The following is a 53563-nucleotide window of genomic DNA, read 5'->3' on the forward strand; positions in this document are numbered from 1 at the left end:
AAGGATGGCTGAGCAGCCCCTGCCTATCCTCTACAGCTTCCGTCGCTGCCCTTATGCGATGCGGGCGCGGCTGGCTCTAGCGATCAGCGGCACGACTTGCGAACTGCGCGAAGTAAAGCTGGCGGCCAAGCCTGAGGCCATGCTGAAAGCATCGCCCAAGGGGACGGTACCGGTCCTGGTCGAACAAGGCGGAGAGGTCGTCGACGAGAGCATCGAGATCATGCGGCTTGCCCTGTCGCGTAACGATCCCGAAAACTGGCTTGATCGCGACGATGCCGACCTGATCGCGAGGAACGACGGGGAGTTCAAACACCACCTCGACCGGTACAAGTATCCCGATCGGCACGCATCGGACTCGTTGGAACACCGCGAGGCAGCACTTGCTTTCCTGTCCGAACTCGACCGGAGGATCGGCAATTCAGGACAGATTAGCGGAACAGAGCGGGGGCTTTCCGACATGGCAATCATGCCCTTTGTCCGTCAATTTGCAGCAGTCGATCGCGAATGGTTCGGAGCCACGGGCCTGAACAGCCTGATTACCTGGCTGGAAGATCACCTTGCCTCGGACCTGTTTACGGGTGTGATGAAAAAGCGGGTGCCTTGGGCGGAGGGGGACGTACCCGTCTATTTTCCGGGCTAGGCCTCAGGTCACGCGTTGTTTTTGGCTAAAGCGCTCGTCGCTCCAAAGTTCTCGATCCATAACCTCTTCTAGGATGCGGACTGCGTCCCACACGTCGCGATAACGCGTGTAGAGCGGTGTGAATCCCATGCGAAGCAGATCCGGCGTTCGAAAATCGCCGATCACACCGCGGGATATAAGCGCCTGACAGATCGCGAAAGCCTGGGGGTGTGCGTAACTGACATGGCTGCCGCGATTTGTGCCGTCGCTTGGCGAGGCGAGTGTGAAGCCGTGCCTGTCCACGAGCTTGGCCATAAGCCCGACGTAGAGTTCGCAAAGCGCCTGCCCTTTGGCGAATAGAGCGGCAAGGTCGACGCCTTCGAACTGCGCTAGCCCGCTTTCCAGCGCTGCCATGGCGAGGACAGGCGGAGTGCCGCAGAGAAACCGGTCGATGCCCGAGGCAGCTTCATACTCCTGCGAAAAGGCGAAGGGCTTGGCGTGTCCCAGCCAGCCGGGCAGAGGGTTCGCAAGCCGATCCTGCATCTCGCGCCTGACATAGAGAAATGCCGGTGCGCCGGGGCCGCCGTTCAGATATTTGTATCCGCCGCCGACGGCCAGGTCCGATCCGCTACCTGCGAGGTCGAGCTCTACAGCGCCTGCACTATGGCTGAGGTCCCAGACCACGAGTGCGCCCTTTTCCTTCGCGGCCGCGTTCACGCGGGCCATGTCGAGCTTGTGGCCTGAGCGATAGTCGACATGAGTGAGCAGCAGAACCGCAGTATTCGCGTCGATCATGTCGATGATCGCGTCGCGTTCCACCGCCTTTACCGTCTTAGACCCGCAAAGATCGGCGACTGACTGCGCCATGTAGCGGTCGGTCGGAAAGCCTGCGTTTTCCGTCAGGATCGTGCCGCGAGAGGATTGCAGCGCGATCGCGCCCTGCAACAGTTTGAAAAGGTTCACCGACGTTGAATCGCAGGCGATTACCTCGTCCGGTCCGGCGCCCACCAGACCGGCGATCTTTGCGCCGATTCGCTGCGGCATTCCGATCCAGTCGTGCGAGTTCCAGCTGCGGATCAGGTCGCGGCCCCATTCATCTTCGACCACTTGCGCAAGATGCCGAGGCGTATCGCGCGGGATGGCACCCAGCGAATTGCCGTCGAGATAGATCACGCCTTCCGGCAGACTGAACTGATCTCGCAAAGGCGCAAGCGGATCGCGCTCGTCCATTTCCAGTACGTCTTCGAACGAGATGGTCTTCATTGTTCGTGAGGTGTCCCAAGGTGTTCGATCGCTATGTCGATGACCATGTCTCCGGCCTTTGTGCCCGGTGTGATCAGTTCGAAATGGCCTTGTGCGGGAACGGTGATGGTACGTGTTTCATCGCCGCTCGCCTTGGCCTTGTTTGCGTAGCTTTCGGCGAAAGTCGGAGGCGCGATAACGTCCGCTTCACCGGATATCATGATCTGTTTCACGCCAAGCGGCAGCAGTTCGACCGGCGAAGTATCCGAGAACGGTGTCTCGCGGTCAGCGCCTATGAGACGGTCAATCGTTTCTGCCCCGCAAGCCCCGGATGCCTCGACGCGGGCTTTTTCCAGATCGGGAAGTCCGCCGATACTGACGACCGCCCGAAGAGGGAGGGTGCCACTGCCATACAAAGGGCTTTCTTCCCCGATCCGGCTCCGCCCTGCCAGCCAGAGGGCAAGGTGCCCACCTGCGGAGTGCCCGACCGCAACCGCGCGGGAGGCGTCGAGACCGAGTTCACCAGCTTTGCTTTCCAGCAGATCGGCTGCTGCAGCTACGTCCTGAAAAGTGCCGGGATATCCTCCGCCAGCGACGTCGACGCCCCGATACTCGACGTTCCAGACCGCGATGCCGCGCCGCACGAATGCATCCGCCATGCGGTTCATGATGTCGGCCTTCGCGATACTGGTCTGCCAGCAGCCACCGTGGATCAGAACTACAACCGGGTGCGGGTCTTTGCCTTCGGGTAGCCATAGATTGACGTGTTGAAGCGGATCGTCACCATAGGCGATCGCTTGGGGCGAGGCGGGTTGCTCCAGCTGCTGAAAGTCAGCGTAGGTCATCACGTCAGGCACTGTTTGGCATGACGAGCCCGTAACCGACATCAGCACTCCTCCCGCAATCAGTAACGTACGACGCACCCCTTTGTTCGTCACGCCGGTCCCGGCTTTCCGATCAGTCCCTCGGGGATTGAACGCACATGCAGATCGCGCTGCGGGAAGGGGATTTCGATGCCTTCTGCAGCGAAGCGGCTGGCGATGGCGAAGTAGATCTCGGACGCGGTCGGTGCGCCGTCAGTCGCTTCACGCACGAAGGCCAGGATCTTCATGTTGATCGAGCTGTCGCCGAACCCTTCGATGGCCACAGCCGGTTCAGGGGTTTCGAGGACTTTCGCGTTCGACTGCGCAATCTCAAGCAAGATGGATCGGGCGTTCTCCAGATCTGTGCCGTATGCCACGCCGACCGGAACGACGATGCGGGTCGGGGCCGTACTGAAACTGCGGTTCTTCACGACTTCGGTGATGAGCTGCGAATTCGGGATGATGATCTGGTGTCGGTCGAATGTTTCCACGTGGGTGGATCGCACCGCGATCTTGCGTACGATGCCGGAATGTTCGCCCACTTCGATCCAGTCGCCGACCTTGATGGGGCGTTCCATCAACAAGAGGATGCCACTGGTGAAGTTTTCGACCACTGATTGCAGGCCGAAACCAAGCCCGACTGACAAGGCACCGGCAACAAAGGCAAGGCTAGACAGGTCCAGACCGGTGGTGGCGATGGCGATCACGGCGGCCAGCGTGATGCCGATATAGCCGAGAAACGTGATGATCGCCGCTTCCGCGCCTGTATCCATGCCAAATTCGGGCATGATTGAGACTTTCAGGAAGCGCTGCAGCCAGCGCGTCACGAAAAATCCGATGAAGAACACGATAAAGAACGTGAAAACGTCGCCGGCGGAAATCTTGATCTCGCCGAACTCGATACCGTTACGCAGCGCCAGCAGCGCGTCGCCAATTTCATAGGCGCTGTAGCCCCAGATGATCGCAAGAACAGGGATGACGATCAGGGTCGTCAGGATCCCGCTGAGCAAGGGCAGCAAGTGCAACATCCTGCGATATCGGTGCAGGCGGCCTGCCGCGAGGGAACTGACGAACAGCGCGAAGGAGCGGTGGATATAGACCGCCGCGCAAATCGTGCCGAGCGAGAGCAGCAGGGCGGCAAAGATGTACCTTGCGAGGAACGCGTAACCGATCAGGGCCGCAATGACCGCGGCAAGCGCGAACATCTTGATCGCACGCGCCATCGGGGTTGCGAAATCAAGACTGCTTTCGGGATCGGTGTCAGTGGAGCTTTTTTCGACCCGGCTTTCCCAGAACTGTCTCGCTTCCAGGATTGAGTTTGCCAGTTGCCACAAAAGCCAGGCACCCAGCGTCACCAGCATCGCAGACAGCAGGCGCGACAGATCTGCGCCAAGCAGGTTGTATTCTTCCAGGTTCGCGACGACGAGTTCGGCGGCAAGCACATAGGCTATGCGCCTGACGATCAGCAGCGCGCGCCGGGCGCCATCTTCGGGTAGCGTGATCAGGCGGAGTTCGGGGAACGGCGACATCAGAACGCCCCGGCCAAGCCAATGTCCGATGGCGACAATTATGCCTGCCAGAATAAAGCTGGCGGCAAGTTCGCCCATGTTTTCGGCGCCGATCAGCGGGATGAGTGCGGCCAACATGGCCAGCGTTGCGAGCAGCAGGCTGATGCCCAGCACGAGCGCCAACAGGCTGTCGAGAGCGATTGTCAGCACAAGACGCCGGGCCACGCCCCCAGCCGAAAGAAGCCGTTTTTCCACCAGCCTTATGATGAAACGCCGCGCGAAAACGCCGAACAGCGGCAAGCCGATGACGAGAGCGAGGACGAGGATCGCCGCAAGCAGGACATAGCCGGTGCCGTGTTCTGCGATTGCTTTTCCGCCCGCCGCCGCGGCCTTGGCGATGCCCGAGGATACGTCACGCGCGCTGCCAATCCATAGGCGCGGATCGATCGGCGATTGTCCGCCCTGGAACAGGCGGCGTTGAGCCAGCTCGCCAATAGTCGCATCGAGTTCGTTGACGAGCAGTGCTGCGGTCACTTGCGCATCGCGCAAACGCAGAATCGGTTGTTGAAGTGTGCCGAGCCGCTTCGTCAGTTCCTCGCGCCGCTCGGTGATAAAGGCGGGTTCGCTCTCTCCATCGGCGGGGACGGGGCCCAAAGCCTCGATACGTGCTTGCAGAATTCGCGTGTCGAGCGAGCCACGCGTCGCGAGCATGTCGGCAAGATCGCGGTCACGCGCCAGTTTGGCCCGAACGGCGGAAAGTTCCGTCCGGTTCTGGACGCTGAGGTCTTCGGCATCTGTCTTGAGCACCTCACGCGCTTCAGCCGCATTCGCCTTGAACTCGGCAAAAAGCTTGTCGAGCACGGCGTCGTGTTCCTGCCGTTCGATTTCCGTCGCCGCAATTTGCGATTCCAGCTCGACCGCTTCGGCGACCATGGGGACCAGCGCAGCATGACCCGTTACTGGAATGAACACGACGAGAAGGGCCAGCAAGGCGGTTGCCCATGCCCCAAGATGCCTGCCCGACGGTTTCATCGCATACCTCTCTGATCCGGGGCGCGAGACTAGCGCTTCTATCTGCCATTGGGGAGCCATCTGTATCCGCAATACCCCGAACAGTGCATCGGCGGATTTCTGCCATAGCAGGAAGGCGAAGTTGACACCGATCATTGCAAGGGCGAGCCTGCCAGAAGAAATCGGGTCCGTCTTTCAGTGGGGAAACAAGTCATGCGCAAGACTGCTGTAATTGCATTGCTCACCATCACTCTGGCCGCTTGCGGGTCCGATCCTGCACCCGAGGTTGAAGAAACCGGGGATGCCGCTGCTGGCGAAATGGCCGCGATCCCGGAAAGTCTTTCGCCGTTCGGGGATGGCTACCCTGCATCGGGCGATGCCTGCCGCCGGCTTGGCGAGAGCGCTGCCACCTCAAATTACCTCGACGACAGCGCCATCCTTGTCGGCTGCCCCGACGAAGCATCTGCCGAAGCGCTTGGCGGAGAGATCGTGGGCAATGTCGAAGGTGTACGCCTCGTCAGCATCGCGATGGGCGATGCGAATGTAGGGATGGGTGAAAACGGCCCCGTCGAACCGGCCGCACCCGCGCCGAAGCAGGCATTGAAGGACCCGATCCGCTCACCCGGAGGGTTGGAAACCAAGTGTCTCGCTCGCGTCAACGAACTGACCGGCGGCAATGTTATCGGCACTCGCCAGATCGAAGAGGCAGAGAGCGGCGTCATGATCTACGTGAACGTGGAAGGCGCACAGGCGCCCTGGCAGTGCTTCGGAAGCAAGGACGGTTCATTGCAGGAAGCCTACTACGGCGGCAGCGAGGGCGATCTCTAACGCTCGACCACCATCGAAATGCGGTGCTGGAAGGGGTGATTCGGCGAGGCTCCGTGACGGACCTTGCTGAAGATCCCCCCGCACATTCCGGCAAGGCGCGCCTCGACGATGGGGATCTCCTGACCGTCGCGGACATCGATGTGCGCATGTAATGCGCCATCATAATCCAGTGTCACGGCAGAGGCTTGCGGAAACTCTGACGAGAGTATGTCGCGAATTTGACCGAGTTGGTCCGAGACGACTTTCGGCCCCGGCGTTTTCGGAAACGGTTCGACCTGTCCGGTCGGCTGGCGTGCAATATCGGTCACATTGGCCCCCACAGCTGTGAACGTGGGCCAGACCATACCAGATCAGGGCGTTTTCGGCGAGCCAACTTCGCGCTCGCAGCATGCATTGTGCCGTTCTGAAACCGGTCTTTTGACCTCAAAGATCGGCGATCACGCGCTCCAGTTTCGCGCGTACCTCTCCGGCGGCTTTCAGAAGATCTTCGTTTTCAATTGCCTGCATGGACGCAACGGGATCGATTGCCGCGACCTCGCTCTGCCCACCGCCTGCGTCCTGCACGATGACGTTGCAGGGTAGCATCAGTCCGACCTTGTCCTCGATCTGCAAGGCTTCGTGGGCAAGCTTGGGGTTGCAGGCCCCAAGGATCGTATAAGGGCGGAAATCCGCCCCGATCTTTTCCTTGAGCGTCGACGCGATGTCGATTTTTGTCAGCACGCCGAAGCCCTCCTTCTTCAGGGCTGCCTCAGTCAGATTGATGGCCTCTTCCAGCGTCACGGGAAGGGTCTTGGCAATGTAATAGCTCACGTCTGCCTCATGCTTTGTCCGATTGTCGTCTTTTCGACGCACGACCGGCGCTGAGGTTCCGTGAAAACCGCCCGGCGCAGTTATGCCGGGCGGTTCTGGATCAGAGCTTGTAACCGAACGAGAGGCCGACAGCGGTTTCTGCAAGGTGTACATCGGCTTCACCGCCGCCGAAGTTCATCGGGATCGAACCCGAACCGCGCACGGTCTGTGTCGGGGCGCGCATGACGTAGCCCGTCACTTCCGCGCTGTCCGAGAAGGCAACCGTCGCGCCCAGCGTGTAGTGCCCGCGCACGACGCCGGGGGCGAAGATGTTGAGCAGGGTCTGTGACTGCGGCACCGGATTCTCCGAACGGCCATAGCCTGCGCGCAGCGTGATCGCAGGGCTGGCCTCGTACACCGCGCCGACCTTCCAGACATCGACATCGCGCCAGCCGAAACCGGGGCCGCCATCCGCGCCAAAAGGTACGCCTTCGAATAGCGGGGCAAGCGAATTGCCGACCGACTGGACGTCCGAATATTCGATCCGCTTGTAGTCCGCGCCCAGCGTCAGGCGATCACCGGCCTTCACCGATGCGCCGACGCCCCACGATGCCGGAATGTCGAAATCGCCGCCCTCTGCAAACAGGCCAGCATAATCGTCGAACTTACCCGACCAGACTTTTGACTGGTAGAACGCGCCTATCTTCACGCTGTCGCCGACCGAACCGAGATAGCCGACGCGCACGCCAGCGCCCGTCGTCCAGTCTGCGCCGTTGTTCGAAACGTGTGCCGGATCCATCGAGTAGGCTGCGAAAGGTTGCGCGCCGTGAAGCTCGAAGCTCTGGATCACGAAGAGCGGCGACACGCCGACCGAGTGGCCTTCGGCAAATTCGACAGCGATGGTCGGCGAGATCATGATCTGGCGCAGGTTCACGCCTGCCGCACCCGTCGCGCCGAAGCTGGCGAAGGGGTTCGTCTTGTAATGCGTGTTCATACCGCCGTTGCCATTGACCGCGATGCCGACCGAGACGGTGTCGGACAGCGGGCGGACATAGGCGCCTTCGGGCAGGACGAACGGGTTCGATCCGTTGCCCGAATACTTGCCGTCGAGCCCGGCCTGGTTGCCGTTGATCTCTGCACCGCGATCGGGGACGAAGATTTCAACGCCAACGTCAAAGCGATGTCCGACTTCGGTGGCGGCTGCCGGGTTCACTGCAATAGCGAGCGAATCCTGCGGCATCGCGATCTGCACGCCGCCGGCACCCTTGGCCTTGGCACCCGTGCCGTTGAGGAAATAGCCATCGGTGGCCTGAGCGGTACCCGGCGCGAGGGCAGCTGCAGACAGGGCAAGGGCGAGCGGGAGGCGGCGGGTAAGGCCGGATGCGATATGCGACATGACGAAGTGATGCTTTCTGAATGCGATAAATGCCGGAGTTGAAGGGGGCCCGGCTTCCATTGCGTCGCATTTAGGGAGCGCTTGCCTGCGTTGAAGCGAGTTATCCTTGCCGCCTGTGAAGCCACGCTTGTCCGCATGGCCCAGGTATCGATGTCAGGATTGACGCTTGGCCGAAAGTGGTCGGGGAGAGAGGATTCGAACCTCCGGCCCCTGCCTCCCGAAGACAGTGCTCTACCAGGCTGAGCTACTCCCCGACCGATCGGTCTGCCGCGGCGCTCTTGCGAGGCTGCGGCGAGGCAGGTGCGGGCCTATAAGCGGCGCATTTGGTTCTGGCAAGCGGGCAATCGGAAGTTTCTCGAGGAATTGTTCGATCGCCTGCCAAAACATGTCCGCAAGTGTGGAAGCCGGTGGCCGGAAACTGGCAAAATCCGGCGAATGGGCCAAAGGTGATTGCGCGCGGCGGACAGGATGATGGCAATGCGACACCCCGAGTACCAGTACCTCGACCTGATGGAAAACGTGCTGGAGCACGGGGACGAGCGTATCGACCGTACGGGCGTTGGTACCCGCTCGCTGTTCGGCGCGATGGCGCGGTTCGACTTGTCGGACGGCAGCGTGCCGATTCTCACCACCAAGCGGGTCTACTGGAAGACCGCGGTGAAGGAGATGCTCTGGTTCCTGACGGGGCAGACCAATATCCAGTCGCTGCTGCGCGAAAACGTGCGGATCTGGTCCGACTGGCCGCTGGCGCACTACCGCAAGGAAACCGGCGACAATATCTCGCAAGAGGATTTCGAGGCGCGAATCGTTGCCGACGATGATTTCGCCGCGCGCTGGGGCGAGCTTGGCCCGGTCTATGGCAAGCAGTGGCGCCGCTGGCTGGGGAGCGACGGCAGGGAACATGACCAGATCGAAACGCTGGTCGACATGCTCCGCAACAATCCGTCGAGCAGGCGGATGCTGTTCCACGGCTGGAACGTCGCGGAACTGGACCGCATGGCGCTACCGCCCTGCCACATGGTCTATCAGTATCACGTCACTTCGGACGGGAAGCTCAATTCGCTGATGTTCCAGCGTTCGGCAGACCTTTTACTCGGCGCGCCGTTCAACTGGGCGGGGGCGACTGCGCTGCAACTGATGCTGGCGCAGCAGGCCGGGCTGAAGCCAGGGCATTTCGTGTGGTTCGGCGGCGACGTGCACCTCTATTCCAACCACTACGAGCAGGCGCGCGAGCAGATGAGCCGCGAGCCGCGTCCGTTCCCGAAGATGCGACTGGCCCGCAAGCCGGACTCCATCGACGGCTACCGGATCGAGGATTTCGTGGTGGAGGACTATTCGCCGCACGCCGCCATCAAGGCCGACGTCGCGGTATAAGGCTCAGAGCACTGCGGACCAGCGTTCTAGGTCGGAGTGATCGGCCTCGCGTGGTTCGATCCAGCGCCAGCCGTTGGCGGTTTTTTCCCGCTTCCAGAACCACGCGCGGCTCTTGAGGTGATCCATGAGGAAGTCCGCCGCCTCGAACGCGTCGCGGCGGTGGCGGGCGGCGCAGGCGACAAGCACGATTGGCTCGCCCGGCTCCATCACACCGACGCGGTGAATGACGAGCGTCCCGGTCAGCGGCCAATGCGCTTCGGCGCGTGCGGCAAGGTCGGTCATGCCGGGGAGGGTGAGCGGTTCGAAATGACGGAGTTCGAGCGCTTCGACTTCGCTGCCCGCTTCCTCACGCACGAGGCCTGTAAAACTTACGATACCGCCTGCATCGCCGCAGCGGTCCGAGAATACGCGCATCTCGTCCTGCGGATCGAAGGAGGTGAGCGCGAGGCGAACGTCGCGCATGTCAGCCGCCGCTGACGGGGGGCAGGAAGGCGAGTTCGTCGCCGTCGCCAGCGAGGACGTCTGAGGCGGCGACCAGCGACCCGTTCTGCGCGATGCGAATATCGGGTGATGCGATGGCGACCGCGAGGTCGGGATCGAGGCGCTCGGCAATCGCGGGCAGGGCCATCTTTTCGGCGACGTCGAGCGACAGCTCTGCAGTGCCGGCTACGTCTTCCAGCTTGCCCAGGAACAGCAGCGTCAATGCCATCGTCAGCCGCCCGTCACCGACATGTGGCGCGGCAGGTGCGGAGCCTCGCCTTTCTCTCGGATGGAGAAGTGGTGGCGTTCCGGCTTGATCGTCATCGCCTCGTCCATCGCGGCATCGAGAGCGGCGTCGGGGTCGTCCGAACGCACGGCCGCGCGCAAGTCGACTTGCTCGCGCCCGCCAAGGCACGCGTAGAGCTGGCCCGTCGCGGTTACGCGGATACGGTTGCAGCCATCGCAGAAGTTGCTGGTGAGCGGCGTGATGAAGCCGAGCCTTCCGCCGGTCTCGGCCACGCGGACATAGCGTGCCGGACCACCGCTGCGATGGGTGTCGCTTTCCAGCGTCCAGCGCTGTTCCAGATCGCTGCGAACTTGCGTCAGCGGGAGGTAGTGGTCGATCCGGTCACCATCGACTTCGCCGAGCGGCATGACCTCGATCAGGGTCGCTTCGTGCCCTTCGCCGTGGGCCCACGCGATGATGTCGGCGATCTCGTGCTCGTTCACGCCCTTGAGCGCGACGGTGTTGATCTTGACCGAAAGTCCGGCAGCCTTCGCCGCAGCAATGCCTTCCAGCACTTGCGACAGGCGATCGCGGCGGGACAGTTCCTCGAACTTTACTGCATCCAGCGTGTCGAGCGAGACATTCACGCGGCGCACGCCCGCATCGAACAGGTCTTCGGCAAATTTGGTGAGGCGTGTGCCGTTGGTGGTGAGCGTAAGCTCTTCCAGCCCGTCACCAATCCGCCGCCCTATCGCGCGCACGAGATCGATCATGTCGCGGCGGACCAGCGGCTCTCCGCCCGTCAGCCTGATCTTCGTGACGCCGCGATCGATGAAAGCGGTGGCGACCTTGTGCAGTTCCTCAAGGCTCAGGACTTCGGCGCGGGGCAGGAACTGCATCCTTTCGGGCATGCAGTACTGGCACCTCAGGTCGCAGCGATCCGTCACCGACAGGCGCAGATAGGTTATGCGCCGCTGGAACGTGTCGATCAGGGTAGGGGCGGTTTCGGCCATCGGGGAATTCTTTGTCAGATAGGGGCCCGCTTCGCAAACGCGCATCTTGTGCAGGTGCGAAAATTTGCGCGGTTGATTCGTCCTTTGCGTGTCACGCGATGGTCGGCGACGCGAAACCGGTCTGACCCGGCGACACGCAAAACCGCGCAAATTCGTGACTTTCAAAAAATTTCAAAAAAGGTTTTCGATCATCGTTGACAGGGCGCGGAACCTCCCATAGATGCGCGGCTCCCCAAGGGGCAAGCGGGTGTAGCTCAGTTGGTTAGAGCGCCGGCCTGTCACGCCGGAGGTCGCGGGTTCGAGCCCCGTCACTCGCGCCACTTGGAGGACGCATAAAGGCCCGCGAAAGCGGGCCTTTTTCGTTTCGGATCAATATTTTGCTGCGCGCTGTTAAAGCTGCCTGCAAGGTCGCGGGATCAGCCCCAGCGACCCGTTTCCATCCAGATCAGGAAGCGCTTCAGGGGCAGCAGCCAGACCACGCCGAGCACCAAATAGACCGGCACCTGCAGCAGCACGTGCCAGCGCGAGATCGGCTCGATCAGTGTCACCACCAGACCGACGTATAGCATCATCGCGATAACTAGAGCGATAATCCCTACAGGCTTGCGCCAGGTCGGTTTCCAGTCGGGGCGATTCACGCATCCTGCCTTTCGAAAGGGCCATAGAGCCGGGTCGGGGTCACGACCGCGGCCAGAAGCCTGTCGTGCGGTTCGAGCGGGAGCATGTCGACCCTCTGCACGTCCCATGCAAGTCCGATCGGCAAAGCGCCGGCATTGCTTTCAAGCCAGCGGTCATAATGCCCGCCACCTTGGCCCAGCCGCGCACCGCTTTCGGTAAAGCCCACGAGAGGCACGAAAATAATGTCGGGCGCGATAGCTTCGGCATCGGCTGAAGGCTGGAGCGCGCCGAAGGGGCCGACATCGAGATCGGTATCGCCCCAGGGGTCAGCCCACTCGGCGAAATGCATTGGCTCACCCGCATCGTCAAAGCGGGGCAGGGCGATTCGATGGCCCGCCTCGGAAAAGAAGCGCGCATATCCGCCTGTCGGAGCTTCGGTAGGCAGGGGGTGATAGAACCCGATGACAGCGCCCTCGGGCACGAGCTCAAGAACGGGCGAGGGCGGCCTGCGAAACAGCAGCGCCTTCGTCACATCAGGCAGCGCCGCCACATGCTCCCGCCGCGCATCCCGAAGCCGCCTGCGCAATCCCGCCTTGGTGTCCATCTAAGCCCCTTGATCGAAATCGTCTTTCGGGAGCGCAGTTTTCGTCCAGATCGAGCCGAGAATGGTGCCTTCGGAGAACCGGCGCGCAGCGACCGTCCGGTCGTGAGCACCGGAAGCGCAACGAAGGTGCCGTTCGCAGGCCGGTATGGGCGGAAACTGCGCCCCGAAAAGGTGACGGGCCCACCGTGGGTCGTTTGCCGTATGAAATCCTCTGACGCCTAAGCATCAGGTGGAGGCCGTTTCAGCCGGCCCACGAGCCAGCCAAGGGACAGCCCCCTAGGATTGGTTATAGCCTCAGGGATGTTCTGTCGGCTCGTGCCGGGCAGAACCCGTCGAGGGCGAATTTAGGAGTGGTGGTCGCTACCCTCAAGATGCCGGACGATATTTTCGATCCTCGCCGTGATGGAATCGATCCGGCGGGAAATCGCCTTGTCCTCGTCGCGGTCCATTGCAGGGGCAGTATCGCCTTCGCGCAGGGCATGGACCTCGTCGGCCAGCAGCAGGGCGCCGAACAGAAGCATACGTGGCTCGGTCTGCCCGACCGCGCCTGCATCGCGCACGCGCGTGTCGATCATGCGGCCCAGCTGCGAGATGTGGTTTTCCTCGCCGGGCTGGCAGGAAACGGCAAAGCGGCGGCCGCCGATTTCAAGGTCGAGGTTTGCCATCAGCCGTGGCTCCCGAATTCTTCGAGCAGGACATCAAGATCGGCCAGCGCATGGCCGACCTTCTCGCGCATGGCTTCGTGCGCGACCTTCAGGGTCTTCAGCTCCGACACTGCCGGGTTCGGCTGCACGACGGCTTTTTCCAGCCGCTCGAGCATCGCTTCCAGCCTGTCGAGGGCGCCTTCCATTTCGAGTCGCTCGGTCTTTGCCATGTTATGAAGTTCGCTTTCCCCACTCTCAGGTCCGTAATGGGCCCGATGGCGCATAGTCGCAAGGTGGGCAAACCCCTGATGCTGCGAAAGCGGTATGGCGACGTTCTGGCGCGACAATCGGGGCAGGGCACACACCTCTACTAGTGGTGAACTTGACGCGGGGCAGTCGGACCCGCAATGCAGCGCCGCAACGAATCACCCGCTCCTTGCGCACTGACCGGGAAGAGCCTGACGATGACTACCGATACCGCCCGCCTGGCCGACATGGCCAACGCGATCCGTGCACTTTCCATGGATGCCGTACAGGCGGCCAATTCGGGACATCCGGGTATGCCGATGGGCATGGCCGACGTCGCCACCGTGCTGTTCGACGAATATCTGAAGTTCGATCCGGCCGCCCCGCATTGGGACGACCGTGACCGCTTCGTGCTGTCGGCGGGCCATGGCTCGATGCTGATCTACTCGCTGCTGCACCTGACCGGTTATGCGCGTCCGACGATGGACGACATCCGCAATTTCCGCCAGCTGGGCAGCCCTTGCGCCGGTCACCCGGAAAACTTCCTGCTCGACGGCGTCGAGTGCACGACCGGCCCGCTGGGCCAGGGCCTTGCGATGGCCGTGGGCATGGCGATTGCAGAGCGTCACCTTAACGCCAAGCACGGCGACGACCTTGTCGACCACCGCACCTGGGTGATCGCGGGCGACGGTTGCCTGATGGAAGGCATCAACCACGAAGCGGTTGGCCTTGCTGGTCACCTCGGCCTCGGCCGCATGATTGTGCTGTGGGACGACAACAACATCACCATCGACGGTTCGGTCGAACTGTCGTCGAGCGAGGACGTCGAGGCCCGCTATCGCGCGTCGAAGTGGCACACGGTTCGCTGTGACGGTCATGATCCGGCGGACATCCGCCGCGCGCTGGACGAGGCGATTGCCGATCCGCGTCCCTCGCTGGTCGCCTGCAAGACCGTTATCGGCAAGGGCGCGCCCAACAAGCAGGGCACGAGTGCGACGCACGGCGCGCCGCTGGGCGCCGAAGAGATCGAGGCCGCCCGTAAGGAACTCGGCTGGACCGCAGAACCGTTCGTCATTCCCGACGATATCGCCGCGGCCTGGAAGAAGACTGGCGAACGCGGTGCTGCCGCCCGTGAGGCATGGCACCAGCGTTACGAAGCCGACAAGGATCGCGCCGAGGCTTATGAAGCATCGACGACGCTGCCTGGCGCGGATGCCGGCGCAGTGCTGCAGGACTATATCCGCGGTCTCGTCGCAGAGCCCAAGAAGGTTGCCACTCGCAAGGCTTCCGAAATGGCGCTCGGTCCGCTGACCGAGGCGTTCCCCAACATGATCGGTGGCAGCGCCGACCTGACGGGTTCGAACAACACCAAGACCAAGTCGACCGGTCCGATCACCATCGACAACTACGACGGCAGCTATGTCTATTACGGCATCCGCGAATTTGGCATGGCCGCCGCGATGAACGGCATGGCGCTGCACGGGGGCATTGCGCCCTATGGCGGCACGTTCCTGATCTTCTCGGATTATTGCCGCAACGCGGTGCGCCTGTCGGCCCTGCAGCAGGTCGGCGTGACTTATGTCTTCACGCACGACAGCATCGGACTTGGCGAAGACGGCCCGACGCACCAGCCGGTCGAACAGGTTATGAGCCTGCGTCTCATTCCGAACCTCAATGTCATGCGTCCGTGCGACACGATCGAAACGGCGGAATGCTGGGCGATCGCAATGGCCAACACCGAAACGCCGTCCGTCCTCGCCCTGTCCCGCCAGAACCTGCCGCAGCTTCGCGGTGAGGGTGAAGAGGCCTGGGAGGCGAGCGCAAACAAGTCGGCAAAGGGCGCTTATCGCCTGAAGTCGGCCGATGCGGCGCGCAAGGTCATCCTGATTGCGACCGGTTCCGAAGTCGCGCTGGCATGCGACGTGGCCAAGGCTCTTGAATTAGACGGGATCGGCGCAGACGTTATTTCGATGCCGTGCATGGAACTGTTCGAGGCGCAGGACGCTTCCTACAAACAGGACCTTCTGCCGAACGTCGATCCGTCCGAAATCCTTCGGGTATCGATCGAGGCGGGTTCCACTCTCGGGTGGGAACGCTACACGATGGCGAACGGCCTCAATATCGGTCTTGACCGCTTCGGTGCATCCGCACCGGCGGATCAGCTTTTCGAACGCTTTGGGTTCACGGTCGATGCGATCGTGCCGCAGATCAAAGCGAAACTAGGCGAATAAACAGGAGATTACTGGCATGGCGACCAAGGTTGCGATCAACGGTTTCGGACGTATCGGGCGGCTCGTCGCCCGCGCTATCCTGGAGCGTGACGACCACGATCTCGAACTCGTAGCGATCAACGACCTGGCAGACGCCAAGGCCAACGCACTTCTCTTCCAGTACGATTCGACCCACGGCCGCTTCCCCGGCACGGTCGAAGCTGGCGATGACAGCATCACCGTGAACGGCAAGAAGATCGCTGTTACGTCCGAGCGTGAGCCCGGCAAGCTGCCGCACGCCGACATGGGCATCGACATCGTCCTGGAATGCACCGGCTTCTTCCAGTCCGATGAAGCAGCCCGCCCGCACATCGCGGCAGGTGCCAAGAAGGTTCTTATCTCCGCACCGGCTTCAGGCGTTTCCAAGACCATCGTCTTCGGCGTGAACCAGGACACCCTGACGGCAGAAGACGACGTCGTTTCGAACGCATCGTGCACCACCAACTGCCTCGCTCCGGTTGCAAAGGTTCTTCAGGACGCTGTCGGTATCGAGCGCGGTTTCATGACCACGATCCACTCGTACACCAACGACCAGCGTATGCTGGACCAGATGCACTCCGACATGCGCCGTGCGCGCGGTGGTGCGCAGAACATGATCCCGACCACCACCGGCGCTGCCCGTGCGGTTGGCCTCGTCCTGCCCGAACTGAAGGGCAAACTCGACGGTTCGTCGGTCCGCGTGCCGACCCCGAACGTGTCGCTGATCGACCTCGTCTTCACGCCGTCGCGCGATACGACGAAGGAAGAGATCAACGCGGCGCTCAAGGCCGCTGCCGAAGGTCCGATGAAGGGAGTTCTCGACTACACCGCACAGCCGCTGGTTTCGTCGGACTTCAACCACTATCCCGCCAGCTCGACGGTCGACAGCCTCGAAACCGCGGTTCTCGAAGGCAAGCTTGCCCGTGTCGTGTCCTGGTACGACAATGAGTGGGGCTTCTCGAACCGCATGATCGACACCGCCGGCAAGATGGCGAGCTTCCTGTAAGAGAGGTTGGCTGACATGGGGGCTACGGGACGATTGGGCGGCATCGCGCGGCACGATCGTCCGCGTGGCCCCATGGAACTGACCGACGAGGCGAAAGTCACCCTGCGCGAAGGCATCGCGGGGGACTATCGCGGCGCGATAAAGCCGGATGGTCCGCGCAAGCGGCAGGTCTCGCTGATCAGCGCCGAGGACTGGGCTGCCGCGATGGCGGATCTCGGCCTCGATGCAGGGGCAATTCCCTGGCAGGAGCGCCGCGCCAACCTGCTAGTTCAAGGGCTTACCCTGCCGCGGGACCATGGCGCACGCATCCGCATTGGCGACGACGTCGTGATCGAGGTCGTGCAGGAATGCGACCCGTGTAGTCGCATGGAAGAAATTTACACCGGACTGAAAACCGCGCTCACCCCCGAATGGCGGGGCGGGGTGCTTGGCCGCGTGCTTGAAGAAGGCACGATCAGGACCGGCGACACCATAAGGATCGAAGAATGAGCAACTTTCGCACGCTTGACGATGTCGGTGACGTATCGGGCAAAGTCGCGCTGGTCCGTGTCGACCTGAACCTGCCGATGAATGGCGGACAGGTCACCGACAAGACCCGCATCACCGCCTCGGCCCCGACGATCCTCGAACTTGCCGATGCAGGTGCCAAGGTCCTGCTGCTCGCGCACTTCGGTCGTCCCAAGGGCGCTCGCAACTCGACAATGAGCCTGTCGATGGTGGTCGATGCCGTGCAGGACATTCTGGGCCGCGAAATCATGTTCGTGCCCGAAGTCGCAGGCGACGTCGTCGCACAGTCGATCGGCATCATGCGCCCCGGCGACATCTCGATCCTCGAAAACACCCGCTTCTGGCCGGGTGAAGAAAAGAACGATCCCGAATTCGCCAAGGCCATTGCCGCCAATGGCGATCTTTACGTCAACGACGCGTTCTCCGCCGCGCACCGCGCCCATGCTTCGACTGAGGGGCTGACCAAGCTGCTCCCGTCCTATGCCGGTCGCTCGATGCAGAAGGAGCTTGAAGCACTCGACAAGGCGCTGGGCAGCCCGGAAAAGCCGGTTGCAGCCGTTGTCGGCGGGGCCAAGGTCTCTTCCAAGCTCGACGTGCTGCGCCATCTGGTCGGTCAGGTCGATCACCTCATCATCGGCGGCGGCATGGCCAACACCTTCCTTGCCGCGCGCGGGGTCGATGTGGGCAAGTCGCTTTGCGAGCATGACCTGACCGGCACGGCGGAAGAGATCATGGATGCTGCCGACGCTTCGGGTTGCACCGTGCACCTGCCTTACGATGTCGTCGTCTCGAAGGAATTTGCGAAGAACCCGCCTTCGATGCGGACTTGCAACGTTCACGAAGTCGCCGACGACGAAATGATCCTCGACGTCGGTCCGCAGGCTGTCGAGGCGCTGGGCGATGTGCTCAAGACTTGCCGCACGCTTGTCTGGAACGGCCCGATGGGCGCGTTCGAGACCGAGCCGTTCGATGCCGCCACGGTCGCTCTGGCGCGCACGGCAGCGGCACTGTCGAAGGAAGGTTCGCTCGTCTCGGTCGCCGGTGGTGGCGATACGGTCGCGGCGCTTAACCATGCCGGTGTGGCCGGTGATTTCACTTATATTTCAACTGCAGGCGGTGCCTTCCTCGAATGGATGGAAGGCAAGGAACTGCCCGGTGTTGCTGCCCTGTCGCAATAAAGGCAGCGCACCGGATCATTGCGACGAGGGAGCGCAGACTACATGGATATGAAGAAGCAGATTGCCGACGGACAGGGCTTTATCGCCGCGCTCGACCAGTCGGGCGGTTCAACCCCGAAGGCACTGCGCGGTTACGGCGTGGAAGACAGCGAGTGGTCGGGCGACGAGGAGATGTTCGCCAAGATCCACGAGATGCGCAGCCGCATCATCACCAGCCCGTCGTTCTCGAACGGTAAGGTGATCGGTGCGATCCTGTTCGAAAAGACCATGGACGGACAGGTTGAAGGCAAGCCGACCCCGCAGGCGCTGATCGATCGCGGCATCGTGCCGTTCATCAAGATCGACAAGGGTCTCGAGGACGAGGCAAATGGCGTTCAGATGATGAAGCCGATGCCCGAACTCGACACGCTTCTGGCCCGCGCCAAGTCGCTCGGCGTTTTCGGCACCAAGGAACGTTCGGTCATCAACGAGGCGAACCCCGAAGGTATCGCGGCGATCGTCGCGCAGCAGTTCGAAGTGGGCCGCCAAGTGCTGGCAGCGGGTCTCGTCCCGATGCTGGAGCCCGAGTACTCGATCAAGGCCGAGGGCCGCGCCGAGGGTGAGAAGATCCTGAAGGCCGAGATCCTCAAGAACCTCGAAACGATGGACGAGCAGGTCATGCTCAAGCTGTCGATCCCGGTCGAGGCGAACCTCTACGCCGACCTGATCGCGCACCCCAAGGTCCTGGCCGTCGTCGCGCTTTCGGGCGGTTACTCGACGGACGAGGCCTGCGAAAAGCTGGCGCAGAACAAGGGCATGATCGCAAGCTTCAGCCGCGGGTTGCTGCAGGACCTGCGCGCAGGGCAGTCGGATGCAGAGTTCGACAAGACGCTGGGCGATGCGATCGACCAGATCTACGCCGCAAGCGTCGCCTGATCTAATCAGGTTCCGAAGCGGAAACGATATTCGGCCGGGGCGATGTCCGCCTCGGCCGTTTTCGTTGGGCGAACCTCTTCGAGCGTGAAGGCGTAGTTGTCGCCCATGGGGTGCTCGCCCACGAGGGTCCCCTGGCCAAGCGTCACCCATGCCTGCCTGTTCTCGCCAGACCGTTCGACTTCGACGAGCAGCGTGAGGCGCCCTTGCCACACGCATTGGACGCCTGATGGGCAACGGCTGTCTTCGCCGACCTGTAGCGGCGTCAACACGGCATTGCCGTTGCGAACCGCTTCACCGATGGCCACGAAACTCCCCTCGGCCGCGACGTCGCTGTTGGGCAGGGTGGCGCATCCCGACAGCAGAATGGCGATTGCGGTAGCGGCCTGTTTGATCATGCGTCTTTCCTCTGGCGTCACACGCGGGTAGAGCGCGGCACATGAACACAACGTGCCAGCTCTACCTGATTTCCCCGCTCGACGTTTCGGGCGACTTTCCCGACCGCCTTGCCCGCGCTCTTGATGCGGGCAAAGGCGTCGTCACAGCGTTCCAGTTCCGCGTGAAGGGGATCGACGACCAGCACGAGGCCGCGCGCCTTGCCGAACCGCTGCAGGCGATCTGCGCGGAACGTGACGTGGCTTTCATCGTCAACGACTCGATCGCGCTCGCCAAGCGGCTCAACGCCGATGGCGTGCATCTTGGCCAGTCGGACGGTGAGGTGAAGGATGCGCGCGAACGGCTTGGCCGCGATGCGCAGATCGGCGTGACCTGCCACAACAGCCGCCACCTTGCCATGCAGGCAGGCGAAGACGGCGCGGACTATGTCGCGTTCGGTGCCTTTTTCCCGACCGAGACGAAGGAAACCGAATACCGGGCAGAGCTCGACCTGCTCGAATGGTGGTACCACGTCTTCGAGCTTCCCTCGGTCGCTATCGGCGGCATCACGCCCGACAATTGCGCACCGCTTGTAACGGCAGGGGCGGACTTCCTCGCGGTCTGTGGTGCGGTCTGGAACGGGGACGAGGTCGCTGCCGTCAAGGCGTTCGCCAAGGCCATGGAGGACGCTCCGCAGCCCGACCCGGAGCCCTGATCAGGCCCGGATGGGGCCAGGAACAAGCAGGCCGCGGACCCATCCGCGATTTCGCGCGTTGCTTCCGAAGACGATAAAAATCTTCGGGAAATTCCATGATCCGCAAATCTGCACTGATGCTCGGCCTTCCGGTCATGCTGGCGCTTGCCGGCTGCTCGGGCGGCGAGGAAGAAGCACCCGCACCGGAAGCAACCGCGACGCAGACCGTCGATGCGAACTACGCCGACGAGATGCGCAGCAACGACCGCGGCGACGTGCAGGATGCGGTCTCGATCCCCGATGCGGAGGATCGCCCCACGATGCAGGCGCAGGTCGTGCTTGACCGCCTCGGCTTCTCGCCCGGCGTGATCGACGGCAAGATGGGCCTGTCGACCGAGAACGCGCTCGAAGCGTTCCAGGAAGCGAACGATCTCGACAAGACAGGCGAGCTGGATGACGCCACCAAGGAGGCCTTGCAGCGCTGGCAGGATATTCAGGCGACGCGCGTCGTGACGATCCCCGAGGATTTTGCGGTCGGGCGTTTCGAAGAACTGCCGGAAGATCCCGCGGAACAGGCGAAAATGACACGCCTCGGTTACGAGTCGCTGGACGAAAAGCTGGCGGAGCGTTTCCACACGACGGTCGAGACGCTGGAAATGCTAAACCCCGACGGCAAGCCCGCGACGAGCGAAGCGACATCGACCGATAGCGCGTCGCCGACGCCCACCCCAACGCCCACCCCCAGCGCCACGGCTTCGGGCGATGCGAAGGCCGGTCCGCCGAGCAAGTTTGCCGCGGGTCAGCAGATTCGCGTGCCGAACATCGGCGCCGACTTCATCGACCGTAATGCCGATACCGACACAGATTGGCGCGATACGCTGCGCATGCTGGGCGTCGGCACCGACCAGCCGGAAGTCGCCAAGATCGTTGCCGACAAGTCGGACGACACGCTCAAGGCCTACGATGCAGAAGGCAAGCTGGTTGCGGCCTTCACCATCACCAGCGGGTCGAGCCACGATCCCCTGCCGATCGGTGAGTGGAAGATCCTTGGCATCGCGCACAATCCGCCATTCGCCTATGATCCCTCGCTGTTCTGGGACGTGCCCGATGACGTGGAAAAGCAGCAGCTTCCCCCGGGTCCGAACGGTCCAGTCGGCGTCGTCTGGATCGACCTGTCGAAGGAACACTACGGCATCCACGGCACGCCCGAGCCTGAAACGATCGGCCGCGCCGAGAGCCACGGCTGCGTTCGCCTGACGAACTGGGATGCGGCGCGCCTTGCCGAGATGGTTTCGCAAAGCACGCAGGTCATCTTCCAGGAATGAGCGGGGCCGCCGCCGCCACTGCACCTGCCCAACCGTCGCGCCTTCGCCGGTTCGGGCGGGACTTGCGGATCGTCCTCGTAACAGCGGGGCTGACGTCGCTGGCATGGATCGTGGTGCTAGCCTTTGCGGGCGTGAACCTCTTCGCGCCGCATGTGGAGCCGGACAAGTCTGTGACCACGGTTTCGCCCGATGCGAAGGGAGGCCTGCCCGACGATGTCGTGCCGATCGAGATGGTCTCTCCGATCCAGTCGATGGAGCCGCTCGGCGCGCTGCGCGTGCCGGTCGAAGGCGTCGCCCCCTCGGACCTGATCGATTCCTATGACGACGCACGAGGCTCGCGTAAGCATGAGGCGCTCGACATCATGGCGCCCACGGGCACGCCTGTCGTCGCCGCGGCGGAAGGGACGGTCGAAAAGCTCTTCCTGTCCGACGATGGCGGCAAGACGATTTATGTGCGCAGCGCCGATGGTGCGACGATCTACTATTACGCCCATCTCGACAAATATGCGCCGGGGTTGGAGGAAGGCGGCTTCGTTCGCGCCGGACAGCGCATCGGCACGGTCGGCGCAACGGGCAACGCCGACGCTTCAGCCCCGCATCTCCACTTTGCCGTGATGCAGATGACACCGGACGAATCATGGTGGGAAGGGACGCCGCAAAATCCATATCCCTTGCTGAGCATGCCCGCCGCCGACTAAACTCGCTGCATGGGCACTGCCGACGACGTTATCAGGCTTCTCGACCTTCAACCGCACCCCGAAGGCGGCTGGTACCGCGAGACTTGGCGCGAGCCGTCTCCGAGTGGAGGGCGAGCGCTGGCGACAGGCATTCACTTCTTGCTGAAAACGGGCGAGAGGTCTCATTGGCACCGCGTCGATGCGTCCGAGCTTTGGATTTATAACGCTGGCGGCCCGCTGCGCATGCAGGGAGCGGAAGGCGCGCATGGAGAAATCGGGCTGCCTGACTGCACGCTTGGCCCCGATCTCGCCCAAGGCCACGAGATGCAGCACCTGTATCTTCCCAATGCCTGGCAATCGGCTGAGCCCTTGGCTGACTGGACGCTGGTGACTTGCATCGTCACGCCCGGTTTCGAATTTGCCGGTTTCGAGCTTGCGCCACCGGATTGGACGCCGCTGGTTTTTCGCTGACGGGGAAAGCGGCCCTTCACGCCATTGCATTTGGAGCCTGTCGGCCTATTTCGAACCCGCGTTCAAAAGGGAATTCGTAAATGGCCACGCACAAGACCCGCATGCTCATCATCGGCTCCGGCCCGGCCGGGCTTTCCGCCGCCATCTATGGCGCGCGCGCGGGTATGGAACCGATCGTCGTGCAGGGGCTGCAGCCCGGCGGACAGCTCACCATCACGACCGATGTCGAAAACTATCCCGGTTTCCGCGACGTGATCCAGGGTCCGTGGCTGATGCAGGAAATGCAGGCGCAGGCAGAACACGTCGGCACGCGCATGATGTGGGACACGATCACCGAGATCGACATCCAAGGCGGCTCGCCGTTCACGGCAAAGGGTGACAGCGGCGACGAGTATGTCGGTGACGTTCTGGTCATCGCTACCGGCGCGCAGGCCAAGTGGCTGGGCGTCGAGGGTGAACAGGAGTGGTCGGGCAAGGGCGTTTCGGCCTGTGCGACTTGTGACGGGTTCTTCTATCGCGGCAAGAAGGTGGTGGTCATCGGCGGCGGCAACACCGCGGTCGAGGAAGCGCTGTACCTCACCAACCATTCGGACGACGTGACGCTGATCCACCGCCGCGACGAGCTGCGGTCGGAAAAGATCCTGCAGGAACGCCTGTTCAAGAACCCGAAGATCTCGACCCTGTGGAACAAGACGGTCGAGCGTTTCGAAGGCGACCCGGCAAAGGGCCTGACGCATCTGGTCCTGAAAGACACCGTCACGGGCGAGGAGTCGACGTTCGAGACCGAAGGCGCGTTCGTCGCCATCGGCCATGCGCCGGCGACCGAACTGTTCAAGGGCAAGCTGCCGATGGACGACAGCGGCTATCTGCTGGTCGAACCCGGCACGCCCAAGACCGCGGTTCCGGGCGTGTTCGCCTGCGGTGACGTGATGGACCACACCTATCGCCAGGCCGTGACGGCGGCGGGTACGGGCTGCATGGCCGCGCTCGATGCCGAGCGTTTCCTTGCCACTCTCGATTTTGCGAAGGAAGCGGCCGAGTAAGGCCTTACTGGGCGCGCTTCTCGTCGACGAAGGCGAGCAGCGCGCCGTAAGTCTCCAGCATCTCGCCGTCGACGTCCTCGTCCTCGATCACGATGTCGCAGCGATCCTCGATCTCGGTCAGAAGGCCTGCAACGGCCTGCGAATCGAGCTCGGGAAGGGCGCCGAACAGTTCGGTGTCCGCGTCGAATTCGGCGACACGCTCGGGCGAAAGCGCCAGCACATCGACAAGGATCTCTCGCAGGAGAACGTCGGTCGTCGGAAGTTCGGTAGGGTCGGCCTCACTCATGCGGCCCGCCTTTAACCGCGCTATCGGGCCTAGGCAAGCGTGGCGGCGCGGCGGCCTCATGCTATGCGCTTGCCCATGATGGTCGCGAATCCCCAACCGATCGACCGGCTGACCTCGCGCGGCAGCCCCGATGCACCGGCACTGGTGCTGAAGGGCGAGACGCTGAGCTATGCCGATCTGGAGCGTGATGTTGCCGCTCTGGCGGGCTGGCTGGCGGCGTTCGGCTTTGCGTTCGGCGCGCGCGTGGCCAGCTGGGCGGGGAAGGGCTGGCTGACCTGCCTGATGCCGCTCGCAGCGCCAAGGGCGGGACTGGTGCACGTACCGGTGAACCCGCTGCTGAAACACGCGCAAGTCGCGCATATCCTTTCCGATTGCTCGGCCTCGCTGCTAATGGGCAACAAGGGGCGGCTCGGCGGGCTGGAGGACGGTGACGTGCCTGCGGACTGTCAGGTGCGGGACGAGGTCGAGGTGCGCGCGCAATGCGCCGAATTACGAGGGGTGGCACCTTCGGATGCCGATCCCGATGCCCTCGCCGCCATTCTCTATACCAGCGGTTCGACAGGCAGGCCGAAGGGCGTGATGCTGAGCCACGCGAACATGTGGCTGGGCGCGGAGGCCGTGTCCGATTACTTGCGGCTTGATGCGTCCGACCGGGCACTCGCGGTCCTGCCTCTGGCGTTCGATTACGGGCAGAACCAATTGTTCTCGACATGGTATGCGGGTGGGGCGGTCGTGCCGATCGACTATCTCCTGCCTCGTGAGGTCGTGAAAGCGGTTGCTGCCCAGACGATAACGACGCTTGCCGCTGTGCCGCCCTTGTGGACCCAGCTTCTGGAACAGGACTGGCCCGAGGACGCAGTCGCGCCGTTGCGTCGGCTTACCAACAGCGGAGGCGCGCTTGGCGAGCCGCTGGTCCGCGCCTTGCGGGCGCAGTTTCCGAAAGCCGATCTTTACGCGATGTATGGCCTGACGGAGGCATTTCGTTCGACTTATCTGCCGCCTTCGATGATCGACGCGCATCCGACCTCGATCGGCGGGGCTATCCCCTATGCCGAAATCATGCTGGTCAAGGATGACGGAGAACTCGCCGCGCCGGGCGAGGAAGGCGAACTGGTCCATGCAGGGCCGCTTGTCGCGCAAGGGTATTGGCAGGATCAGGCCCGCACCGATGAACGGTTCAAGCCTGCTCCGGCGGGATCGCAATACGGCGGGATCGCGGTCTGGTCGGGCGACAGGGCACGGTATGATGGCGAAGGCCTGCTCCATTTCGTCGGACGGCGCGATGCGATGATCAAGTCGCTTGGTCAGAGGATCAGCCCGCAGGAGATAGAGGACGCGGCTCTGGCGACCGGGCTGGTTGCCGAATGCGTGGCGCTGGGCGTGCCGGATGCGAAGCTGGGGCAGGCGGTGCATCTGGTGGCACGACCGGCAAGCGGTGCGGACACCGACGAAACTCCGGCGGAACTGGTGAAGGCCTTGCGCCGCGAACTGCCAAGCTACATGCAGCCCCAAGTCATCCATTGGCGCGAGCAGCTGCCTCGCGGGGCGACGGGCAAGCTCGACCGGACGGGCCTGGCGCGTGAAATTGCAGGGGAAGCGGCATGAAGGCGATGGGGCCGATACCGGCTGGCTATGTCGGTCGGGACGGCGAACTGGTCATCGCGGGGCAGCCGGTCTCGCACTGGATCGCCGAAGCGGGCGAGACGCCGCTGTTCGTTTACGACAGCGCCCGCCTGACCGGGCGTGTCGCGCAGTTGCGCGCTGCCATGCCGGAGCGGCTCTCGATCCATTACGCGATCAAGGCCAATCCTTTCGCGCCGGTGCTGCGCCACATGGCGGGCCTGGTCGACGGGTTCGACATCGCCTCGGGCGGAGAGCTCGCGATGGCGCAGGAAGCAGGCTTTCCGGCAGACCGGATCAGCTTTGCAGGGCCGGGCAAGGACGACCGCGAGCTGGAATCGGCCATCGCGGCGGGCGTGACGCTCAACCTCGAAAGCGAGGGCGAGATGCGGCGGGCGCTGGCGGTAGCAGAACGGCTTGGCACGGCACCGCGGCTTGCGATCCGGGTAAACCCCGATTTCGATCTCAAGGGCTCGGGCATGAAGATGGGCGGGGGCGCCAAGCCCTTTGGCATCGATGCCGGGCGCGTGCCAGCCCTTGCGCGGGAGATCGCGGGTTGCGGCGCGGAATGGCGTGGCTTTCACATCTTTGCGGGAAGCCAGGCGCTATCCGCCGATGCGGTCATCGAAACACAGGCGCAGACACTGGCGCTGGCGGGCAGGCTGGCGGACGAGGCCGGCATCGCGCTTCCCCACTGCAATCTGGGCGGCGGCTTCGGCATTCCCTATTTCCCGGGTGACCAACCGCTCGACATCGGGGCGGTCGGCGATGCGCTGGGCAACGCCTTCGCTGCCTTGCCGGATGTTCTGAGGGATACGCATTTCGCCATCGAACTCGGCCGCTGGCTGGTCGGAGAAGCGGGCGTTTACTTCACCCGCGTGATCGACGTGAAGGACAGTCACGGCGAGATATTCGTCGTGGTTGATGGCGGCCTGCATCACCAACTGGCCGCCTCGGGCAATTTCGGCACCGTGGTAAGGCGAAATTATCCGGTCGCGGTCGCCAACCGCTTTGGCGAGGCGGATGCGGACTTCGCGCAATCGGTTGTCGGCAGGCTCTGCACTCCGATCGACAGGCTAGCCGAGAAAGTGGCACTGCCGGCGATATCCGAAGGCGATGTGATCGCAGTATTCTGCGCCGGAGCCTATGGAGCCAGCGCCAGTCCGGCCATGTTCCTTGGCCATGGCCCAGCAAAAGAGATGCTGCTTTAACGATTTATCCGAATTGGATGCGTTTCAGCAGCGGAAATGCTTGCCCCGCAGTGATTAATGCCAGTCGCAGTACCAATACGGATTTACTCAAACTTCCCCCCGCAGATTTGATCGGTAATCCTGCAAATATCGGAATTGTATGGATTATATTCTATGGGGCCAATCGCAGGGAGCGACGCTGCAGGCGGAAACCGGCCACGCTTCAGTCATGTGAAAGCAGGGCCGGCAAGGGCGCTCCAGACGCTGCTTCATGCCTTGCGTAGAGGAGACAGTCTGGTTGCGCTTTCCGCTTCGTCAAGGTGCGAGCGTCAGGCAATCCTTTCGCAGATAGAGCGTCTGGCAGGGCGTCACGTTTCCCGTGCCGTACACCTGCGCGTCTCCCAGGTCGGGGATGCCCTGGCTGTCCACCTTCGCAACTCCGGCCTGATGGTTGACAGCGGCGGAGAGGTCTCGCTTTTTGCGCCCTGGAAGCCAGAGCGGACCCTGCTCATCGTTGACGATGCCGAATTGCTGGATAGCCGAAATTGCGCGCTTCTTTGCCGTGTCAGCGACAGGCAATCGGGAAATCCGGCGCAGGTCCTGATTGCAGGGGGTACTGCCTTGCTGCCCCGTCTCTGCAATCCGGAATTCGCCGAAATCTGGCGACAGACATGCGTGGCCGTGTCGCTGGAAAGCGCCGAGCCGCGTTACGACAGAGACGTTTCTGCGCTTCGTGAAGAGATTGAGCGGACAGAGTCGCGTCTGGAGGCGCAGCGCCGGATCCTTGCCATATTTGCAAGCGATGCCGACGCCGCGCCCCGATCGGGATGGGATTCCTAGCGGGAGTCCACCATCAAAAGCTCGACCCCGCTTTTCGCCGTGACCGAGAGACGTTCCTCGCCGGTAATGGCAACGCCGTCGCGTTCGTTAGCAGCCTTCCCGTTCACTTCGACCGAACCACCGATGGGCACCATGTAATAGTGCCGGTCCCCGACCAGCTCGAGGTCAATGGTCTCACCTTCATTCAGCGTTGCAGCCAAAACGCGGGCGTCGGCGTTCATCGAGAGAACCTCGTTACTCGTTTCGCCTTCGCGGCCGCTGGCAAGCGTTACCCAATTGCCTGCGCGCGTACCCTTGGGGAACTCGAGCTGGCCCCAACTGGGTGCAAGCCCCTTGCGATCGGGCAGGACCCAGATCTGGAAAAGCTCGGTCGCTTCTTCCTCAAGGTTATATTCGGCGTGTGTTATGCCGGTGCCCGCACTCATCACCTGGACGTCGCCCGCCGCGGTCCTGCCTTCGTTACCGAGGCTGTCGCGGTGGCTGATCGCGCCTTTGCGGACGTAGGTGATGATTTCCATGTCGCTATGTGGATGGGGCGGGAAGCCGGAGCGTTCCTTAATCCAGTCGTCATTCCACACGCGCAGCGCGCCCCAGCCCATGCGGGCCGGGTCATAATAGTTCGAGAACGAGAAGTGATAGCTGGTGTCGAGCCAGCCGTGATTGGCCTTCCCGAGGTTGTCGAAGGGCCTGATCTCAATCATGTTCAGTTCCACATCGGCGGGGAAAAATGCTGCCATAACAAGGGCAGACCGCCGGTATGGGGTCGAGATGGCCTCAGGCCAAGGCTGCTTCAAGAAGGCACAGCGGTGTGCCCTAGCTACCCATCCCGATCAGCGGGCGGAACGCCGCACGGTAGTGCCAGGCAAGGATGACCAACGCCACGGCCCAGCCCAAGCCCCAGACGCGTGATCCGCCGGGAAGGATGACATGATAGAAAGCGATAACGATCACGGGGGGCGCGAGAATGATGATGCCCAGCGGCGCTGCGCGGCCCGATATGAGCGCGAGGCCGCCGATCACGAAACTTGCCAGCATGAGCGGGATCATGAAGCCGGTCTGTAGCAGCGCGTCCTGAAATTGCGCGCCGGGGCCGGGCTTTGGCGGAAACGGATTGCCCTTGCCGGACAGCATCGACCAGCCGCCATAGAGGCCTATGGCCGCGAAGAACCCGCCATAGACGATCCTGAGAGCCGTGATGGCGATGTCACCTATGTTTCCCACGCTGCCAGTCTATGGCGTGTGGCGGTGCTAGCAAGCGCCGGTTATTGCTCGCCGTGGCCGCGCGCCAGGTAGTCGGCGCTTTGCATTTCCATGAGGCGGCTGACCGTACGGTCGAATTCGAAGCGGCCGTCGCCCGCTTCGTAAAGATCGGCAGGCTGCGCATCGGCGGTCGCGATCAGCTTCACGCCGTGTTCGTAGAGTGCGTCGATCAGCGTGACGAAACGCGCAGCTTCGTTACGCATGTCGGGGCCCATCTTCGGGATCGCGACGACAATGACCGAGTGATAATTGCGCGCAATCGCAAGATAGTCCGAAGCACCGCGCGCATCGACGCATAGGCGTTTGAAGGAGAATACCGCGACTCCCTTCAGGCTCTTGGGCACCCAGATGGTACGGGCGGTTCCAACCTGCAGATCGCATCCCGTGACATGCTCTGCGTCCTCTGGCGGATAGTCGGTCAGGCGGAAGAAGATCTCGCGGACCTTCTCGGTCGCGGCGGGGCCTATGGGCGTGTACCACACGTCCGCGCCGCCAAGGCGTTCGAGCCGGTAGTCGGTCGGGCCGTTCAGCGTGATGACGTCGAGTTTTTTCTCGATGAGTGCGATGAAGGGGAGGAAATGCTCCCGGTTCAAGCCGTCCTTGTAGAGCTCCGAAGGTTCGCGGTTCGACGTCGTGACGATCGTAACGCCGCCCTCAATCAGCGCGGTGAATAGCCGGCTCATGATCATGGCGTCGGCCGAATTGTTCACGACCATTTCATCGAAGGCGAGCACGCGCGCTTCTGCCGCGATCTGGCTGGCCACCGGCAGGACGGGGTCACCGCTCTCCTTCTTGCGTTCTTCCCGCAGACGGGCGTGAACGTCGAGCATGAACTCGTGGAAGTGCGCGCGGCGCTTGGCCCGAACTTCTAATGTGTCGTGGAACAGGTCCATCAGCATCGACTTGCCGCGCCCGACACCGCCCCACATGTAGATGCCGCGCGGGGCAGGGGTCTCGCTGCCGAAAAGGCGCTTCAGGAAGCCTCCGCTGCGTGGCGTGACCTCAAGCTGCTTCTGCAAGGCATCGAGCCGTTCAGCCGCGGCGCGCTGTTCGTCGTCGGGGCGCAGTTCGCCTGCAGCCAGCAATTCTTCGTAACGTTCGAGAAGGCCTGCCATTGCGCTCAGGAAATCTTGCGGAGCAGTCCGGTGTAGGAACAGACCCGGGTTTCGCCCTGAACTACGAGGCCGCGCGTGAAGAACAGCTTGCCGGTTTCCCGCGTCAGTTCGGCGAGGACATCGACCGGCTGGTCCATCTGGCCCGGAGACAGGAACTGGATCTGGGCGTCGACCGTAACGCCGCGCTGCTCATGCTGATCGGTCACGAAGATGGCCCCGGCAAACATGGCAGTGTCGATCAACGCCATCAGAGCGCCGCCGTGCATCACGCCATTGAGGTTCGAGAGCCGTTCTTGCGGCGTAAGACGGATACGAGCGACGTTATCGCTTTCGCGCCGGATGAACATTTCACCCAGCACGGCGCGGTTGAACTGTTCGGGGCTGCCTGCGCGCCATTCGTACCAGCCCGGATTGTCCGGTACGGCGAAAAACTTTTTCGACATGGCGCTTGGTTCGACCTCAGACGAGGCGTTCGGCTTCCATCTTCTTGATCTCGGCGATCGCCTTGGCGGGCGAGAGGCCCTTGGGGCAGACGTTCGCGCAGTTCATGATGGTGTGGCAGCGGTAGAGGCGGAAGGGATCTTCCAACTCGTCCAGACGCTCACCCGTCATTTCATCGCGGCTGTCGGCCAGCCAGCGATAGGCCTGAAGCAGGATCGCGGGGCCAAGGAACTTGTCGGAGTTCCACCAGTAGCTGGGGCACGAGGTCGAGCAGCAGGCGCAAAGAATGCACTCGTACAGGCCGTCGAGCTTGTTGCGATCTTCGGGCGACTGCAGGCGTTCCTTGCCCGACGGGGTCGGGGTTACGGTCTGCAGCCAGGGACGGATCGAGGCGTACTGCGCGTAGAAGTGTGTGAAGTCGGGGACGAGGTCCTTGATGACTTCCATGTGCGGCAGCGGCGTGATGCGCACTTCGCCCGAACCGCAATCCTCGATCGCGGTGGTGCAGGCGAGGCCGTTGCGCCCATTGATGTTCATCGCGCAAGAACCGCAGATGCCTTCGCGGCAAGACCGACGGAACGTCAGCGTCGGGTCCATCTCGTTCTTCATCTTGATGAGCGCGTCGAGGACCATCGGGCCGCAGGCGTCGAGGTCGATCTCGAAAACGTCATAGCGCGGGTTCTCACCGCTGTCGGGATCGTAGCGATAGACCTTGAAGTTCCTTTTCGCCCCATCGGTCTCAGCCTTATGGGTGCGGGTCTTGCCGCTGATCTTGCTGTTCTTCGGCAAAGCGAACTGGGCCATGGGGAAATCAACCTACCGACTGTGTGTTTGCATTGGTGCGTCAACAGCAGCAGCCCCGACAAGTCAAGGGTGCTGCAGTGCGTCATCGCAATTCTTTGCATGTTGTCAACGTGCATGGCAGCACCTAACCGGATGCCCGAACGCATGGGAAGGAACGGAAATTGCGTCGCCAAATCGCGATCTACGACCTTGACGGCACCTTCCTTTCACGCGCGACTTTCACGCCATTCCTGCTGTTTGCGGCGGCAAAGCGCGCAAAATGGCGGCTTGTCTTCACGCCCGTTTGGATCGGCGCGATGATCGCCTACAAGGCAGGCGCCTTCACTCGCGAGCAGCTGAAGCAACTGGGCCTGTCACTTTTCACAGGGTCGATCACTCAAACCGATTTGGCGGCCATTGCCGAGGAATTCGCCGGGCGTGCAGTGCCTGGCTGGATCGGTTCGGGCGCGGCCAAGGCATTCGAGCGGGATCGCGAAGAAGGCCGCCTGCTCATCCTCGCGACGGCAGCGATGGAATTTTACGCCTCTGGCATTGGTGAGCGTGCCGGTTTTGACGAAGTCATCGCCACGCGTAGTGATATCGTGGACCGGCGGTGCCTGATCACGGGCGGCAACAATTACGGACAGAACAAGGTCCCGCGGGTCGAGGCGCTGCTGGATTCGTTGGGACTGTCGCGTGAGGAGTGCCACGTCCGCTTCTATTCCGATTCGATGGCCGATGCACCTTTGCTCGACTGGTCGGACGAGGCGGTTTTCGTGAACGGTGGTGCCGCCAAGAACGCCAACGCGCGGGCGCGGGGCTGGCAGGTCGCCGACTTCCGCTAGCCTTCAGGCGCTGCCGCTTCCTCTGCGTCCATGCGGCGCAACGTGATGACGGCAAGGATACCCATTACGACATAGCCAACGGCCCCACCGATCGCGACGGCCCATGCGATGCCGGGGCTGCCGTAAGGGCCGACCAGCGCGAAAAGCGCAGCGGTTGCCGCAAAGACGGAAACAAGGCGCGAGACGAGTGACAGCATCGCCTTGCCCGTCGAATGAAGTACCGGCTCGAAAGCGACACCGGCCAGTTCGAAGCTGGCCGCAACGGTGAGCGGGATGAGGATCACGTAGCCGCCGCGGAATTCGTCACCGCCAAGCAGAGCCATGATCTGGCCGCCAAGTGCCACTGCCAAGAGCACGACGAGCGCACCGCCGGCACCAGCGATCTTGCTGGTCTGTGCAGCGAGCTTCCGGAATTCCTGCGCGGCGGAGGCCACCTTGGCACGCGAAATTTCGGCATAGGCCGCGCGGCTAAGCAGGCTGGAGAGTTTTGCCAGTCCTTGTGCGAGTTGATTGGCAAGGCGGAACAGGCCGGCCGCGCTCGTGCCGACGAGATAGCCAACGGCTAGCAGCGGGCCATGGCGGAAGACCGCCTCAACCGTCGCGCTGGCGTAAGTGACGAGGAAGAAGCGGACGAAGCCCGGGTTTTCCTCACGCGCCTTGAAGGCATCCTTGAGATGCGACAGCCGGATAGCCTGAGGGCAGAGCCTGCGCGCCACGATCCAGTAGATCGCTGCCTCCAGCAGGTCGATAACGGCCCATGCGATCAGGAAGAGAACAAGGCTGGGGCCCGTAAGCCAGATCGTGATTGCCGCCAGCAACCGGCCCAACGGCACGATCGCCTCGATGTAAACTGCCATGTCGAACCGGTCGAGCGCGCGAACGATGCCGGTAGGGGCAGAGACCAGCGCCCACAGCGCCGCGACGTTGAACCAGAATGCAGTATCGATCAGCGTCGGGTTCAATTCGAGCGCGTCGGCAAATTCGTAGAACGCGACATAGGCGATACCGCAGCCGATAACCGCGCCTATGACATCCAGAAGGCCTGCCATCATCGACAGTCGGCCGAACTTGCCCCAGTCCTTCTGGTGGACATGTTCAACGCCGTATTTCACGACGACGCGCCATGTCTGGAACTCGGCAATGGCGATGAGCGCCTGCGAAGTGCCGAAGATCAGCGCGAAGTGACCGAAGTCCTTCAGCCCTAGCGAGCGGGTCAGGATCGCGAGGTAGACGAGCGAGCACACCGCGCCGAAACCCTTGCCGCCGACAAGCCAGGCGACATTGGTAAGCATGCGCGAAAGTAGCGAGCGTGTGCCCGTATTATCTGGACCCTTGGCACCCATCATCGCGCCTTTGGACCAGTGCCAGCCAAACGGCAAGCTTCGCGCCTGCTCTCTGCCCGACTTGTGCGGCATTTCCTTCCGGTCATTGCGGTGAAAGCAAGCCCGGCCTAAAGGGCTGCGCCATGATCGAACATGCCATCCTTCTGAGCGCAGGCCAGGGTTCGCGCCTGCTGCCCCTGACCGCAGAGCGCCCCAAGTGCCTCATCGACTTTTCCGGCCGTTCGCTGATCGAATGGCAGATCGAGATGCTGGCCCGCGCCGGCGTGAAGCGCGTCGACGTCGTCACCGGCTTTATGACCGACATGGTCGAAGATCACCTTGCCAAGATCGACGATCCGCGGATCGAGGTGACTTGTCACTTCAACCCGTTCTTCAAGGTCGCCGACAATCTGGGTTCGTGCTGGATCGTGCGCGAAGAGATGAAGGGCGACTTTCTGATCCTCAATGGCGATACGCTGGTGTCCGAGGAAATCGTGAAGCGCGTTCAGGAAGGTTCGGACTGGCCCATCGCCGTGACCGTTGACGTCAAGGACGCATACGACAGCGACGACATGAAAGTCTCACGCGGAGAGAACGGCCGCCTTGCGCGTATCGGCAAGACTCTGACCGCCGAAGTCTCAAACGCCGAGTCGATCGGCTTCCTCGCTTTTCGGGGCGAGGGTGCCGAGCTGTTCCGCGAGACGGTACGCCAGACGATGCGCACGCCTGATGGCGTCAATCACTGGTATCTGAAAGTGATCGACATGATTGCCGACAGCGGCAAGGTCGGCACGAAGTCGATCGAAGGGCTCGATTGGGCCGAGGTCGACTTCCTCAACGACATCGAGATCGCGACTGAGCTGACCGACCGCTGGGTCGAATCCTAATCAGGCGAAAAGCGGCTTCATCGCATCGCGTAGGGCCGTTTTCGCTTCGCAATCGAGTGCGATCGCGCTGCCGAGGTCGGGCACTTTGGGCCAGCCGGAATCGATATATTCGGTGCCGCGAAATTCGCGCGCGCCTTCATAGCGCGGGATGACGTGGAAATGGACGTTGGGGTCCACCATCATCAGCATCAGGTAGTTGATCTTCGCGTACTGGACGAAGCCTTTCAGCGCGTCCTCGATCGCCTTTGTCACGGTGGCGAGTTCGGCAAAGGCCTCTGCCGGAAGCGCGGAGAAATCGGTGCAGTCCGATTTCGCGGCGAGAACGAGGCTGCCCAGCGTCGGCTGGGCCGGGCGCAGCAGGATGACCCAGTGTTCGTATTCGCGCACCAGTGTTTCGGGAAAACCGAAATTCTCGATCGTCTCGTTCATCTAAAGGTCTCCGTCAGGCGTCGCCGCTGAGCCAGCTGGTCAGCGGGGCGCCTTTCTTTGCGCGGGCGAATTCGGCCTGGATCAACTGGATCACATGCACGACCAGTGAAATTACCGTCCACCAAGCAACCGCGATGATGCCGAGATCGGGGCGTGCGAACAACATCGAGACAAACAGGATGACCATGTTCGGATTGCGCCGCGCGGTGATCAGGCGGAACTGGCTGTCGATGCGGCGCCAGACATGGATGTGCATCATGTTGTTGCGGCGGATGAACAGCCCCTCGATCAGGCGCTGAATGATGTAGCCGCCCTGGATAGCGCCCTGAACCAGCCAGAAGGTCGTATCGTCGAAGCCAAGCCCCCAATAGACGAGGCCCGTCGTCCAGAACCACCACCAGAACGGCGGGTGCACCAGGTCGATGCCGTGGTCGAATATGTTACCCCACCAGCTGGAGGTGACGGTGCAGCGCGCAAGTTTTCCATCCACGGTGTCGAACACCATGAAGACCAGCCCCATCGCCATGCCGGCCCAGTAGTGGCCATATGCAAAGGCGAAGGTGGCTGCGACGCAGAGGATTGCGCCGATGGCCGTGACCATGTTCGGCGTCATCCCGATCTTTGCCGCGATTCGGGTAATGACCAGTGCCCACTCCGGCCAGAGATACTTGGTCAGGATGTCGGTGACACCCTTGTAGGCGCCGAAATAGCTTGCCCGCTCGATCTCGCGCACGGTTTGCGGCGTCAGTTCCTTCAGAAACGGAGTTTCGCGCTTGCGTAACTGCTTGTTCTCGATCGTGGGACCGTCTTCGTAGGCCCAGACGGTGAGGCCCGCCGTATCGGACAGGGACGCATTGCCCTCCATCGCCTGGCGGATGGCATCAGCCTGCGCTGTATCGACGGCATGGCCGATCGCAGGCACACCGCCCACCGTAAGGACCAGTCCCGGCGTTGCGATGACATGACGCAGCCAAGCCGGGTCGAAAGCAAATCGCGCACTCGATAGGACGAGGGGTGCACCATCGCCCATGTCCAGATCCGATGCCTTGGCAAGGCGGCGCGTACGCTCGGCCATGGAAAGACCCCACAGCTTCGTCGTGTTTTCGCCCACGGACTGGACGGCAGGTTTCACGGCGGTCGTATTCATCGCCCAGCGATTAGGGCCAAGGGGGCGGCGCTGCAACAAGTGCCAGGTATGCCATTCACAGGGATAAGCGCTCGTCGGGGTCTGTGCGCGGCGCGGCAGGGTGGCTAAGACAGCGGCGATGACCGATCTTGCCGAAACGACAGCACTGATCCTTGCCGGCACCAGGCCAGGAGGTGATCCCTTTGCAAAAGAATGCGGTGTTGCTCACAAAGGGCTGATCGAAGTCGGCGGGCGGGCAATATTGGATCGTGTCGCTTCCGTCTTGCATGACGCAGGTGTCGGCCATGTCGTCGTTTCGACGAACTGCGATGCCATTGCCGCGATGGCGCGCCAACGAGGCGTGGACGTGATTGCCTCCGAAGCGGGACCGAGCGCCAGTGTGGGTGCGGCGTTTCGTCGATATGGCGCACCGATGATGGTGACGACATCGGACCACGCCCTGCTTCAGGCGGACTGGGTTCGCCAGTTTGCCGGCGACAGTCCGGCGGGCGCGGACCTTTCCGTAATGCTGGCCCGGCGTGAGGTGGTGGAGCAGGCGGTACCCGGAACGCAGCGCACCTGGATGCGGTTTGCCGACGGACACTGGTCGGGCTGCAACATGTTTCTTCTTGCCACTCCTGCTGCTTCGCGGGCTCTTGCGTTGTGGAGCGAGGTCGAGGCGAACCGAAAGAAGCCGTGGCGAATTGCGGCGCGGCTGGGGCTCGGCACCCTGTTGGGCTATGCGCTGGGCAGGCTGACGCTAGCCGATGTTGTTGCCCGGCTTGGCGAACGCGTCGGTATCGATGCGCGGATCGTCGCGGCAAGCGACGGCTTGGCCGCTGTCGATGTCGACAAGGCCTCCGACCTTGCACTGGTCCGGTCACTGGTGGAGTCTCGCCCGGAACTCGCGTGACAGGAGAGGCGAATGCGGTGTGCGATTTTCGGCGGAAGCGGGGGGCTGGGCTCGGCCTTCGTGTCGCTTTTGCTCGAACGTGACGAAGTCGAAACTGTCTATGCGGGGTCTCGCCAGCCTCTGCCATCGCAAGACCCGCGCGTTCGGACCTTCGCTTTCGATTTTAAGGACGAGCACTCGATAGCCGAGGCTGCCGGACAAATTGGTGAGGAGGGGCCGCTCGACCTCGCGATCATCGCGACCGGCATATTGCAGCGCGAACCCGATGTGAGACCTGAAAGAAGCTGGCGCGCGATCGACACACAAGCGCTGGAGGAGGTTTTCGTGGTCAATACGTTCGGACCGGCGCTGATCGGGAAGCATTTTCTGCCGCTGATGCGCCGCGAAGGTCCATGCCGTTTTGCCGCGATTTCGGCCCGCGTGGGTTCGATCGGCGACAACAGGCTAGGCGGCTGGCACGCCTATCGCGCATCGAAGGCTGCGCTCAACATGATGATGCGTAATTTCGCGATCGAAATGGGCCGTCTCAATCGTGAGGCGATTGTCGTGTCGCTGCATCCCGGCACCGTGGATACGAGCCTTTCAGAACCGTTCCAAAACAATGTGCCCGAAGGCAAGCTGTTTACGCCGGGCTATTCCGCATCACGCCTTTTAACAGTGCTTGATGGCCTCACGGCCAAGGACACCGGCGGCTTCTTCGCTTGGGACGGAAAACCTGTCGAATGGTAATCGGCCGGACCCGCGCAGGGCGGATCCGGCCGATTTGAATAGCTAGGGTTCGGTTGATCAGTTGCCGAACGTACGCTGCCACCAGCCGCGACGCGGCTCACCGTTTTCGTCCAGCGCCTCGGCACCGCTGCCTTCGGCGCCGACGTCATTGGCTACGCCGCTTTCAGCAGCAGGAGCCTCGGCAGCGGGAGCGGGCTGTTCGTCGCTTGCGACCGGTTCGGGAGCCGCTTCAACGGACGGAGCAGCCTCTGCGGTTGCCTCGGTGTCTTCTGCGGTCGGTTCAGCCTTCTTGCGCCGCGTACGACGCTTCTTGGGCTTCTCTTCCGCTTCGGGCTCTGCGGCTTCATCGGCAGCCGGTTCTGCAGGTGCCGGTGCAGCTTCTTCGGCTGTCTCTTCAGCAGCCGGTTCAGCCTTCTTGCGGCGCGTACGGCGCTTCTTGGGCTTTTCCTCTGCTTCCGGCTCGGCCTGCTCAGCTTCTGCCGAAGCTTCCGCCGCGGGTTCCTCGGTCACGGCTTCGGGCTTTTCCTCGGCAGGCTCGGCCGCGGCTTCATCGCCTTCGTTGTTATTCTCATCCGCATTGTCGCTCGACTTCTTGCCGCCACGACGGCGGCGACGGCGCTTTTTCGGAGCCCCTTCGGAATCGTCGTTCGATGCCTCGTCCTGGCTGTCGCCATCATCGGAACTGTCGTCGTCGCCGTTGTCGTCCGAACCGTTCTCGTCCGAATCGTTGTCGTCGTTTCCGTCTTCACGGTTGCGATTGCGGTTGCGACGGCCGCCGCGGCGGCGACGGCGGCGCTTGCGGCGGGGCTGATCGCCGTCGTCGCTGCGCTCATCGTCGTTGTCGTCTTCGTCTTCGATGTCGCTATCGTCGTCGTCATCGTCCTGGATAACTTCGAACTTGGGCGCATCCTTGGGGCGCGGGCCGCTGGAGGCTGCGCGCATCTTCGCGCCTTCGTTCTCGCCCTCGGGGATCACTTCGACGTGGACGCCGTAGCGCTCTTCGATTTCGGCAAGATCGGCACGCTTGGAATTGAGCAGGTAGATCGCCGCTTCGGTCGAGGCATAGAGCGTGATGGTCGTGCCCTTGCCCTTGGCCGCTTCGTCCTCGATCAGGCGCAGGGCGGAAAGGCCCGCGCTCGATGCCGTGCGGACAAGGCCAGTGCCGTCACAGTGCGGGCATTCGCGGGTGGTAGCTTCCAGAACGCCGGTGCGCAGGCGCTGACGGCTCATTTCCATCAGGCCGAAGCCCGAAATGCGGCCGACCTGAATGCGGGCGCGATCGTTCTTCAGCGCCTCCTTCATGCACTTCTCGACCTTACGGATCGAGGAATTATGCTCCATGTCGATGAAGTCGATGACCACGAGACCTGCCATGTCGCGCAGGCGCAGCTGGCGCGCGATTTCCTTGGCAGCTTCGAGATTGGTCGAAAGCGCGGTCTGCTCGATGCCGTGTTCCTTGGTGGAACGGCCGGAGTTGATGTCGATCGAGACGAGCGCCTCGGTCGGATTGATGACGAGATAGCCGCCCGACTTTAGCTGCACGACGGGGTCGTACATCGCCGAAAGCTGGTCCTCGGCGCCATAGCGCTGAAACAGCGGCACCGGGTCGGCATATTGCTTCACACGCCGCGCATGGCTGGGCATCAGCAGCTTCATGAATTCCTTGGCCGAGCGGTAACCCTGCTCGCCCTCGACGATCACTTCCTCGATCTCGCGGTTGTAGATGTCGCGAATCGCGCGCTTGATCAGGTCGCTGTCCGAATGGATCAGGGCCGGCGCGCTGGATTTCAGGGTGTTTTCGCGGATCTCGTCCCACAGGCGGGCGAGGTAGTCGAAGTCGCGCTTGATCTCGGTCTTGGTGCGCTGAAGCCCTGCGGTGCGAACGATGCAGCCCATCGACTTGGGCAGCGACATTTCCGACACGATCTGCTTCAGGCGCTTGCGGTCGCTCGCGCTCGAAATCTTGCGGCTGATGCCGCCGCCGTGGCTGCTGTTCGGCATGAGCACGCAGTAACGGCCTGCCAGCGAGAGGTAGGTGGTGAGGGCTGCGCCCTTGTTGCCACGCTCTTCCTTGACGACCTGCACGAGCAGGACCTGGCGACGCTGGATCACGTCCTGGATCTTGTAGCGACGACGCAGGGCAAGACGCTTGGCGCGTGCCTCGTCGGCAGCGCGGGCGCGGTTGCCGCCCTGGCGACGACCCTTGCGGCGACGGGGACGCTTGTCTTCCGCCTCGTCATTGTCGTCATCGTTACCCGAGACGTTGCCGTCCTCGATCGTGGCGACGTCGTCCTTCTCGGACGTGTCTACCTCTTCGAGACCTTCTTCGCCCTCGGCCAGTTCCTCGGCGAACGAATCGGATTCGTCGTGGCGATCTTCGTCGTCCTGATCGTCATCATTTTCGTCGGCGCCGTTGTCGTCTTCGTCGTCACCGTCTTCCTCGGCGCGCAGACGCGCTTCTTCTTCCGCGTGGGCGGCCTCTTCGGCCAGCAGCGCTTCGCGGTCTTCCTTCGGAATCTGGTAATAGTCGGGGTGAATTTCGTTGAAGGCGAGGAAACCGTGACGGTTGCCCCCGAAATCGACGAAAGCGGCCTGAAGCGAGGGTTCTACCCTCGTCACCTTGGCCAGGTAAATATTGCCCTTGATCTGCTTGTGTTCGGCCGACTCGAAGTCGAACTCTTCAATCCTGTTTCCCTTGAGCACTGCCACCCGGGTCTCTTCCTGGTGGCGCGCATCGATCAGCATACGCGTGGACATCGATTATTCTCCGTGCGCGCAAATGGCCGGGTGGAGCGGCGGGCCGCTGTGCCGGGGCTGCGCGTCTATTTGTGAAAACGCGCCGATCCGGCCGGGTCCATGACCCGCCGTTCGGCGCGAAAGCTACGTTGAAGTCGGCAGAGCGCGCGATACGCGTTGCCGGAAGTGAAAACTGTGTGTGGATGGGGTCGAAGGCGCGCGCAAAAGCGCTCACGGCGAGAGCAGCGGCCGGCCCGGTGGGCAAGCTGTTCACTGCAATCGACGATGTTTCGACCATAAAGACTTACCTATTCATCCGCGTGGCTTCGCGATGGGCACGCTGCTGGTTATTCAGCGCGATGCCGCGATACGGGCCTGCCACTCGGCACGCCGGGAGAACATCAGACGAGGGCGCGGCACGGTTTCCTGCCTCCTTCCGAAGGCGCCACTTCCAGCCCGGCGCACGGGATGCGCATCTGGGGAAGGGCTTGAAAACCGAACGGACCTGACTGTCCCGGTCGTCGGCGACGCTAGCATCAGTGATCGGCGGCGGCAACTAAAAGCAAAGCGTCGCGCAACAATCTGAGCATGATGCGGCTGCAATCCTTGCCTGTTCGGCAGGCGCAGCGATAGTCAGCGGCCATGGGCTGGGACGGTTACATCGGTGGTGGAAACGGGGCGGAACACCTCGGCAAGGGAAGGCTGGCGCTTGTCTTTGCCGGTGCCGTTATCGTTGGCGCGATGGCCGGGTTCGGCTTTGGGGTCGTTTTTCCCGGCGGGGGCGATGCTGTCATCTCTCGTCAATTGCCCGCTTTGCAGGATGCGGAATTGCCGCGGATCGCCGTATCGGAGAGTACCGGCGCGGATGCGCCGCTGGTCGTACTCGATCCCGGGCACGGCGGCTTCGACCCGGGGGCCAGCAGCGCTGAAGGTGCACGCGAGAAGGATATCGCCCTCGCACTCGCGGTCTCGGTTCGCGACGTCCTGCTCGATCTTGGCGGCGTTCGCGTCGCGCTGACGCGTGAGACGGACCGCTTTCTGCCACTGGAGGAACGCCCGAGACTGGCCGAGGCGCTTGGCGCGGATGCGTTTGTCTCGATTCACGCGGACAGCGCACCGGTTCCAGAGGCGCAGGGTGCGAACGTCTATGTTCTCTCCGCTCGCGCCTCCGATCGCGAAGCTCAGGCACTTGCCCGCATCGAGAACGAGAGTGCGAGTGGTCTGGACCTGCCGGACGGGGCGGACGACGTGGCGCAAGTGCTTGCCGACCTGATGCGGCGAGAGACGGCGCTCGCCTCGGTTGGCCTTGCAACATCGATCGATGAGGAGTCGCTAGGGGCAATGCCGCGGCACGAGCCATTTCGCCGCTCGGCCAATTTCGTCGTCCTGCGCTCGCCTGAATTACCTTCCGTACTTTTCGAAGCTGGTTACCTGACCAATCCGGAGGATGCGGCGCGCCTTTCCGACCCCGCTACTCGTCAGGCCGTTGCCGAGGCGCTGGCCCGTGCGATCCTGACTGACCTGCTTGCTTCGCAGCCACGCTGACGAACGCTTGCACACGAAGTTTCAACGCCCTGTCGCCAAGCATCTTTCCTGATCGCGAAAGGCCGTGCTAGGGCAGCGTCGATGACCGTGGGATCGCAATTCGCAACGTACTGGAACCGTGCCCGTGGCGATATGTCCGCGCTCGGTACCAACCTTCGCACTCGCTGGCGCGAAAGCCGCCTTTTTCGCTGGTTTTCAGGGCTGGTTGCCCTGGGCATCGTCGTGTTCATTGGCGCTTACTATGCGATCGGTGCGGGGCTTCCGTCTGCCGATCGCCTGCTGACGTATCAGCCGCCTCTGCCCACGATGGTGCGGGGAATCGATGGCGAGATCGTCAATTCCTATGCCCGCGAACGCCGCGTTCAGCTGCGCTACGTCGATTTTCCCAAGCAGCTTCAGGACGCTTTCCTGTCTGCCGAGGACAAGACTTTCTGGAGCCATGGCGGCGTCGATGTTGGCGGCCTTGCCGGCGCGGTCGTCGACTATGTCAGCAAGATGGGTTCGGGCCAGCGCGCCAAGGGCGGCTCGACCATTACGCAGCAGGTCGCAAAGAATATCCTTGTCGGTGACGAATACTCGATCACCCGCAAGCTGAAGGAAATGATCCTCGCACGCCGCATTGAAGGCGTGCTGACCAAGGAACAGATCCTTGAACTTTACCTCAACGAGATCCCGTTGGGCCGTCAGAGCTTTGGCGTTCAGGCCGCAAGCCGTGCCTACTTCGACAAGGACGTTGCCGATCTCGATCTGAACGAGGCCGCTTTTCTTGCGATTCTGCCCAAGGCGCCGGAACGCTATGGCCGCGCCCAGTATTCCGACATGGCGCTGGAGCGTCGTAACTACGTGCTCGAGCAGATGGTCGACAACGGCTGGGCGACCCGCGCCGAGGCTGACGAGGCCAAGGCCAAGCCGCTCGGCCTCGTGCCGCGCCGTTCGGCCAGCTATGATCCTGCCGGTGGCTACTTTGTCGAAGAAGTGCGCCGCCGCCTGATCGACCGCTTCGGTGAAACCGCCGACGATGGCGAGAATTCGGTCTATGCCGGTGGCCTGTGGGTTCGAACCTCGCTCGACATGGAAATGCAGGAGGCGGCCCGTGCTGCGCTGCGTGCAGGCCTGATGCGGTATCACAGCGGCAAGGGGTGGAGCGGCCCGATCGCCAAGATCAACATGGACGAGAACTGGCAGACCCAGCTTATCGTCTCGAACCTGTCGATCGATTACGAGGACTGGAAAGTCGGCGTCGTCACCGAGCGTAGCGGCAATTCCGCGCGTATCGGGTTTACCGACGGCGAAACATATCCGCTTTCGAACCTGCCCGACAACCTCAAGGCCGGCGACGTCATTACTGCTGCGCCGAGGAATCAGTCCGAATGGGTCGTGCGCACGGTGCCGACCGTTTCGGGCGGTCTTGTTGTCGAAAACCCGCGCAATGGCCGTGTGCTCGCCATGCAGGGCGGTTTCGACGCACGCCTCGGCTCATTCAACCGCGCTACGCAGGCGGAGCGTCAGCCGGGCTCGACCATCAAGCCGTTCGTCTATGCAACCGGTCTCGATCAGGGCATGACGCCCGCAACGCTCGTCAACGATGGCCCGTTCTGCGTCTGGCAAGGTGCAGGCCTTGGTGAAAAGTGCTTCCGCAATTTCGGCAATTCGCGCGGGGCAGGGGACCAGACGATGCGCTGGGGCCTTGAACAATCGCGCAACCTGATGACGATCCACATCGCCAACGACGCAGGCATGGACAACGTGACCGACACGTTCCGCCGCGTCGGGATCGGCGACTATCAGAACTACCTGTCCTTCGCGCTCGGCGCTGGCGACACGACCGTTGCCAAGATGGTCAACGCTTACGCCGCTCTTGCCAATCTTGGTCGCCAATATGATCAGTCAGTTATCGATTACGTGCAGAACCGTGAGGGGAAGGTCATCTGGAAGGCGGACAAGCGCCGCTGCGAAACGTGCAACGCCGATGACTGGGACGGCAAGCCGATGCCGCGCCTCGCTGCGGCGGGCAAGCAGGTTCTGGATGCCGGAACTGCCTATCAGGTCGTTCACATGCTTGAAGGCGTGGTGACCCGGGGTACAGCCGTGCGCCTGCGCAGCCTCGAACTGCCGATCTTTGGCAAGACCGGCACGACTTCGGGCCCGACGAATGCCTGGTTTGTTGGCGGTTCGGCCGACCTTGTCGCTGGCGTCTATGTCGGATTTGATCAGCCGCGTAACCTTGGTGGCTGGGTGCAGGGCGGCAACACGGCAGGTCCGATCATCAAGCAGTTGATCGAGGAAACGAAGAGCCGCTGGCCGACGACGCCAGTGCGTGCGCCGGAGAATATCCGCATGGTTCGCATCGACCGTCGCTCGGGCAAGCGGGTCTTTGAAGGCTGGCCGACGAACGAGTGGACGCCCGCAATCATCTGGGAAGCGTTCAAGCCTGACAGCGAACCTCGCCGTTCACTCGACCGGCAGACGCTGGAAGAACGGCGCAATGCCGCGATCGCCGCACTTCGTGCCGCGACCGAGGAGCGCGCCGTACAGACGCGCGGCCCGCGCCGGATCGATGATACTTTCCTTGAAGATCAAGGCGGCATCTACTGATCGCATCTCATGCTGCGGCGCACTGTCAGGCAATGGACATTCGCGCCGGCAGGCCCCATTGAGGGGGTATGAAAAAGCTCGCACTTTCCCTCGCCGCTGCCGCTGCTGCCATTGGCGCGACCATGTCCGTTCCCGCCGTTGCCGCGTTGAAGAAAGGGGCAGAGGCGCCCCTCTTCACGACTTCGGGCGCGCTGGCCGGCAAGTCCTTCCGCTTCAACCTTGATGAGGCGCTGAAGAAGGGGCCGGTCGTGCTCTACTTCTATCCCAAGGCTTTCACGCAAGGCTGCACTTTGGAAGCGCATGCCTTTGCCGAGGCGATGGACGAGTTTCGCGCTGCAGGCGCGCAAGTCGTCGGCATGTCGAACGACGATGTCGAAACGCTCAAAAAGTTCTCGACCGAGGCGTGCCGCGACGAATTTCCGGTTGCTCGCGCAACGCCCGGCTTGATCCGCGCCTATGACGTCGCGCTGAAGCGTGAAGGCGTGCCGACGGGTATGACCGACCGCACGTCCTATGTCATCGACACCGACGGCCGGATCGTCATGGTCCATTCCGACCTCGACTGGCGTGAACACGTGTCGAAGACCCTGGCGGCCGTAAAGGCGATGAAGCGCAAGGGCTGACCCTCGCGTCCGGTCCCTTGTGGGGGACAGCTTTGCCGCTACGGCTCTTTTGCGATAGCAGCCACTTTCCACATCGGAGCCGCTGGGCTAAGCGGACCGCCGACTTACGGAGAATTCACCATGCGTGCCGAAGGGCAGGCCCATATCGACCGCATCGAAGCGGCACTTGCACTCATCCGCCGATCGCTGGACTGGGACGCCGCGCTGCGCCGTCTGGACGAGCTTAACGCCCGTGTTGAGGACCCGACCCTGTGGGACGACCCCAAAGGCGCGGAAGAAGTCATGCGGGAGCGTGGCCGCCTTGAAAGCTCGATCGGCGCGGTAAAGTCGATTTCAGCCGAAATGGCCGATGCCATCGAATTCGTCGAACTGGGCGAGGCCGAGGGCGACGACGACACCGTCAACGAAGGTATCGCCACGCTGGCTTCGCTGGTCGAGCGGGCCGACCGCGACAAGGTCGGCGCGCTGCTTTCGGGCGAGGCGGACAGCTACGACACGTACCTCGAAGTCCACGCAGGTGCCGGCGGCACGGAAAGCCAGGACTGGGCCGAAATGCTGCAGCGCATGTATTCGCGCTGGGCCGAACGGCGCGGCTACAAGGTCGAGCTGGTCGAATACCAGGCGGGTGAACAGGCGGGCATCAAGTCCGCGACGCTGCTGATCAAGGGCGAGAATGCCTATGGCTATGCGAAGACGGAAAGCGGCGTTCACCGCCTCGTCCGCATCAGCCCCTATGACAGCTCGGCGCGTCGCCACACTTCGTTCAGTTCGGTCTGGGTCTATCCGGTCATCGACGACGACATCGAGATCGAGATCAATCCGGCGGACCTGAAGATCGACACCTACCGCGCTTCGGGTGCGGGCGGTCAGCACGTCAACACGACCGACTCCGCCGTTCGCATCACCCACCAGCCCACCGGCATCGTGGTGGCCAGCCAGAACGACCGTTCGCAGCACAAGAACCGCGCTACCGCGATGAACATGCTGAAGGCGCGCCTTTACGAAAAGGAACTGGCAGAACGTGAGGCCGCGGCCTCGGGCGAGTACCAGGCCAAGACCGAGATCGGTTGGGGCCACCAGATCCGCTCCTACGTGCTGCAGCCGTACCAGCAGGTGAAGGACTTGCGCACGGGCCATGTCTCGACGAACCCGAGCGACGTCCTCGACGGTGCGCTCGACCCGTTCATCACCGCCGCGCTTGCGCAGCGCGTGACGGGCGAGGAAGTCGAAGTGGAAGACGTGGATTGATCGCATCGCGCGCCTTGTCTGCTGCGCTTGTCCTGACGGCTGGTCTCGCCCTTACCGGGTGCGACATCTCTGCCGCGGGGGACGAGCGGGCGGCCACCGCGCGCGATTTTCCGGAGCCTGACCGGCCGGTCTCGACCACGACCAGCAACCAGGTCGCCACCGAACGTTCGCGCGACGACCGCAAGGAAGCGGCAACCGTGATGGACCTTGCCAATATCGGCGAGGGCATGACCGTGGCCGATATCGGCGCGGGCGAGGGGTATTACACCACGCGCCTTGCCGAACGGGTTGGCGCGCGCGGCCGGGTTCTGGCTCAGGACATCGATGCGGAAGTGCTCGACCGGCTAGGCGCGCGCGTGCAGCGCGAACGGCTCGACAACGTATCGATCGCGCGCGGGTCCGAGGATGATCCGAAGCTTCCCGAAAACAGCTTCGACCGCATCTTCCTCGTCCACATGTATCACGAGGTTACCGAGCCCTATGCCTTCCTGTGGCGGCTGCGTCCGGCGTTGAAGGACAAGGGGCAGGTAATCGTGGTCGACACCGACCGGCCAACGGATTCGCACGGAATCCCGCCGGTTCTGCTATTCTGTGAATTCGAGGCGGTGGGCTTTCGCCTTGCCGCCTTCATCCGCCGGCCCGAACTGGCCGGTTACTACGCGCGGTTCGAGGTCGAGGGTCCTCGCCCCGATCCGCAGGATATCGAGGCTTGCCAACAGGACGTGGCAGCCGGAACCGATATCGAGAAACACCTGGGCAGCCTTGATGGCACGCCCGAAACCGGGACGGTAAGCACATGAGTTTCAAGGGGTTGCAGCCCATCAACTACGGCGGCAAGGAAGTCTGGCCGCTGATCGAGGGCGGCAAGGGCGTATCCGCGACGAACCACATGAGTTCGGGGGCTTGGGCAGCGGCAGGCGGCATCGGCACAGTCAGCGCGGTGAACGCCGACAGCTACGACGCCGAGGGCAAGATCATCCCGCAGGTCTACGAACAACTGACCCGCAAGGAACGCCATGAACAGCTGATCCAGTACGGCATCGACGGCGGTGTCGAACAGGTGAAGCGCGCCTACGAGATTTCGAACGGGCAGGGCGCGATCAACATCAACGTCCTTTGGGAAATGGGCGGCGCACAGGCTGTTCTCGAGGGCATTCTCGAACAGACCAAGGGTCTTGTCACCGGCGTCACTTGCGGTGCGGGCATGCCCTACAAGCTGGCCGAAATCGCGCAGCGTTACAACGTCAGCTACTTGCCGATTATCTCCTCGGCCCGCGCTTTCCGTGCGCTGTGGAAGCGTTCCTATTCGAAGGTGCCCGAACTGATGGCCGCCGTGGTCTATGAAGACCCGTGGCTGGCCGGCGGGCACAATGGCCTGTCGAATGCGGAAAATCCGCGTGAGCCGCAGGATCCCTATCCCCGCGTTGCCGAACTGCGCGCAACCATGCGCAAGGAAGGCGTTTCGGAAGACACAGCCATCGTCATGGCTGGCGGCGTCTGGTTCCTGCGCGAGTGGGAAAACTGGATCGACAATCCGGAAATCGGCAAGATCGCGTTCCAATTCGGCACGCGCCCGCTGCTGACGCAGGAAAGCCCGATCCCGCAGGGCTGGAAGGACGCGTTGCGCGACCTGGAGCCGGGCGATGTCCTGCTGCACAAATTTTCGCCGACGGGTTTCTATTCCTCGGCCATCCGCAACCCGTTCCTGCGCAACTTGGAGGCGCGGTCAGAGCGTCAGATCCCTTACTCGCGTGTCGAGGCAGGCGATCACACCGCGCAGCTCGACGTCGGCGTGAAGGGCAAGAACTTCTGGGTTACCGAACACGACCGCGACCGCGCGCGTGGCTGGGCATCCGAAGGGTTCGAAACCGCACTGAAGACGCCCGATGACACGGTCGTTTTCGTGACGCCGGAAGAACGTGAGGTGATCCGCAAGGACCAGGCCGACTGCATGGGCTGTCTTTCGCACTGCGGGTTCTCGTCGTGGAAAGACCATGACGACTACACCACGGGCCGCCTTGCCGACCCGCGCAGTTTCTGCATCCAGAAGACGCTTCAGGACATCGCCCATGGCGGTCCGGTGGACGAGAACCTCGCGTTCGCGGGCCATGCGGCATACCGCTTCAAGCAGGACCCGTTTTATTCCAACGGCTATACGCCGACAGTGAAGGAACTGGTCGAGCGCATTCTTACCGGCGACTGATTTCCAGGTCGTCCGGGTCGGCATAGACCCGTTCCTCGCCACGGCGGAAATGCCGGTCGAGGTAGCGGTTTATGCTCTCGATCCCGAGGTTGAGCAGGGCCGTCGCCATCGCGTCGGCGCCTGCCAGCCGGTCATCAGTCCACTGGGCGCGAAGCTGCTGGTAGCTGCGCGGATCGTGCTTTTGCAGGTCCGCGAACATGGCGCGGACGGTGGCTACGCGGTCCTGCGCCACGTTCAGCGAAACTTCTCCGGCATCCAGTTCGCGCAAGGTCGTGCAGCGGAAGTCGGAACAGGTCTCTGGCCGCTGCGCGTAGATCGTGCAGCGCGTGCCTTTCAGCATCGGGCAGGGCTGGTCGAAGTCGTAATTGTCGTCTTCGCAGGGCGTCAGCACGACGCCCAGTTCGTGCATCCGGTCGGCGTCTTCCTCGACGATCTCGACCGTGCCGAACAAGCTGCCGTCGCAGCACAGCCCGCAGTTAGCGCAAAGTCCGGCGGCAAGGACCATCGGGGCCGCTCCCGCCTCAGGCCCAGCCTTCGAGCACCCAGTCCAGCGGGCGGTGACCATCGGCCCAGGTGCGGATGTTGGCGATCACCCGCTCACCCGATGCCTCGCGGCCTTCCTCGGTCGCGCTGCCGAGGTGGGGCTGGGTGATGACGTTGGGGTGGTCGATCAGGCGCTGGTCGACTTGCGGCTCCTCGGGAAAGACGTCCAGCCCTGCGCCGAACAGCTTGCCGGCATAGAGCGCGTCGATCATCGCCTCGTAGTCGATCAGTTCGCCGCGCGCTGTGTTTATGATGACCGAGCCTTCCTTCATCAGCCCGAACCCACGCGCATCGATCAGGTCGTGCGTCGCGGAAGTCGCGGGACAGTGCAGGGTCACGATGTCGGACCGTTCGAGCAGCGCGTCGAGCGTCGGGATATATTCCGCGCCCAGCATCCGCTCCAGCGCTTCCGGCAGGCGGTGACGGTTGTGATAGACGACCTGCATCCCGAAAGCGCGGGCGCGGTGGGCAACGGCCTGACCGATGCGGCCCATGCCGACGATGCCCAGTACCTTGTCGGCCAGCTTGCGTCCCAGCATCGCCGATGGGGCCCACCCGGTCCATTCCTTGCGGCGGACAAGGCGCGTGCCTTCACGCATCCGGCGCATCACGCCGATGATCAGCGCGATCGTCATGTCGGCGGTATCTTCGGTAAAGACACCGGGCGTATTGGTGATCATGATCCCCTTGGCGCGAGCGGCCTTGAGGTCGATGTGATCGGTGCCGGCGCCGAAATTGGCGATCAGTTTCAGCGAAGGACCGGCATTGGCGATAAGCTCGCCGTCGATATGATCGGTGACGGTCGGCACCAGCACGTCGATGTTCTGCATCAGCGCCGTCATCTCGTCGCGAGAAAGCGGCCTGTCTTCCCGGTTCAGGGTCACGTCGAACAGTTCTTCCATGCGGGTTTCGATGGAAGGGAGGAGGTGGCGGGTGACCCCGACGCGGGCCTTGCCCTCGATACGGCGGGTCTCGGTGCTCGACAGGCTGGTTTCGGCGCGATTGGGCATGAAAACCGCGCTACGTCCACAGGCGGGGGCTGGTCAAGCGTCCAAGCTTGCTAGTGGGCGCGGCGGGGCGCTATGCGCATGGCTGTATCACCTGTTTCGCGCACCGGAGTTTCCATGCCGCGCCATTCGCTTACCGGCCTGATCTGCGCCGCCATCGCCAGCCTTGCCATCGCCGCGCCCGCATATGCCGAGGACGAGGTGCCTTACTGGGTCTCGCTCCGCGCGGACGAGGCGAACATGCGCGTCGGGCCGAGCGAGGCTTACCCGATCGAATGGGTCTACCAGCGTGTAGGCCTGCCGTTGAAAGTCGTGCGCAAGATGAGCGGTTGGCGACTGGTCGAGGATCCCGACGGTGCGCGGGGCTGGATCGTCTCGCGTTTTCTCAGCCTCGAACGCAGCGCGATCGTCACTGGTAATGAACCGTCGGCAATTCGCGCGGAGCCTTCGTCGGGCGCATCCTTGCTCTGGCGTGCGGAGCCGGGCGTGGTCGTAACGCTGGGTGAGTGCCGTTCGGACTGGTGTAAGGTCACGATTGACGAAAAGTCGGGTTGGATGGCTGCTGATAGCCTTTGGGGCGACGGCGAACCCTGATCCATGGGCTGGCCGTGGGTTCTTTGCGGCGCAGGGCTGGGGCTGCTCATCGGAAGCTTCATCGGGGCCGTCGCCATGCGGCTCCCTCGCGATGAAGGGATCGTAACCGGACGATCAAGGTGCGACGGATGCGGCCGCGTACTGGCGGTGCGTGATCTCCTGCCGGTCATTTCCCATGTTTTTGCACGCGGGCGCTGCCGGACTTGCGGCGCAGTGATCGACACGCAGCATTTGCTGGCCGAACTGGGCGGTGCGCTGGTCGGTGGTGCTGCCGTCGCGCTTGGTGCGGACTGGCTCGGCGCACTCACTACGGCGATATTCGGGTGGCAGCTTTTGCTGCTGGCCTTGCTCGACGGGAGGCATTTCTGGCTTCCCAAGCGGCTCGTCGCGCTTCTGGCGGTGAGTTCGGTTCTGGTCACGCTAGCCGCCACCAATTGGCAGGGGGTCGCGCTAAGCCAGATTGCAGGCGGTGCGCTGGGTTTCGCGCTGCTCGCCGCTCCTGCGCTTGCATATCGCTGGCTGCGCGGGCGGGAAGGGCTGGGCAAGGCTGATCCTTGGCTATTGGGCGCAATAGGTCTGTGGGTTGGGATGTTCGGCGTCATTGCAACACTGCTGTTGGCGGCGCTTGCCGGAATCGCGGCGGCAATTGTCCTGAGACTCGCGGGAAAGAATATAGATTCGCAATCGGCTCTGCCGCTCGGGCTTTTCCTCGCTCTGGCCGGTATTGCGGTGAGAATGGTGGGTTTGCCCCTGTAGGAAGTCGTTTCAGACGAAAGGGGAAGGGGACTTTGGCCAAGGTCCCCCTTGCGCGTCGCCTGACAGATGCCTAGGGCGCTTCTCGCAACCGCAACGCGACAAAGCAAAGCGAGTCTGTCTTGGTCGACCTATCGCAATACCTTCCGATCCTGATGTTCCTTGGGGTCGCAGTGGCCCTCTCGGCCCTCTTCGTGTTCCTCCCGATGGGCGTTTCCCGCCTGACCGGAACGCATAACCCGGATGCCGAGAAGAACTCGGAATATGAATGCGGCTTCCCCGCGTTCGAAGATCCGCGCAGCCAGTTCGACGTGCGTTTCTACCTCGTCGCCATCCTGTTCATCATCTTCGATCTCGAAGCAGCGTTCCTGTTTCCCTGGGCCGTCAGCCTCGATCTGACCGGCTGGCCGGGCTGGATCACGATGATGGTGTTCCTGGGTGAACTCGTCGTCGGCTTTGCCTACGCATGGAAAAAGGGAGCCCTGGAATGGGAGTGAACGAAACGCTCGTCCCGGCTGCTCAGCCCGGTGAAGTCCGTCAGCCGGACCAGGACTATTTCCACGCGCTTCAGACCGAGGTGAACGACAAGGGTTTCCTCGTCACCAGCACCGAGGAACTGTTCCAGTGGGCCCGTACCGGTTCGCTGTGGTGGATGACCTTTGGCCTCGCTTGCTGCGCGGTGGAGATGATCCACGTGAACATGCCGCGTTATGACATGGAGCGCTTCGGCGTTGCCCCGCGCGCTTCGCCGCGCCAGTCGGACGTGATGATCGTCGCCGGTACCCTGTGCAACAAGATGGCTCCGGCCCTGCGCAAGGTCTACGACCAGATGTCGGATCCGAAATACGTGATCTCGATGGGTTCGTGCGCCAATGGCGGCGGTTACTACCACTATTCCTATTCTGTCGTACGCGGCTGCGATCGCATCGTGCCGGTCGACATCTATGTGCCCGGCTGCCCGCCGACTGCAGAAGCGCTGCTTTACGGCGTCATGCAGCTTCAGCGTAAGATCCGCCGCGTCGGCACGGTTTCGCGGTAAGGGGCAAGGACATGGCTGTTCTCCATTCCGCACCGAAGTACGCCTCGAACGAAGGCGTTGCCGACGCGATCAAGACCGCGCTGGGCGATGCCGTCGCCTCGACGCATGAAGAGCATGGCGAGATCCTGCTCACCGTCGTCCGCGAAAAGCTGGCCGACGCTATGCGCAGCCTGCGCGACGATCACGAATACCAGCAGCTGATGGAAATCGCGGGCGTCGACTATCCGGGCCGCGCAGAGCGGTTCGAGGTTTGCTACTGCCTTCTTTCGGTGACGAAGAACCACCGCCTGATCGTCAAGGTTTCGACCGACGAGGCGACTCCGGTGCCGAGCGTGACTTCGATCTGGCCGAACGCCGGCTGGCTCGAGCGTGAGGTCTTCGACCTTTACGGCGTGCTTTTTGCCGGCAACGACGACCTTCGCCGCATCCTCACCGACTACGGATTCGAAGGGCATCCCTTCCGCAAGGACTTCCCGCTGACGGGTCATGTCGAACTGCGTTATTCCGAGCAGGAAAAGCGCGTCGTCTATGAACCGGTCGAGCTGACGCAGGATTTCCGCAGCTTTGACTTCATGAGCCCGTGGGAAGGCGCCGATTACGTCCTTCCGGGTGACGAGAAGGCCGCAGAGCATCCCGCTCCGCCGCCGGTCGACAAGCCGCAGACGACGGACAAGCCGTCCGATACCGGCGCTGGTGCAAAGACCGATGCAAAGGCCGCTGAAAAGGCCAGCGCAGGTGCGCCTGCCGAAAAGGATGGCGGCAAGGAACCGGCTGAGCCTGAAGCGACCGAGGATCGGCCCGACCGTCCCGCTCGCAAGGGTGAGGTGCAGGACACGCCTGCATCGACCGAAGTGAAGAAGGAGGAAGGCGAATGAAACTGCGTCTCGCACTTCTCTGCGCGCTTGCCGTTTCGGCCTGCGACCAGCCTGCCGAAGAACCCGTCGCGGTTGAGACCGAGACGGCCCAGACGGCCTTCGCGCCCGACGAGCCTCG

General features: G+C 62.7%; 59 protein-coding genes and 2 tRNA genes (2 of these 61 cut by a window edge). 33 read left to right on the plus strand and 28 right to left on the minus strand.

Annotated elements, in window-relative coordinates; genetic code table 11:
- Positions 1-12, plus strand: partial view of an oxygen-dependent tRNA uridine(34) hydroxylase TrhO gene (trhO, locus tag KIH45_RS02375; protein ID WP_213174376.1) — the 3' end only. The gene continues 954 nt to the left of window position 1, outside the view; 12 of the gene's 966 nt are visible here — the last part of the coding sequence; its start codon lies beyond the left edge, outside the window; the stop codon is at positions 10-12.
- Positions 5-640, plus strand: coding sequence for a glutathione S-transferase (locus KIH45_RS02380; protein WP_213174377.1), 636 nt, complete (start codon positions 5-7; stop codon positions 638-640). Before trhO ends, KIH45_RS02380 begins: the two co-directional genes overlap by 8 nt.
- A gap of 3 nt (positions 641-643) precedes the next feature.
- Here the strand turns inward: KIH45_RS02380 and kynU are convergent, their stop codons facing one another.
- The 3 genes from kynU to KIH45_RS02395 all read right to left on the minus strand — a co-directional run bounded on the left by kynU (position 644) and on the right by KIH45_RS02395 (position 5399).
- On the minus strand, positions 644-1882 hold the full coding sequence (kynU, locus tag KIH45_RS02385) for a kynureninase (protein ID WP_213174378.1): 1239 nt from the start codon (positions 1880-1882) through the stop codon (positions 644-646).
- On the minus strand, positions 1879-2706 hold the full coding sequence (locus KIH45_RS02390) for an alpha/beta hydrolase family protein (RefSeq protein ID WP_213174379.1): 828 nt from the start codon (positions 2704-2706) through the stop codon (positions 1879-1881). Before KIH45_RS02390 ends, kynU begins: the two co-directional genes overlap by 4 nt.
- An 89-nt stretch (positions 2707-2795) precedes the next feature.
- Positions 2796-5399 (minus strand): mechanosensitive ion channel domain-containing protein, encoded by a 2604-nt coding sequence (locus KIH45_RS02395; protein ID WP_213174380.1) that lies wholly within the window; start codon positions 5397-5399, stop codon positions 2796-2798.
- 57 nt (positions 5400-5456) lie between these two features.
- Between KIH45_RS02395 and KIH45_RS19045 the strand changes: the two genes are divergently transcribed.
- Positions 5457-6071, plus strand: coding sequence for a hypothetical protein (locus tag KIH45_RS19045; protein ID WP_225899589.1), 615 nt, complete (start codon positions 5457-5459; stop codon positions 6069-6071).
- Here KIH45_RS19045 and KIH45_RS02405 read toward each other — a convergent pair.
- The 4 genes from KIH45_RS02405 to KIH45_RS02420 form a co-directional block, all read right to left on the minus strand.
- Complete coding sequence (locus tag KIH45_RS02405) at positions 6068-6379, minus strand: hypothetical protein (protein ID WP_213174381.1); 312 nt, start codon at positions 6377-6379, stop codon at positions 6068-6070. The two genes, KIH45_RS19045 and KIH45_RS02405, sit on opposite strands and share 4 nt — an antisense overlap.
- 115 nt (positions 6380-6494) lie before the next feature.
- Positions 6495-6851: a DUF302 domain-containing protein gene (locus KIH45_RS02410; RefSeq protein ID WP_337925384.1), complete on the minus strand. Its 357-nt coding sequence runs from the start codon at positions 6849-6851 to the stop codon at positions 6495-6497.
- A gap of 130 nt (positions 6852-6981) precedes the next feature.
- Complete coding sequence (locus tag KIH45_RS02415) at positions 6982-8256, minus strand: OmpP1/FadL family transporter (protein ID WP_213174382.1); 1275 nt, start codon at positions 8254-8256, stop codon at positions 6982-6984.
- Positions 8257-8433: 177 nt separating this feature from the next.
- Positions 8434-8510: transfer RNA gene (locus tag KIH45_RS02420), tRNA-Pro, on the minus strand.
- A gap of 223 nt (positions 8511-8733) precedes the next feature.
- Between KIH45_RS02420 and KIH45_RS02425 the strand changes: the two genes are divergently transcribed.
- Complete coding sequence (locus tag KIH45_RS02425) at positions 8734-9630, plus strand: thymidylate synthase (RefSeq protein ID WP_213174383.1); 897 nt, start codon at positions 8734-8736, stop codon at positions 9628-9630.
- Between the two features lie 3 nt (positions 9631-9633).
- Here the strand turns inward: KIH45_RS02425 and KIH45_RS02430 are convergent, their stop codons facing one another.
- Genes KIH45_RS02430 through moaA form a run of 3 tightly spaced genes read right to left on the minus strand, consistent with a single transcriptional unit; the run spans position 9634 to position 11349 of the window.
- Positions 9634-10092: a molybdenum cofactor biosynthesis protein MoaE gene (locus tag KIH45_RS02430; protein WP_213174384.1), complete on the minus strand. Its 459-nt coding sequence runs from the start codon at positions 10090-10092 to the stop codon at positions 9634-9636.
- A 1-nt stretch (position 10093) separates the two neighbouring features.
- Complete coding sequence (locus KIH45_RS02435; protein ID WP_213174385.1) at positions 10094-10339, minus strand: MoaD/ThiS family protein; 246 nt, start codon at positions 10337-10339, stop codon at positions 10094-10096.
- 2 nt (positions 10340-10341) lie between these two features.
- Positions 10342-11349: a GTP 3',8-cyclase MoaA gene (gene moaA / locus KIH45_RS02440; protein WP_213174386.1), complete on the minus strand. Its 1008-nt coding sequence runs from the start codon at positions 11347-11349 to the stop codon at positions 10342-10344.
- A gap of 243 nt (positions 11350-11592) precedes the next feature.
- Between moaA and KIH45_RS02445 the strand changes: the two genes are divergently transcribed.
- Positions 11593-11669, plus strand: a tRNA-Asp gene (locus KIH45_RS02445).
- Between the two features lie 96 nt (positions 11670-11765).
- Here KIH45_RS02445 and KIH45_RS19050 read toward each other — a convergent pair.
- From KIH45_RS19050 to KIH45_RS02465, 4 genes are all read right to left on the minus strand, one after another.
- Complete coding sequence (locus KIH45_RS19050; RefSeq protein ID WP_337925385.1) at positions 11766-11987, minus strand: DUF2842 domain-containing protein; 222 nt, start codon at positions 11985-11987, stop codon at positions 11766-11768.
- Positions 11984-12571: a 5-formyltetrahydrofolate cyclo-ligase gene (locus KIH45_RS02455; protein ID WP_213174388.1), complete on the minus strand. Its 588-nt coding sequence runs from the start codon at positions 12569-12571 to the stop codon at positions 11984-11986. Before KIH45_RS02455 ends, KIH45_RS19050 begins: the two co-directional genes overlap by 4 nt.
- Before the next feature lie 344 nt (positions 12572-12915).
- On the minus strand, positions 12916-13236 hold the full coding sequence (locus tag KIH45_RS02460) for a cell division protein ZapA (RefSeq protein WP_213174389.1): 321 nt from the start codon (positions 13234-13236) through the stop codon (positions 12916-12918).
- Positions 13236-13445, minus strand: a complete 210-nt coding sequence (locus tag KIH45_RS02465) for a hypothetical protein (protein ID WP_213174390.1) — start codon at positions 13443-13445, stop codon at positions 13236-13238. Before KIH45_RS02465 ends, KIH45_RS02460 begins: the two co-directional genes overlap by 1 nt.
- 234 nt (positions 13446-13679) lie before the next feature.
- Between KIH45_RS02465 and tkt the strand changes: the two genes are divergently transcribed.
- From tkt to KIH45_RS02490, 5 genes are read left to right on the plus strand one after another with little or no spacing between them, the layout of a single operon-like run.
- Positions 13680-15692, plus strand: coding sequence for a transketolase (gene tkt / locus KIH45_RS02470; RefSeq protein ID WP_213174391.1), 2013 nt, complete (start codon positions 13680-13682; stop codon positions 15690-15692).
- Positions 15693-15708: 16 nt separating this feature from the next.
- Positions 15709-16716: a type I glyceraldehyde-3-phosphate dehydrogenase gene (gene gap, locus KIH45_RS02475; protein ID WP_213174392.1), complete on the plus strand. Its 1008-nt coding sequence runs from the start codon at positions 15709-15711 to the stop codon at positions 16714-16716.
- Between the two features lie 15 nt (positions 16717-16731).
- Positions 16732-17205, plus strand: a complete 474-nt coding sequence (locus KIH45_RS02480; protein ID WP_213174393.1) for an MOSC domain-containing protein — start codon at positions 16732-16734, stop codon at positions 17203-17205.
- The gene (locus tag KIH45_RS02485) at positions 17202-18401 is read left to right on the plus strand and encodes a phosphoglycerate kinase (RefSeq protein WP_213174394.1); all 1200 of its coding nucleotides are present in this window, start codon (positions 17202-17204) and stop codon (positions 18399-18401) included. Before KIH45_RS02480 ends, KIH45_RS02485 begins: the two co-directional genes overlap by 4 nt.
- Before the next feature lie 42 nt (positions 18402-18443).
- The gene (locus KIH45_RS02490) at positions 18444-19316 is read left to right on the plus strand and encodes a fructose bisphosphate aldolase (RefSeq protein ID WP_213174395.1); all 873 of its coding nucleotides are present in this window, start codon (positions 18444-18446) and stop codon (positions 19314-19316) included.
- A gap of 5 nt (positions 19317-19321) precedes the next feature.
- Here KIH45_RS02490 and KIH45_RS02495 read toward each other — a convergent pair whose 3' ends face one another.
- Positions 19322-19711, minus strand: coding sequence for a hypothetical protein (locus KIH45_RS02495; RefSeq protein WP_213174396.1), 390 nt, complete (start codon positions 19709-19711; stop codon positions 19322-19324).
- A 41-nt stretch (positions 19712-19752) separates the two neighbouring features.
- Between KIH45_RS02495 and thiE the strand changes: the two genes are divergently transcribed.
- The 5 genes from thiE (at position 19753) to trxB (ending at position 23898) form a co-directional block, all read left to right on the plus strand.
- Positions 19753-20403 (plus strand): thiamine phosphate synthase, encoded by a 651-nt coding sequence (thiE, locus tag KIH45_RS02500; RefSeq protein WP_213174397.1) that lies wholly within the window; start codon positions 19753-19755, stop codon positions 20401-20403.
- A 95-nt stretch (positions 20404-20498) separates the two neighbouring features.
- Positions 20499-21707 carry a L,D-transpeptidase family protein gene (locus KIH45_RS02505; protein ID WP_213174398.1) on the plus strand — a complete coding sequence of 403 codons (1209 nt, stop codon included), beginning with the start codon at positions 20499-20501 and terminating at the stop codon, positions 21705-21707.
- Positions 21704-22405, plus strand: a complete 702-nt coding sequence (locus KIH45_RS02510; RefSeq protein ID WP_213174399.1) for a M23 family metallopeptidase — start codon at positions 21704-21706, stop codon at positions 22403-22405. Before KIH45_RS02505 ends, KIH45_RS02510 begins: the two co-directional genes overlap by 4 nt.
- Before the next feature lie 9 nt (positions 22406-22414).
- A complete protein-coding gene (locus KIH45_RS02515; protein WP_213174400.1) occupies positions 22415-22855 on the plus strand; it encodes a cupin domain-containing protein in 441 nt (146 codons plus the stop codon).
- 80 nt (positions 22856-22935) lie between these two features.
- Positions 22936-23898: a thioredoxin-disulfide reductase gene (gene trxB / locus KIH45_RS02520; protein WP_213174401.1), complete on the plus strand. Its 963-nt coding sequence runs from the start codon at positions 22936-22938 to the stop codon at positions 23896-23898.
- Positions 23899-23902: 4 nt separating this feature from the next.
- Here the strand turns inward: trxB and KIH45_RS02525 are convergent, their stop codons facing one another.
- Positions 23903-24184, minus strand: a complete 282-nt coding sequence (locus tag KIH45_RS02525) for an acyl carrier protein (RefSeq protein WP_213174402.1) — start codon at positions 24182-24184, stop codon at positions 23903-23905.
- A 78-nt stretch (positions 24185-24262) separates the two neighbouring features.
- Here KIH45_RS02525 and KIH45_RS02530 point away from each other — a divergent pair, with 78 nt between their 5' ends.
- Positions 24263-25789 carry an acyl-CoA ligase (AMP-forming), exosortase A system-associated gene (locus tag KIH45_RS02530; protein WP_420481922.1) on the plus strand — a complete coding sequence of 509 codons (1527 nt, stop codon included), beginning with the start codon at positions 24263-24265 and terminating at the stop codon, positions 25787-25789.
- Positions 25786-27015 (plus strand): pyridoxal-dependent decarboxylase, exosortase A system-associated, encoded by a 1230-nt coding sequence (locus KIH45_RS02535; RefSeq protein ID WP_213174404.1) that lies wholly within the window; start codon positions 25786-25788, stop codon positions 27013-27015. The genes KIH45_RS02530 and KIH45_RS02535 overlap by 4 nt, the downstream gene beginning before the upstream one ends.
- A 294-nt stretch (positions 27016-27309) precedes the next feature.
- On the opposite strand, the gene KIH45_RS02540 is transcribed toward KIH45_RS02535, so the two are convergent.
- The 6 genes from KIH45_RS02540 to KIH45_RS02565 all read right to left on the minus strand — a co-directional run bounded on the left by KIH45_RS02540 (position 27310) and on the right by KIH45_RS02565 (position 31454).
- A complete protein-coding gene (locus KIH45_RS02540; RefSeq protein WP_213174405.1) occupies positions 27310-27573 on the minus strand; it encodes a hypothetical protein in 264 nt (87 codons plus the stop codon).
- A gap of 257 nt (positions 27574-27830) precedes the next feature.
- Complete coding sequence (locus tag KIH45_RS02545; protein WP_213174406.1) at positions 27831-28535, minus strand: pirin family protein; 705 nt, start codon at positions 28533-28535, stop codon at positions 27831-27833.
- 112 nt (positions 28536-28647) lie between these two features.
- Positions 28648-29055, minus strand: coding sequence for a hypothetical protein (locus tag KIH45_RS02550; RefSeq protein WP_213174407.1), 408 nt, complete (start codon positions 29053-29055; stop codon positions 28648-28650).
- Positions 29056-29096: 41 nt separating this feature from the next.
- Complete coding sequence (gene zapE / locus KIH45_RS02555) at positions 29097-30209, minus strand: cell division protein ZapE (protein ID WP_213174408.1); 1113 nt, start codon at positions 30207-30209, stop codon at positions 29097-29099.
- A 5-nt stretch (positions 30210-30214) separates the two neighbouring features.
- The gene (locus tag KIH45_RS02560; RefSeq protein WP_213174409.1) at positions 30215-30652 is read right to left on the minus strand and encodes a PaaI family thioesterase; all 438 of its coding nucleotides are present in this window, start codon (positions 30650-30652) and stop codon (positions 30215-30217) included.
- A gap of 16 nt (positions 30653-30668) precedes the next feature.
- Positions 30669-31454, minus strand: a complete 786-nt coding sequence (locus KIH45_RS02565) for a succinate dehydrogenase iron-sulfur subunit (RefSeq protein WP_213174410.1) — start codon at positions 31452-31454, stop codon at positions 30669-30671.
- A gap of 161 nt (positions 31455-31615) precedes the next feature.
- Here KIH45_RS02565 and KIH45_RS02570 point away from each other — a divergent pair, with 161 nt between their 5' ends.
- Positions 31616-32278 (plus strand): HAD family hydrolase, encoded by a 663-nt coding sequence (locus tag KIH45_RS02570; RefSeq protein WP_213174411.1) that lies wholly within the window; start codon positions 31616-31618, stop codon positions 32276-32278.
- Here the strand turns inward: KIH45_RS02570 and KIH45_RS02575 are convergent.
- Positions 32275-33693 carry a lipopolysaccharide biosynthesis protein gene (locus KIH45_RS02575; RefSeq protein WP_225899590.1) on the minus strand — a complete coding sequence of 473 codons (1419 nt, stop codon included), beginning with the start codon at positions 33691-33693 and terminating at the stop codon, positions 32275-32277. The two genes, KIH45_RS02570 and KIH45_RS02575, sit on opposite strands and share 4 nt — an antisense overlap.
- Positions 33694-33743: 50 nt before the next feature.
- Here KIH45_RS02575 and KIH45_RS02580 point away from each other — a divergent pair, with 50 nt between their 5' ends.
- A complete protein-coding gene (locus KIH45_RS02580) occupies positions 33744-34487 on the plus strand; it encodes a phosphocholine cytidylyltransferase family protein (RefSeq protein ID WP_213174412.1) in 744 nt (247 codons plus the stop codon).
- Here KIH45_RS02580 and KIH45_RS02585 read toward each other — a convergent pair whose 3' ends face one another.
- On the minus strand, positions 34488-34916 hold the full coding sequence (locus KIH45_RS02585; protein WP_213174413.1) for an HIT family protein: 429 nt from the start codon (positions 34914-34916) through the stop codon (positions 34488-34490).
- A gap of 13 nt (positions 34917-34929) precedes the next feature.
- Positions 34930-36063 carry a CDP-alcohol phosphatidyltransferase family protein gene (locus KIH45_RS02590; protein ID WP_213174414.1) on the minus strand — a complete coding sequence of 378 codons (1134 nt, stop codon included), beginning with the start codon at positions 36061-36063 and terminating at the stop codon, positions 34930-34932.
- Between the two features lie 100 nt (positions 36064-36163).
- On the opposite strand from KIH45_RS02590, the gene KIH45_RS02595 reads away from it, so the two are divergent.
- Both KIH45_RS02595 and KIH45_RS02600 read left to right on the plus strand, forming a co-directional pair.
- On the plus strand, positions 36164-36955 hold the full coding sequence (locus KIH45_RS02595; protein ID WP_337925386.1) for a nucleotidyltransferase family protein: 792 nt from the start codon (positions 36164-36166) through the stop codon (positions 36953-36955).
- 12 nt (positions 36956-36967) lie between these two features.
- The gene (locus tag KIH45_RS02600) at positions 36968-37684 is read left to right on the plus strand and encodes an SDR family NAD(P)-dependent oxidoreductase (RefSeq protein WP_213174415.1); all 717 of its coding nucleotides are present in this window, start codon (positions 36968-36970) and stop codon (positions 37682-37684) included.
- A 57-nt stretch (positions 37685-37741) separates the two neighbouring features.
- Here the strand turns inward: KIH45_RS02600 and KIH45_RS02605 are convergent, their stop codons facing one another.
- Positions 37742-40441 (minus strand): Rne/Rng family ribonuclease, encoded by a 2700-nt coding sequence (locus KIH45_RS02605; RefSeq protein WP_213174416.1) that lies wholly within the window; start codon positions 40439-40441, stop codon positions 37742-37744.
- A 621-nt stretch (positions 40442-41062) separates the two neighbouring features.
- Between KIH45_RS02605 and KIH45_RS02610 the strand changes: the two genes are divergently transcribed.
- The 6 genes from KIH45_RS02610 (at position 41063) to KIH45_RS02635 (ending at position 48634) form a co-directional block, all read left to right on the plus strand.
- On the plus strand, positions 41063-41965 hold the full coding sequence (locus KIH45_RS02610; RefSeq protein WP_213174417.1) for an N-acetylmuramoyl-L-alanine amidase family protein: 903 nt from the start codon (positions 41063-41065) through the stop codon (positions 41963-41965).
- Between the two features lie 81 nt (positions 41966-42046).
- Complete coding sequence (locus KIH45_RS02615) at positions 42047-44560, plus strand: penicillin-binding protein 1A (protein WP_213174418.1); 2514 nt, start codon at positions 42047-42049, stop codon at positions 44558-44560.
- A 68-nt stretch (positions 44561-44628) separates the two neighbouring features.
- The gene (locus KIH45_RS02620; protein ID WP_213174419.1) at positions 44629-45183 is read left to right on the plus strand and encodes a peroxiredoxin; all 555 of its coding nucleotides are present in this window, start codon (positions 44629-44631) and stop codon (positions 45181-45183) included.
- A gap of 120 nt (positions 45184-45303) precedes the next feature.
- Complete coding sequence (gene prfB / locus KIH45_RS02625; RefSeq protein WP_213174420.1) at positions 45304-46431, plus strand: peptide chain release factor 2; 1128 nt, start codon at positions 45304-45306, stop codon at positions 46429-46431.
- The gene (locus tag KIH45_RS02630) at positions 46428-47231 is read left to right on the plus strand and encodes a class I SAM-dependent methyltransferase (protein WP_420481919.1); all 804 of its coding nucleotides are present in this window, start codon (positions 46428-46430) and stop codon (positions 47229-47231) included. Before prfB ends, KIH45_RS02630 begins: the two co-directional genes overlap by 4 nt.
- Positions 47228-48634, plus strand: a complete 1407-nt coding sequence (locus KIH45_RS02635; protein WP_213174421.1) for an NAD(P)H-dependent flavin oxidoreductase — start codon at positions 47228-47230, stop codon at positions 48632-48634. The genes KIH45_RS02630 and KIH45_RS02635 overlap by 4 nt, the downstream gene beginning before the upstream one ends.
- Here the strand turns inward: KIH45_RS02635 and KIH45_RS02640 are convergent.
- The gene (locus tag KIH45_RS02640) at positions 48621-49139 is read right to left on the minus strand and encodes a YkgJ family cysteine cluster protein (protein ID WP_213174422.1); all 519 of its coding nucleotides are present in this window, start codon (positions 49137-49139) and stop codon (positions 48621-48623) included. The two genes, KIH45_RS02635 and KIH45_RS02640, sit on opposite strands and share 14 nt — an antisense overlap.
- Before the next feature lie 16 nt (positions 49140-49155).
- Positions 49156-50187: a 2-hydroxyacid dehydrogenase gene (locus tag KIH45_RS02645; RefSeq protein ID WP_213174423.1), complete on the minus strand. Its 1032-nt coding sequence runs from the start codon at positions 50185-50187 to the stop codon at positions 49156-49158.
- A 78-nt stretch (positions 50188-50265) separates the two neighbouring features.
- Here KIH45_RS02645 and KIH45_RS02650 point away from each other — a divergent pair, with 78 nt between their 5' ends.
- The 6 genes from KIH45_RS02650 to KIH45_RS02675 all read left to right on the plus strand — a co-directional run.
- Entirely contained in the window at positions 50266-50778 is a 513-nt protein-coding gene (locus tag KIH45_RS02650) for an SH3 domain-containing protein (RefSeq protein WP_225899591.1), read from the plus strand.
- 3 nt (positions 50779-50781) lie between these two features.
- On the plus strand, positions 50782-51534 hold the full coding sequence (locus KIH45_RS02655) for a prepilin peptidase (RefSeq protein WP_213174424.1): 753 nt from the start codon (positions 50782-50784) through the stop codon (positions 51532-51534).
- Between the two features lie 119 nt (positions 51535-51653).
- Positions 51654-52028 carry an NADH-quinone oxidoreductase subunit A gene (locus KIH45_RS02660; protein ID WP_066762031.1) on the plus strand — a complete coding sequence of 125 codons (375 nt, stop codon included), beginning with the start codon at positions 51654-51656 and terminating at the stop codon, positions 52026-52028.
- Positions 52019-52570 carry a NuoB/complex I 20 kDa subunit family protein gene (locus tag KIH45_RS02665; protein ID WP_066762030.1) on the plus strand — a complete coding sequence of 184 codons (552 nt, stop codon included), beginning with the start codon at positions 52019-52021 and terminating at the stop codon, positions 52568-52570. Before KIH45_RS02660 ends, KIH45_RS02665 begins: the two co-directional genes overlap by 10 nt.
- Positions 52571-52581: 11 nt before the next feature.
- Positions 52582-53445, plus strand: coding sequence for an NADH-quinone oxidoreductase subunit C (locus KIH45_RS02670; protein ID WP_213174425.1), 864 nt, complete (start codon positions 52582-52584; stop codon positions 53443-53445).
- A protein-coding gene (locus KIH45_RS02675) for a hypothetical protein (RefSeq protein WP_213174426.1) crosses the window boundary here: on the plus strand, positions 53442-53563 show its 5' portion. Its footprint extends 415 nt past the window's final position; 122 of the gene's 537 nt are visible here — the first part of the coding sequence; it begins with the start codon at positions 53442-53444; the stop codon falls past the right edge of the window. The genes KIH45_RS02670 and KIH45_RS02675 overlap by 4 nt, the downstream gene beginning before the upstream one ends.

This window comes from Croceicoccus gelatinilyticus (assembly GCF_018398395.1).
In the GTDB taxonomy this organism is placed as follows: Bacteria; Pseudomonadota; Alphaproteobacteria; order Sphingomonadales; family Sphingomonadaceae; genus Croceicoccus; species Croceicoccus gelatinilyticus.

What these genes read in the sequence shown, in the direction of transcription:
- KIH45_RS02655 (WP_213174424.1), top strand. Translation starts at nt 50,782, where the DNA reads ATGGGCTGGCCGTGGGTTCTTTGCGGCGCAGGGCTGGGGCTGCTCATC.
- KIH45_RS02620 (WP_213174419.1), top strand. Translation starts at nt 44,629, where the DNA reads ATGAAAAAGCTCGCACTTTCCCTCGCCGCTGCCGCTGCTGCCATTGGC.
- KIH45_RS02435 (WP_213174385.1), bottom strand. Translation starts at nt 10,339, where the DNA reads ATGGCATTGACGCTGCTGTTCCTGGGCAAGCTGGAAGACGTAGCCGGC.
- moaA (WP_213174386.1), bottom strand. Translation starts at nt 11,349, where the DNA reads ATGGCCGAAACCGCCCCTACCCTGATCGACACGTTCCAGCGGCGCATA.
- KIH45_RS02670 (WP_213174425.1), top strand. Translation starts at nt 52,582, where the DNA reads ATGGCTGTTCTCCATTCCGCACCGAAGTACGCCTCGAACGAAGGCGTT.
- KIH45_RS02575 (WP_225899590.1), bottom strand. Translation starts at nt 33,693, where the DNA reads ATGCCGCACAAGTCGGGCAGAGAGCAGGCGCGAAGCTTGCCGTTTGGC.
- gap (WP_213174392.1), top strand. Translation starts at nt 15,709, where the DNA reads ATGGCGACCAAGGTTGCGATCAACGGTTTCGGACGTATCGGGCGGCTC.
- KIH45_RS02485 (WP_213174394.1), top strand. Translation starts at nt 17,202, where the DNA reads ATGAGCAACTTTCGCACGCTTGACGATGTCGGTGACGTATCGGGCAAA.
- KIH45_RS02490 (WP_213174395.1), top strand. Translation starts at nt 18,444, where the DNA reads ATGGATATGAAGAAGCAGATTGCCGACGGACAGGGCTTTATCGCCGCG.
- KIH45_RS02415 (WP_213174382.1), bottom strand. Translation starts at nt 8,256, where the DNA reads ATGTCGCATATCGCATCCGGCCTTACCCGCCGCCTCCCGCTCGCCCTT.
- tkt (WP_213174391.1), top strand. Translation starts at nt 13,680, where the DNA reads ATGACTACCGATACCGCCCGCCTGGCCGACATGGCCAACGCGATCCGT.
- KIH45_RS02510 (WP_213174399.1), top strand. Translation starts at nt 21,704, where the DNA reads ATGAGCGGGGCCGCCGCCGCCACTGCACCTGCCCAACCGTCGCGCCTT.
- KIH45_RS02565 (WP_213174410.1), bottom strand. Translation starts at nt 31,454, where the DNA reads ATGGCCCAGTTCGCTTTGCCGAAGAACAGCAAGATCAGCGGCAAGACC.
- KIH45_RS02615 (WP_213174418.1), top strand. Translation starts at nt 42,047, where the DNA reads ATGACCGTGGGATCGCAATTCGCAACGTACTGGAACCGTGCCCGTGGC.
- KIH45_RS19045 (WP_225899589.1), top strand. Translation starts at nt 5,457, where the DNA reads ATGCGCAAGACTGCTGTAATTGCATTGCTCACCATCACTCTGGCCGCT.
- KIH45_RS02560 (WP_213174409.1), bottom strand. Translation starts at nt 30,652, where the DNA reads ATGTCGAAAAAGTTTTTCGCCGTACCGGACAATCCGGGCTGGTACGAA.
- KIH45_RS02465 (WP_213174390.1), bottom strand. Translation starts at nt 13,445, where the DNA reads ATGGCAAAGACCGAGCGACTCGAAATGGAAGGCGCCCTCGACAGGCTG.
- KIH45_RS02645 (WP_213174423.1), bottom strand. Translation starts at nt 50,187, where the DNA reads ATGCCCAATCGCGCCGAAACCAGCCTGTCGAGCACCGAGACCCGCCGT.
- KIH45_RS02425 (WP_213174383.1), top strand. Translation starts at nt 8,734, where the DNA reads ATGCGACACCCCGAGTACCAGTACCTCGACCTGATGGAAAACGTGCTG.
- kynU (WP_213174378.1), bottom strand. Translation starts at nt 1,882, where the DNA reads ATGAAGACCATCTCGTTCGAAGACGTACTGGAAATGGACGAGCGCGAT.
- thiE (WP_213174397.1), top strand. Translation starts at nt 19,753, where the DNA reads ATGAACACAACGTGCCAGCTCTACCTGATTTCCCCGCTCGACGTTTCG.
- KIH45_RS02600 (WP_213174415.1), top strand. Translation starts at nt 36,968, where the DNA reads ATGCGGTGTGCGATTTTCGGCGGAAGCGGGGGGCTGGGCTCGGCCTTC.
- KIH45_RS02525 (WP_213174402.1), bottom strand. Translation starts at nt 24,184, where the DNA reads ATGAGTGAGGCCGACCCTACCGAACTTCCGACGACCGACGTTCTCCTG.
- KIH45_RS02515 (WP_213174400.1), top strand. Translation starts at nt 22,415, where the DNA reads ATGGGCACTGCCGACGACGTTATCAGGCTTCTCGACCTTCAACCGCAC.
- KIH45_RS02580 (WP_213174412.1), top strand. Translation starts at nt 33,744, where the DNA reads ATGATCGAACATGCCATCCTTCTGAGCGCAGGCCAGGGTTCGCGCCTG.
- zapE (WP_213174408.1), bottom strand. Translation starts at nt 30,209, where the DNA reads ATGGCAGGCCTTCTCGAACGTTACGAAGAATTGCTGGCTGCAGGCGAA.
- KIH45_RS02430 (WP_213174384.1), bottom strand. Translation starts at nt 10,092, where the DNA reads ATGCGCGACGTTCGCCTCGCGCTCACCTCCTTCGATCCGCAGGACGAG.
- KIH45_RS02635 (WP_213174421.1), top strand. Translation starts at nt 47,228, where the DNA reads ATGAGTTTCAAGGGGTTGCAGCCCATCAACTACGGCGGCAAGGAAGTC.
- KIH45_RS02535 (WP_213174404.1), top strand. Translation starts at nt 25,786, where the DNA reads ATGAAGGCGATGGGGCCGATACCGGCTGGCTATGTCGGTCGGGACGGC.
- KIH45_RS02390 (WP_213174379.1), bottom strand. Translation starts at nt 2,706, where the DNA reads ATGACCTACGCTGACTTTCAGCAGCTGGAGCAACCCGCCTCGCCCCAA.
- prfB (WP_213174420.1), top strand. Translation starts at nt 45,304, where the DNA reads ATGCGTGCCGAAGGGCAGGCCCATATCGACCGCATCGAAGCGGCACTT.
- KIH45_RS02455 (WP_213174388.1), bottom strand. Translation starts at nt 12,571, where the DNA reads ATGGACACCAAGGCGGGATTGCGCAGGCGGCTTCGGGATGCGCGGCGG.
- KIH45_RS02665 (WP_066762030.1), top strand. Translation starts at nt 52,019, where the DNA reads ATGGGAGTGAACGAAACGCTCGTCCCGGCTGCTCAGCCCGGTGAAGTC.
- KIH45_RS02545 (WP_213174406.1), bottom strand. Translation starts at nt 28,535, where the DNA reads ATGATTGAGATCAGGCCCTTCGACAACCTCGGGAAGGCCAATCACGGC.
- KIH45_RS02395 (WP_213174380.1), bottom strand. Translation starts at nt 5,399, where the DNA reads ATGATCGGTGTCAACTTCGCCTTCCTGCTATGGCAGAAATCCGCCGAT.
- KIH45_RS02585 (WP_213174413.1), bottom strand. Translation starts at nt 34,916, where the DNA reads ATGAACGAGACGATCGAGAATTTCGGTTTTCCCGAAACACTGGTGCGC.
- KIH45_RS02610 (WP_213174417.1), top strand. Translation starts at nt 41,063, where the DNA reads ATGGGCTGGGACGGTTACATCGGTGGTGGAAACGGGGCGGAACACCTC.
- KIH45_RS02380 (WP_213174377.1), top strand. Translation starts at nt 5, where the DNA reads ATGGCTGAGCAGCCCCTGCCTATCCTCTACAGCTTCCGTCGCTGCCCT.
- KIH45_RS02495 (WP_213174396.1), bottom strand. Translation starts at nt 19,711, where the DNA reads ATGATCAAACAGGCCGCTACCGCAATCGCCATTCTGCTGTCGGGATGC.
- KIH45_RS02605 (WP_213174416.1), bottom strand. Translation starts at nt 40,441, where the DNA reads ATGTCCACGCGTATGCTGATCGATGCGCGCCACCAGGAAGAGACCCGG.
- trxB (WP_213174401.1), top strand. Translation starts at nt 22,936, where the DNA reads ATGGCCACGCACAAGACCCGCATGCTCATCATCGGCTCCGGCCCGGCC.
- KIH45_RS02650 (WP_225899591.1), top strand. Translation starts at nt 50,266, where the DNA reads ATGGCTGTATCACCTGTTTCGCGCACCGGAGTTTCCATGCCGCGCCAT.
- KIH45_RS02590 (WP_213174414.1), bottom strand. Translation starts at nt 36,063, where the DNA reads ATGAATACGACCGCCGTGAAACCTGCCGTCCAGTCCGTGGGCGAAAAC.
- KIH45_RS02460 (WP_213174389.1), bottom strand. Translation starts at nt 13,236, where the DNA reads ATGGCAAACCTCGACCTTGAAATCGGCGGCCGCCGCTTTGCCGTTTCC.
- KIH45_RS02505 (WP_213174398.1), top strand. Translation starts at nt 20,499, where the DNA reads ATGATCCGCAAATCTGCACTGATGCTCGGCCTTCCGGTCATGCTGGCG.
- KIH45_RS02640 (WP_213174422.1), bottom strand. Translation starts at nt 49,139, where the DNA reads ATGGTCCTTGCCGCCGGACTTTGCGCTAACTGCGGGCTGTGCTGCGAC.
- KIH45_RS02480 (WP_213174393.1), top strand. Translation starts at nt 16,732, where the DNA reads ATGGGGGCTACGGGACGATTGGGCGGCATCGCGCGGCACGATCGTCCG.
- KIH45_RS02530 (WP_420481922.1), top strand. Translation starts at nt 24,263, where the DNA reads ATGGTCGCGAATCCCCAACCGATCGACCGGCTGACCTCGCGCGGCAGC.